General features: G+C 69.3%; 44 protein-coding genes (1 of these 44 cut by a window edge). 25 read left to right on the top strand and 19 right to left on the bottom strand.

Features of this window, described 5'->3' with window-relative positions; translation table 11 throughout:
- Nucleotides 1-4974, top strand: the 3' portion of a protein-coding gene (locus tag PQI07_RS26605) for a putative Ig domain-containing protein (protein WP_274928041.1). Its footprint begins 2820 nt before the window's first position; 4974 of the gene's 7794 nt are visible here — the last part of the coding sequence; its start codon lies off the left edge, out of view; the stop codon is at nt 4972-4974.
- Here the strand turns inward: PQI07_RS26605 and PQI07_RS26600 are convergent.
- Nucleotides 4958-5209 carry a hypothetical protein gene (locus PQI07_RS26600; protein ID WP_053609012.1) on the bottom strand — a complete coding sequence of 84 codons (252 nt, stop codon included), beginning with the start codon at nt 5207-5209 and terminating at the stop codon, nt 4958-4960. The genes PQI07_RS26605 and PQI07_RS26600 overlap by 17 nt on opposite strands.
- 207 nt (nt 5210-5416) lie before the next feature.
- Here PQI07_RS26600 and PQI07_RS26595 point away from each other — a divergent pair, with 207 nt between their 5' ends.
- The 5 genes from PQI07_RS26595 (at nt 5417) to PQI07_RS26575 (ending at nt 15548) form a co-directional block, all read left to right on the top strand.
- Entirely contained in the window at nt 5417-6094 is a 678-nt protein-coding gene (locus PQI07_RS26595) for a recombinase family protein (protein WP_053609013.1), read from the top strand.
- Nucleotides 6095-6111: 17 nt separating this feature from the next.
- Nucleotides 6112-7758 carry a DDE-type integrase/transposase/recombinase gene (locus tag PQI07_RS26590; protein WP_164891434.1) on the top strand — a complete coding sequence of 549 codons (1647 nt, stop codon included), beginning with the start codon at nt 6112-6114 and terminating at the stop codon, nt 7756-7758.
- Complete coding sequence (locus tag PQI07_RS26585) at nt 7758-8729, top strand: ExeA family protein (RefSeq protein WP_127993251.1); 972 nt, start codon at nt 7758-7760, stop codon at nt 8727-8729. Before PQI07_RS26590 ends, PQI07_RS26585 begins: the two co-directional genes overlap by 1 nt.
- Before the next feature lie 244 nt (nt 8730-8973).
- Nucleotides 8974-14388 (top strand): hypothetical protein, encoded by a 5415-nt coding sequence (locus PQI07_RS26580; RefSeq protein ID WP_274928040.1) that lies wholly within the window; start codon nt 8974-8976, stop codon nt 14386-14388.
- A 131-nt stretch (nt 14389-14519) separates the two neighbouring features.
- Nucleotides 14520-15548 (top strand): hypothetical protein, encoded by a 1029-nt coding sequence (locus PQI07_RS26575; RefSeq protein WP_274928039.1) that lies wholly within the window; start codon nt 14520-14522, stop codon nt 15546-15548.
- A gap of 18 nt (nt 15549-15566) precedes the next feature.
- On the opposite strand, the gene PQI07_RS26570 is transcribed toward PQI07_RS26575, so the two are convergent.
- The gene (locus PQI07_RS26570) at nt 15567-16103 is read right to left on the bottom strand and encodes a hypothetical protein (protein WP_274928038.1); all 537 of its coding nucleotides are present in this window, start codon (nt 16101-16103) and stop codon (nt 15567-15569) included.
- A 154-nt stretch (nt 16104-16257) separates the two neighbouring features.
- Between PQI07_RS26570 and PQI07_RS26565 the strand changes: the two genes are divergently transcribed.
- Nucleotides 16258-17163 (top strand): hypothetical protein, encoded by a 906-nt coding sequence (locus PQI07_RS26565; RefSeq protein ID WP_274928037.1) that lies wholly within the window; start codon nt 16258-16260, stop codon nt 17161-17163.
- On the opposite strand, the gene PQI07_RS26560 is transcribed toward PQI07_RS26565, so the two are convergent.
- The gene (locus PQI07_RS26560; protein ID WP_274928036.1) at nt 17160-17915 is read right to left on the bottom strand and encodes a metallophosphoesterase family protein; all 756 of its coding nucleotides are present in this window, start codon (nt 17913-17915) and stop codon (nt 17160-17162) included. The genes PQI07_RS26565 and PQI07_RS26560 overlap by 4 nt on opposite strands.
- A gap of 12 nt (nt 17916-17927) precedes the next feature.
- Nucleotides 17928-18422, bottom strand: coding sequence for a DUF7674 family protein (locus PQI07_RS26555; RefSeq protein ID WP_274928035.1), 495 nt, complete (start codon nt 18420-18422; stop codon nt 17928-17930).
- A 228-nt stretch (nt 18423-18650) separates the two neighbouring features.
- On the opposite strand from PQI07_RS26555, the gene PQI07_RS26550 reads away from it, so the two are divergent.
- The gene (locus tag PQI07_RS26550) at nt 18651-19238 is read left to right on the top strand and encodes a hypothetical protein (RefSeq protein ID WP_274928034.1); all 588 of its coding nucleotides are present in this window, start codon (nt 18651-18653) and stop codon (nt 19236-19238) included.
- A gap of 27 nt (nt 19239-19265) precedes the next feature.
- On the opposite strand, the gene PQI07_RS26545 is transcribed toward PQI07_RS26550, so the two are convergent.
- A complete protein-coding gene (locus tag PQI07_RS26545) occupies nt 19266-19640 on the bottom strand; it encodes a hypothetical protein (protein ID WP_274928033.1) in 375 nt (124 codons plus the stop codon).
- A 154-nt stretch (nt 19641-19794) separates the two neighbouring features.
- On the opposite strand from PQI07_RS26545, the gene PQI07_RS26540 reads away from it, so the two are divergent.
- The 5 genes from PQI07_RS26540 (at nt 19795) to PQI07_RS26520 (ending at nt 23729) form a co-directional block, all read left to right on the top strand.
- Complete coding sequence (locus tag PQI07_RS26540; RefSeq protein ID WP_274928032.1) at nt 19795-20169, top strand: GNAT family N-acetyltransferase; 375 nt, start codon at nt 19795-19797, stop codon at nt 20167-20169.
- A 108-nt stretch (nt 20170-20277) separates the two neighbouring features.
- Nucleotides 20278-20823: a DUF262 domain-containing protein gene (locus PQI07_RS26535; RefSeq protein WP_274928031.1), complete on the top strand. Its 546-nt coding sequence runs from the start codon at nt 20278-20280 to the stop codon at nt 20821-20823.
- Nucleotides 20824-20831: 8 nt separating this feature from the next.
- The gene (locus PQI07_RS26530; protein ID WP_274928030.1) at nt 20832-21803 is read left to right on the top strand and encodes a hypothetical protein; all 972 of its coding nucleotides are present in this window, start codon (nt 20832-20834) and stop codon (nt 21801-21803) included.
- A 136-nt stretch (nt 21804-21939) separates the two neighbouring features.
- Entirely contained in the window at nt 21940-23076 is a 1137-nt protein-coding gene (gene dinB, locus PQI07_RS26525) for a DNA polymerase IV (protein ID WP_446720986.1), read from the top strand.
- A complete protein-coding gene (locus PQI07_RS26520; protein WP_274928029.1) occupies nt 23073-23729 on the top strand; it encodes a hypothetical protein in 657 nt (218 codons plus the stop codon). The genes dinB and PQI07_RS26520 overlap by 4 nt, the downstream gene beginning before the upstream one ends.
- Here the strand turns inward: PQI07_RS26520 and PQI07_RS26515 are convergent.
- Together PQI07_RS26515 and PQI07_RS26510 are read right to left on the bottom strand one after the other, a co-directional pair.
- A complete protein-coding gene (locus tag PQI07_RS26515) occupies nt 23696-24232 on the bottom strand; it encodes a hypothetical protein (RefSeq protein ID WP_274928028.1) in 537 nt (178 codons plus the stop codon). The genes PQI07_RS26520 and PQI07_RS26515 overlap by 34 nt on opposite strands.
- 127 nt (nt 24233-24359) lie before the next feature.
- Complete coding sequence (locus PQI07_RS26510; RefSeq protein ID WP_274928027.1) at nt 24360-25733, bottom strand: Eco57I restriction-modification methylase domain-containing protein; 1374 nt, start codon at nt 25731-25733, stop codon at nt 24360-24362.
- 206 nt (nt 25734-25939) lie between these two features.
- On the opposite strand from PQI07_RS26510, the gene PQI07_RS26505 reads away from it, so the two are divergent.
- Nucleotides 25940-26503, top strand: a complete 564-nt coding sequence (locus PQI07_RS26505; protein WP_274928026.1) for a GNAT family N-acetyltransferase — start codon at nt 25940-25942, stop codon at nt 26501-26503.
- Between the two features lie 8 nt (nt 26504-26511).
- Here PQI07_RS26505 and PQI07_RS26500 read toward each other — a convergent pair whose 3' ends face one another.
- The 6 genes from PQI07_RS26500 to PQI07_RS26475 all read right to left on the bottom strand — a co-directional run bounded on the left by PQI07_RS26500 (nt 26512) and on the right by PQI07_RS26475 (nt 31480).
- Nucleotides 26512-26889: a hypothetical protein gene (locus PQI07_RS26500; protein ID WP_274928025.1), complete on the bottom strand. Its 378-nt coding sequence runs from the start codon at nt 26887-26889 to the stop codon at nt 26512-26514.
- 34 nt (nt 26890-26923) lie between these two features.
- Entirely contained in the window at nt 26924-27883 is a 960-nt protein-coding gene (locus PQI07_RS26495; protein WP_274928024.1) for a hypothetical protein, read from the bottom strand.
- Nucleotides 27884-27955: 72 nt separating this feature from the next.
- A complete protein-coding gene (locus PQI07_RS26490) occupies nt 27956-28393 on the bottom strand; it encodes a hypothetical protein (RefSeq protein WP_274928023.1) in 438 nt (145 codons plus the stop codon).
- A gap of 13 nt (nt 28394-28406) precedes the next feature.
- Nucleotides 28407-29453: a hypothetical protein gene (locus tag PQI07_RS26485; protein ID WP_274928022.1), complete on the bottom strand. Its 1047-nt coding sequence runs from the start codon at nt 29451-29453 to the stop codon at nt 28407-28409.
- Between the two features lie 26 nt (nt 29454-29479).
- Nucleotides 29480-30226, bottom strand: coding sequence for a hypothetical protein (locus tag PQI07_RS26480; RefSeq protein ID WP_274928021.1), 747 nt, complete (start codon nt 30224-30226; stop codon nt 29480-29482).
- Nucleotides 30227-30295: 69 nt separating this feature from the next.
- Nucleotides 30296-31480, bottom strand: a complete 1185-nt coding sequence (locus PQI07_RS26475; RefSeq protein WP_274928020.1) for a hypothetical protein — start codon at nt 31478-31480, stop codon at nt 30296-30298.
- 81 nt (nt 31481-31561) lie between these two features.
- Between PQI07_RS26475 and PQI07_RS26470 the strand changes: the two genes are divergently transcribed.
- The 3 genes from PQI07_RS26470 to PQI07_RS26460 all read left to right on the top strand — a co-directional run bounded on the left by PQI07_RS26470 (nt 31562) and on the right by PQI07_RS26460 (nt 35529).
- Nucleotides 31562-32101 carry a hypothetical protein gene (locus tag PQI07_RS26470; RefSeq protein WP_274928019.1) on the top strand — a complete coding sequence of 180 codons (540 nt, stop codon included), beginning with the start codon at nt 31562-31564 and terminating at the stop codon, nt 32099-32101.
- 223 nt (nt 32102-32324) lie between these two features.
- A complete protein-coding gene (locus tag PQI07_RS26465) occupies nt 32325-34370 on the top strand; it encodes an RNB domain-containing ribonuclease (RefSeq protein WP_342462673.1) in 2046 nt (681 codons plus the stop codon).
- Between the two features lie 265 nt (nt 34371-34635).
- Entirely contained in the window at nt 34636-35529 is an 894-nt protein-coding gene (locus tag PQI07_RS26460; RefSeq protein ID WP_274928018.1) for an autoinducer binding domain-containing protein, read from the top strand.
- Between the two features lie 10 nt (nt 35530-35539).
- Here the strand turns inward: PQI07_RS26460 and PQI07_RS26455 are convergent, their stop codons facing one another.
- Entirely contained in the window at nt 35540-36799 is a 1260-nt protein-coding gene (locus PQI07_RS26455) for a hypothetical protein (protein WP_274928017.1), read from the bottom strand.
- A gap of 189 nt (nt 36800-36988) precedes the next feature.
- Here PQI07_RS26455 and PQI07_RS26450 point away from each other — a divergent pair, with 189 nt between their 5' ends.
- The 7 genes from PQI07_RS26450 (at nt 36989) to PQI07_RS26420 (ending at nt 52564) form a co-directional block, all read left to right on the top strand.
- Complete coding sequence (locus PQI07_RS26450) at nt 36989-39187, top strand: 5'-3' exonuclease H3TH domain-containing protein (protein WP_274928016.1); 2199 nt, start codon at nt 36989-36991, stop codon at nt 39185-39187.
- A 231-nt stretch (nt 39188-39418) separates the two neighbouring features.
- Nucleotides 39419-39877, top strand: a complete 459-nt coding sequence (locus PQI07_RS26445; RefSeq protein ID WP_274928015.1) for a hypothetical protein — start codon at nt 39419-39421, stop codon at nt 39875-39877.
- Complete coding sequence (locus tag PQI07_RS26440; protein ID WP_274928014.1) at nt 39874-40362, top strand: hypothetical protein; 489 nt, start codon at nt 39874-39876, stop codon at nt 40360-40362. Before PQI07_RS26445 ends, PQI07_RS26440 begins: the two co-directional genes overlap by 4 nt.
- Before the next feature lie 256 nt (nt 40363-40618).
- Entirely contained in the window at nt 40619-41836 is a 1218-nt protein-coding gene (locus PQI07_RS26435; protein WP_274928013.1) for a DNA cytosine methyltransferase, read from the top strand.
- A 10-nt stretch (nt 41837-41846) separates the two neighbouring features.
- Nucleotides 41847-44390 (top strand): hypothetical protein, encoded by a 2544-nt coding sequence (locus PQI07_RS26430; protein WP_274928012.1) that lies wholly within the window; start codon nt 41847-41849, stop codon nt 44388-44390.
- A complete protein-coding gene (locus tag PQI07_RS26425) occupies nt 44387-46597 on the top strand; it encodes a coiled-coil domain-containing protein (RefSeq protein WP_274928011.1) in 2211 nt (736 codons plus the stop codon). Before PQI07_RS26430 ends, PQI07_RS26425 begins: the two co-directional genes overlap by 4 nt.
- Nucleotides 46598-46609: 12 nt before the next feature.
- The gene (locus PQI07_RS26420) at nt 46610-52564 is read left to right on the top strand and encodes a DEAD/DEAH box helicase (RefSeq protein WP_274928010.1); all 5955 of its coding nucleotides are present in this window, start codon (nt 46610-46612) and stop codon (nt 52562-52564) included.
- An 18-nt stretch (nt 52565-52582) separates the two neighbouring features.
- On the opposite strand, the gene PQI07_RS26415 is transcribed toward PQI07_RS26420, so the two are convergent.
- The 4 genes from PQI07_RS26415 to PQI07_RS26400 all read right to left on the bottom strand — a co-directional run bounded on the left by PQI07_RS26415 (nt 52583) and on the right by PQI07_RS26400 (nt 56474).
- A complete protein-coding gene (locus PQI07_RS26415; protein ID WP_274928009.1) occupies nt 52583-53596 on the bottom strand; it encodes a hypothetical protein in 1014 nt (337 codons plus the stop codon).
- 144 nt (nt 53597-53740) lie between these two features.
- The gene (gene dnaG / locus PQI07_RS26410; RefSeq protein ID WP_274928008.1) at nt 53741-55369 is read right to left on the bottom strand and encodes a DNA primase; all 1629 of its coding nucleotides are present in this window, start codon (nt 55367-55369) and stop codon (nt 53741-53743) included.
- A 151-nt stretch (nt 55370-55520) separates the two neighbouring features.
- Nucleotides 55521-55817: a hypothetical protein gene (locus tag PQI07_RS26405; RefSeq protein ID WP_274928007.1), complete on the bottom strand. Its 297-nt coding sequence runs from the start codon at nt 55815-55817 to the stop codon at nt 55521-55523.
- A gap of 108 nt (nt 55818-55925) precedes the next feature.
- The gene (locus PQI07_RS26400) at nt 55926-56474 is read right to left on the bottom strand and encodes a GNAT family N-acetyltransferase (protein ID WP_274928006.1); all 549 of its coding nucleotides are present in this window, start codon (nt 56472-56474) and stop codon (nt 55926-55928) included.
- An 81-nt stretch (nt 56475-56555) separates the two neighbouring features.
- Between PQI07_RS26400 and PQI07_RS26395 the strand changes: the two genes are divergently transcribed.
- Nucleotides 56556-56873: a hypothetical protein gene (locus PQI07_RS26395; protein WP_274928005.1), complete on the top strand. Its 318-nt coding sequence runs from the start codon at nt 56556-56558 to the stop codon at nt 56871-56873.
- A gap of 7 nt (nt 56874-56880) precedes the next feature.
- On the opposite strand, the gene PQI07_RS26390 is transcribed toward PQI07_RS26395, so the two are convergent.
- Entirely contained in the window at nt 56881-57663 is a 783-nt protein-coding gene (locus PQI07_RS26390) for a nuclease-related domain-containing protein (RefSeq protein ID WP_274928004.1), read from the bottom strand.
- Nucleotides 57664-57671: the final 8 nt, after the last annotated feature.

Below are 57671 nucleotides of genomic sequence, written 5' to 3'. Positions count from 1 at the left end.
ACGGCGGCCGGTCCGTACGTGGCCGACGACAGTCGTCTGAACGGGCGGCCGAACCTCACGCTGCCGATCCAAGCCCAGGTCAACAACACGCTCGCCGATCCCACGCCGATCCTGACCGTGCAGGGCAGCCTGCCGGACGCCTTCACGTTCTCGGCCAATACGATCACCGCGCCGCGCGGCTCCAACTTCGCCGCCGGCCGCCAGACCGTGGTCCTGCGCGCCTCGGATTCGACCGGCTTCTACGCGGACCGTTCGTTCGTCTTCAATCCGTCGTCCACCCCCGCGCAGCCGATCAAGCCCGACGTCCGGGATCCGGCAGGCAACGACGTCTTCGGCGTGCTCGCCGACGGGCGGGCGGAGTCCGGCGTCGCCCTGACGGACGGGCAGTCGGTCGTCCTCGCCTACGGCAGCGACTACGTGAATGCATCGCGCCCGGCCGTCGTGACCGCCACCGGCGGAACGGTCGTCGTCGAGGCGGAGACCGCGAGCGGCTGGGTTCCGGCCGCCGACGTCGACTGGATCGCCCGGCGCTTCCGCGTGCGCTCCATCGGCGCGACCTTCCTCTCCGAGGCCCGTCTGGACGGTCTCCCGGCCCAGTACGGTCCCTACTGGAACAACCGGTTCCCGGATGGACCGGTCACCATTGCCGATCCGGGCACGATCGCGCTCTCGGCAACTCCGCAGTCGACCTTCTCCGACCGTTCCACCATCGTCTATTCGGCTCCGAGCCAGCTTCCGAAGGGCTTCTCCCTGTCCGGCAGCACGCTCTCGATTCCCACCGGCGAAAGCCTGCCCGCCGGCTACACGCCGATAACCGTCCGCGCGACCGACAACGTCGGCATCTACAGCGACATGGTCGTGCCGCTGCAGCCTGCCGCGCCCCGGGCTTTCGGCGTCCGCTCGTCCATCGTCGATCCGACCGGCAAGGACGTCTACACGATCATGACCGACGGTGCGGTCGGCGCGACCGCCCCGGGCGTCCAGCTGGCCGTCGGCGACTCGGTCGTTCTGGACTACGGCCAATACGTCTATCTGTACGCTCCCAGCGTCATCGACGCGTCCGCCACGGTGGCCGTCGAAGCGGAGACGGCGGACGGCTGGGTCGCCTCGTCCACCGTAAACAACCGCGCCAAGCGGTTCCGCATCCGCGCCACCTCCGCAGGCCTGCTGCGCGAGGCGCGCCTCGACGGCCTCGAGGTACAGGCTCCGCCGGCCTGGACCACCGCGGGCGATCTGCGCACGATCGATCAATCCGGCCTCAAGCTGGTCCTCTCGACCACTCTGCGCTCGCGCTTCGGCGCGCCGATCACCTACGCTCCGACCACGACTCTTCCGACCGGCTTCTCGATCACGTCGGCCGGCACCCTCGGTGCGCCTCCCGGCGAGAGCTTCCCCACCGGCTTCGTCTCCTTCGTGGTCCGCGCGTCCGACGCGGTCGGGTTCACCGCCGACCAGACCTTCTCGTTCGCACCGGCCGCGGTCCGCTCCAACACGCTGCCCCCAACCTCCATCACGGACCCGAGCGGCGCGAGCGTCATCCAGGTCCTGAACGACGACGTTAAGGGGACCTCGGCCCCCGGCGTCGCGCTGACCGCAGGCCAGTCCGTGGTCTGGACCTTCCCCCGCTACGTGAAGATCGTTCCGTCGGCCTCCATCGTCGACGCGACGAACGCGGCCGCGCTGGTGCTGGAGACCGACGGCGGGTCCGCCGGCTGGGTCGCTTCGACCTCGCTCGACACCGGCAAGCGGTTCCGGATCCGCGCGACTGCGGCGACCACCGTGCGCGAGTACCGCCTGGACGGCGTCGGCGCCTTCGTGCTGCCGACCTACGTGACCGCGCCCGGGTCGTACGAGACGAGTTCCACCGCCGTGTCCGGCCAGACCGGCCTCGCGCTGCAAGTCGTAGCCACCAACAACTCGCCGTACGCCGGCGCGATGACCTACGCGCTCTTGCCCGGTTCGAGCATTCCCTCGGGCTTCTCGCTGACCGCGGACGGCACCGTCACGGTGCCCTCGGCCGACGCGTTCCCGGCCGGCAAGGTATCGGTGCCGGTCCGGGCCACGGATCCGGTCGGCAACGCCGTCGACCGCACCTTCCTATTCCATACGCTGGGCGTCTCCGCCGCGACGGTGGCCCCGAAGACGATCGTCGACGGTTCCGGCAAGGACGTCCGGGTCGCGATGCTCGACGGCCGCACCGACGCGTCGGATGCCTCCACCGTCCTCGCAGCCGGCCAGAGCCTCGTCTACGATTACGGCACGCAGTGGGTCCGCGTGGCCGCAGCCTCGACCTTCGATGTCGTGCCGACGGGCGCGGTTCTCGAGACGGTCGCCGCCGACGGCTCCTGGGTGCAGATGACAGCCACTCCGGCCTCGGCCTTCCCCGCTGCCGTGCAGGACCAGGGCGGCCGCCGCTTCCGCGTCCGCCAGATCAGCGGCACCTCGACCCTGCGCGAGGCCCGCCTTGGCGGTCTCCCTCAGCTCGGGCCGATCTGGTCGACCGCCGCGACCGCGCGCACCGTCTCGCAGACCACGATCCAAGGCCTGACGCCCGACAGCCTTACGCTGCCGCTCGCCAGTTCGAAAAGCGCCGTCACCGTCTCGCCGGTCTCGTACGCGTGGGTGCAGACCTTCACGCCGCCGGACGGCTTCGCGCTGACCGCGGGCGGCGCCCTAACGGCTCCGCAGGGTGAAAGCTTCCCCTACGGCCGGATCGAGGCCGCCGTGCGCGCCACGACAGACGACTACACGGCCGACCGGACCTTCGTGCTGAACCCCGCCTCCGTCCGCCTGGGCACGGTCGCCCCCACCTCCGTCCTAGACAAGAGCGGCAACTCGGTCGTCGTGCCGCTCTACGACGGCGCCACCGGAACGTCGGCCACGGGCGTCACGCTCGCCGCCGGCGACACCATCGTCTGGACCTACCCGCGCTACGTGCAGAACGTCGCCGCAGCGGTCACTGACGGCGTCAATCTCGGCAACGTCGTCCTGGAGGTCGAGCGGACCTCCGGCGAATGGGTCGTGCCCTCGACCATGGATTCGATCGGCCGCCGTTGGCGTCTGCGGGCGACCGGTGCCGCCACCCTGCGCGAGTACCGCCTCGACGGTGCCGGCACCTTCCTCTCCCCGGTCTGGGTTTCGGCGGGCGGCACGCGCGTGGTGACCCAGACCGGCATCGCCGGCACCACGCCGGCGGCCCTCTCGATGCAGCTGCAGGCGACGAACCGCTCGCTGCGTCCGAGCGATCCCCTCGCCTACGCTCTGGCCCCGACGTCGGCGCCGCTGCCGGCCGGGTTCTCCCTGACCTCGACGGGCGTGCTGACCGCGCCCGCGGCGACCGATTTCACCGCCGGCACCATCAACTTCACCCTCCGCGTCACCGACACGCTCGGCTTCTTCACGGATCAGGCCTTCAACTTCACGCCCGAAGTCGTGGCGATGACGGCCCAGCTGCCGTCCTCGGTCACCGCCCCCAACGGCAGCGACGTGTTCGTGGCGCTCTACTCCGGACTCAACGACCAGACCGTGCCGGTCGCGACGGGCCAGTCCATCACCTACACCTTCCCGCGCTACGTCAGCCCGACCGGAGCGTCGGTGTTCGTGGGCCTGTCGACCAACCCGGCCGTCGTCCTCGAAACTCCGGCGCAGGACGGATCCTGGGCCACGGTGTTCGCCGCCAACCTTGGCACGACCGCTCCCGCGGGCCAGACGGCCGCCACCGCCTACGGCAAGGTCTACCGCCTCCGCAACACCGTCGCGACCACCCAGAACCTCACCACGGCCCGCCTCGGCGGCGTGCCGGCGCTGGCGCCGGTCTGGAACACTCCGATCCAGAACCAGCAGTACTACACGGTCAACCAGACAACGATCACCTACACCCTGAACTCGACGAAAGTCGGCGCCGGCCTCCAGATGCCTCTTTCGGCCACGATGCAGGCCTCCGGCGGCACCGGCCTGTCCTACGCGCCGACCCCCGGCACCACCCTGCCGACGGGCTTCTCGGTGTCGTCTGACGGCACGCTCACCGTCCCGGCCGGCGAGAGCTTCCCGGGTGCGTTCCCGCAGATCGCGATCCGCGTCACGGACACCAAGGGCTTCTACAACGACCGCGTCTTCCCGTTCTATCCGGCCTACACGCAGGCCGCCCTCACGCTGCCGACCGTGGTGACCGCGCCCGACGGATCCGACGCCTTCACGATCCTCTACGATGGCAACCTCGACCGCACGGTCTCGATCGCACCGGGCCAGTCCGCGGCCTGGACATTCCCCAACTACGTCTCCGTGAGCAACGCGTCCTTCGCAGTGTCGAACACCGTAGGCTCGGCGTCGCTGGTCCTTGAGAACCTCAAGGCTGACGGGACCTGGGGATCGATCGAGACCTGGAATGTCTCGGGATCCACGATCCAGCGCGTGAGTGCCGGAACGTTCCCCGCCTACATCGGCCGCCAATGGAGGCTGCGCAACTCCGGCGCGACCGGCACCGCGGTCCTGGCCGAGTTCCGCATCGACGGAGCCGCTCAACAGACTCCGTCGATCACGACCGCCTCGGGCCCGTGGGAGGTGACCCAGTCTCAGATCACCGGCGCGACCCCGGCCGCGCTGTCCCTCCAGCTTGCTGCGACCAAGACCTATTCGGGTGCGACCAGCGCGTTCACGTGGTCGCTGTCGCCGAACTCCATGGCGTTGCCCGCAAACTTCGGCCTTTCGTCATCGGGGCTGGTCGTGGTTCCGCAGGGCGAGCAGTTCGGGTTCGGCTCCATACATGTAGCGGCGCGCAATCGAACTGTGGCGGAGGCGCAATCGAGGGCGTTTTCCGGCGCACGATCGGTGAGACTGGAGACGGTCTCCGACGCACATTCCGTGAGACTGGGCGCACGATCGGTGAGACCGACGCGAGATCATCCGAGCCGACGCACGCTGCGTGAGACGGATCAGGTCGGCAGGCAAGATGAGCCTGTTATCCGACGCGTGTAGGTCCCTTCCTGTTGCCTGACTTGGCCGTGCTGCCGGCAGCCGCCAGGGCGGCGATCAACGCCTCACGTGGGACCGTGACGGTCACGAAGCGGTTCTTCTCGGGATCGCGATCCTCGGTTGCGGTCATCGTGATCTGGATCGTGGTCGCGCTCATGGCGACATCGAGCAGGACGGGATCGTCTTCGAAGTCCACCTCATACCGCCGGCCGCCGGCTTGTCGGAGAATGGCGAACATGGGCGATCTCTTTTCCGGACCAGGCGCCGTTCATCCGGCCCCTGGCCGTAGCGCCTCACGCACCACGACGACAAGGAAAACGGCCGGTTTTCTTGTGAGGCTCGGGTGCCGCTGAACAAAGCTCGGGGAGCGTCAGAAAACTCGTTGCGGAAATGAGCGCGAGATTGCAGGATGGACAGTATCTTTCCTGGCGGCCTCGGGGAGCTCATGCTGATCGGCTACGTCCGGGTCTCGAAGAGCGACGGCAGCCAGACGCTCGCTCCGCAACGCGACGCGCTTCTCGCCGCCGGCGTCGCCGATGAACGCATCTACCAGGATCTCGCCTCCGGCCGGCATGATGCCCGCCCCGGCTTGCTGGCCTGCCTGAAAGCCCTTCAGCCGGGTAACACCCTGGTGTTGTGGAAGCTCGATCGTCTTGGCCGCGACCTTCGGCATCTCGTCACCACGGCCGAGGACCTCCGCCTTCGTGGCGTCGGCCTCAAGGTTCTGGCCGGGGCCGGAGCGCAGATCGACACCACCACCGCCAACGGCCGTCTCGCCTTCGGCATCTTCGCGGCCTTCGCCGAGTTCGAGCGGGCGCTCATCACCGAGCGCACGACGGCGGGGCTCGCCGCGGCCCGGGCCCGTGGGCGCATGGGCGGGCGGCCACGCAAGATGGACCATGCAACGCTGACCATGGCCATGGCCGCCATGGCCGACCCGAAGGCTGTCGCGGCGGACGTCGCCAAACGCCTCGGCGTCACCACCACGACACTCTACGCCTATGTGAACGGCGACGGCACACCCAAGGCGGCCGGGCAGGTGCTGCTGGACGGCGCGGCCACGATCCGCAAGGGTGCGAAGCCGAGCGCACCTTCACCATCCAGCCAGACCGGTCTGGCGTGATGCCGGCCGGGGGCGCCGTGCCGACCGAGGCCCTGGTGACCCTCCGGCAGCGGCTTGCCGCACTCCCCGCCCGTCATCCGGAACGGACCACCCTGATCCGGTCGACCGCCGCGCTTTATGCCGTCAGCCGGGCGACCTTGTACCGCCTGCTGCGTGGCGGACGTCGCCCCCATGCCGCTCACCGCGCCGACCAGGGGCGGCCGAGGTCGATGTCGGCCTCCGAGATCGAACGCTGGTGCGAGATCGTCGCGGCCATGAAGGTCCGCACCACGAACCGCAAGGGCCGCCACCTGTCGACGGTGCGTATCCTCGGCCTGCTTGTCGAGCACGGGGTCGACACGCCCGATGGCTTCATGAAGCTGGCACCAGGCCGCCTGACCGCATCCACCCTCAACCGACACCTGCGGCGTCTCGGCTACGATCATGCCCGCATGGTCCGCGAGCCGCCCGCCGTCCGCTTCCAGGCCGCGCAAGCCAACGCGCTCTGGCACTTCGACATGAGCCCCTCGGATCTCAAGCAGATCGAAGTTCCGCCCTGGCTCGATCATGACCGCTCGGGCGCGCCCATGCTGATGCTGTTCAGCGTCGTCGACGACCGCTCCGGCGTCGCCTACCAGGAATATCGGTGCGTCTACGGCGAGGACGTCGAGAGCGCGCTGCGCTTCCTGTTCAACGCCATGGCCCGCAAGGAGACCGACGAGAACGGGAGCCCGTTCGGCGGCATTCCGGCGGCTCTCTACCTCGACAACGGCCCGGTCGCGAAGTCGGCTGTGTTCGGACGCGTGATGGAGAGCTTGGGTGTCGCGGTGACGACGCACAGGCCGGCCGGGTCGGATGGTCGGCGCACCACGGCACGCTCCAAGGGCAAGGTCGAGCGGCCCTTCCGCACCGTGAAGGAGGCCCACGAGACCCTGTACCACTTCCACCGGCCCGAGACGGAGGCGGAGGCCAATCGGTGGCTGGCGCGCTTCATCGACAGCTACAACCGTGGCGATCATCGCATCGAACCGCACAGCCGTATCGAGGACTGGCTGGCGCACCTGCCCGACGACGGTCTGCGGGAGATGTGCGGCTGGGATCGGTTCTGCGCCTTTGCCCGGGAACCGGAACGACGGGTCGTGGCGCTCGACTGCCGGATGACGATCGCCGGCGTGACCTACGAGATCGATCCCGAGTTCGCCGGCGAGACGGTCGTGGTGTGGTGGGGCCTCTTCGACCAGGAACTCTGGGTGGAATGCGAGGATCGGCGGTCCGGCCCCTTTCTTCCGGTCGGAGGCCCGATCCCGCTGCATCGCTATCGCAAGCACCGCAAATCCAGGCGTGAGGTCAAGGCCGAGCGGGTCGAGGACCTGGCGCGCCGGCTCGCGCTGCCGCGTGCGGCGCTGTCGGGCGAGGCCGACGTCGTCATGGCCGAGGCGCGACCGCCTCTGTCCGTCCCGGTGCGTCCCTTCCGCGATCCCGACCCATTCGGACAGCTGAGCTTCGCCAATCTGCTCGTCGCCCGGCGCGCCATCGCCGAGGCCATCAGGCTGCCCCTCGCCACCCTCCCGGCTGAGGATCGCGCCTTCATCGACGCCTTGCTGGCGCGGACCTTGGCCCGTCCCGAGGTCCTGGCCGCCGTCCGAGAGCGCTTCCCGCCCGGGCAGAGGGGAGGCGTCGGCTGATGCTCACCGAAGTGATGCGCTTCTACGACCTGTTGCGACCGCCGACCGACGTCGGCTTCTTCGAGACAGAGCACCATACCCAGGTCGCCCGCGATATCCGCGCCGCCATCGCGGGTGGTCGCCTGATCGCTGTCACGGCCGTCATCGGCTCGGGCAAGACACTGCTGTCGCGCCGCCTGCGTGCCGACCTCGAGCGAGAAGGCCGGGTGATCGTGTCGCGCTCGCTGTCGGTCGACAAGGCCAAGATCACCGTGCCGCTCCTGCTGGCTGCCTTGTTCTATGACCTGTCGCCGGAAAAGACGGTGACGATCTCCAGCCAGTCGGAACGCCGCGAGCGAGACCTGCAGGAGCTGTTCCGGCGCGCCAGGAAGCCCGTGGCGCTCTTCATCGACGACGCGCACGACCTCCACCCCAAGACGCTGACGGCGCTCAAGCGCCTCATCGAGCTGGTGGCGGAGGGCGGAGGGCAGCTCTCGATCGTGCTGATCGGCCATCCCAAGCTGAAGAACGACCTGCGGCGTCCCAAGATGGAGGAAATCGGCGACCGCACGACGGTGTTCGAGTTCGGAGGGCTGCGTGATCGGCAACGCGACTATATCGACTGGGTGATGAAGGCCTCGCTCCAGGATGGCATCGCGCAGGCCGACGTACTGACCGACGGCGCCGCCACCTTGCTCGCCGCCAAGCTGAAGACGCCGCTCCAGATCGGGCAGCATCTCGTGCGCGCCTTCGAAGCCGCCTTCGAGATCGGGGCCAAGCCGGTCGATGCCGACATGATCGATGCTGTGCTATCGCGCCAGCTCGACGAGTTGGAGCCCCGGCTGACGCGGAACGGCTACGACCTTCGCAGTCTGGCCGAGCAGTTCGACGCCAAGCCCGGCGAGGTCCGACGGCTCCTCCGCGGCGAACTCGAAGCGGCCCGGGCCGCCGAACTCCTGGACGAGATGCGGGCCGCCGGCCTGCCGACCTGATCCGTCTCACGCAGCGTGCGTCGGCTCGGATGATCTCGCGTCGGTCTCACCGATCGTGCGCCCAGTCTCACGGAATGTGCGTCGGAGACCGTCTCCAGTCTCACCGATCGTGCGCCGGAAAACGCCCTCGATTGCGCCTCCGCCACAGTTCGATTGCGCGCCGCTACACATACAGTTGTTGGCGCGCGCAACGGATTCGCGCGGCTTCTACACGGACAAACTCATCCAATTCTTCCCGACGTCGGTGCGGGCCTCCACGGTCGCCCCGGCCACGGTTGTCGATCCAGCTGGCAACGACGTCTATTCGATACTCTACGACGGGCTGACCGATCGGAGCGTCTCCCTGGCCTCCGGCGCGTCGGTCACCTTCACCTTCCCGCAATACGTCAACCTCCAGACCGTCAGCGCGAATTCGTTGGGCGTGAACTCGACCGCGACCGTCGTGCTCGAGAGGCAGCTCCAGGACGGTTCGTGGAACTCGGTCGAACTGAAGAACAACGGCGCGGCCCTCTACCTGCTGTCTCCCGTTCCGGCGAACGACGTCTCGAAGGTCTACCGTCTGCGGAACACCGGCGCCACCGCGCTGGCGGTGTCCGAGTTCCGGCTGGATGCCTCGGCTGTCCGCACACCCTCATGGTCGACCTCCAGCGCGCCGTACTTCGTGTCGGAAGCCGTCATCTCGACGACCTCAGGCGGATCGGCCGCCGCGGGATCGAGCGGTCTCACCCTGCAGGTTTCGGCAGCGAGCCAGTCCTCCGCGGCCGGTCTCGTCTACTCGCAGGTGCCCGGCACGACGCTGCCGAGCGGTTACGCCATCTCGTCGACCGGCCTGGTCACCGTCGGCCCGGCCAGTCTGATGCAGTCGGGACATGTCGACGTGGCCGTTCGCGCCACTGACAGTCACGGCCTGTACTCCGACCGCGTCTTCCAGTTCGTTCCCACCGGGGCGTCCCGCGCGAACACGATACCGCCGGTCTCCGTCACGGGACCGGGAGGCGAGAACCTGCTGCCCGTCGTGTACGACGGACGGAACGATACCTCGTTCCCGCTGGCCGTCGGGCAGTCTGTCGTCTTCCTGTGGGACCGCATCGTCCAGATCTCGGCCGATCCGTTCTACAACCTTGGTACCGTCCCGCTGGGCACCGTCTACACGATGGAAGGCCTGCAGCAGGACGGAACCTGGAAGCAGATCGGCTCGCTCAGCCTCGCCAACAACGGCTACGGGTCGCAGATCCCGGCCGGTGCCGACCAGTTCGTCACGGCGGTCCGGATCCGCAACAGCGGCAGCGCCGTGCTCCCGATCAACGAACTCCGCATGGACGGTGCGCCGTCCTACGGCATGACCATCGCCACCTCGACGTCCACCCGCGTCGTCGACACCGCGATCGCCGGAACGAACCCGGCATCGCTCTCGATGATGCTGTCCGCCTCCGGCGCGCATCCCCGCACGTCCGCTCCGACCTGGAGTCTGACCTCGGCCATGCCGATCGGCTTCACCATCGGGACCGACGGAACGGTGACGGTCCCGGCCGGCACGGACTTCCCGTTCGGCTTCGTCCAGATGCCGGTCCAAGCTCAGGACAACCTCGGGTTCGCGGCGATCGCCACCTACGGGTTCAAGCCCGCCGGCGTCGCAGCCAGGAGCGTGACGCCGCTCTCGGTCCGCGGTCCTTCGAACGAAGACCTCTTCCGGCCGATGTACGACGGCATGACCACGACCAGCGTCGCGCTCTCCCCCGGTCAGTCGATCACCTACACGTTCGATCGGTTCGTCACCGTCTCGACCATCGCCAACCAGTCCATCAACGGTTCGGCCTACGATCTCTGGATCGAGACCCCGGCCCAGAATGGCAGCTGGTCTCTCGTGACGCGGATCACCAACGGATCGGTGTCAGGCCTGAACACCGACGTGGCGACGTCGAAGATCTTCCGTGTGCGGAACAACAGCTCGGCTGCGGTCACGATCTACGAATTCCCGCTCGACGGGGCGGCCTATCTCGGCCCGACGATAACAACCTCCCTGCTCAACCGGACGGTCGACGCATCGACGATCGTCGGCGCATCGCCGGCGGGGCTGACCCTGCAGATGACGGCGACCGACAACTATACCGGTGCCGGCACCCTGATCTGGTCGCTGCAGGGCTCGGTGCCCCAGGGCTTCTCCATCACGAGCGACGGCGTGCTCACCGTGCCCGCCGGTCCGGATTTCGCCTACGGATACATGACACCCGTGGTGCGCGTGACCGACCAGGGTGGGTTCTACAAGGACGCCACCGTGCCGTTCCTTCCCCAGTCGGTCGCGGCGAAGACGCTGCCGCCCGTGTCCGTGCTCGGCCCGGACGGATCCGACCTGTTCCCGACCCTCTACGACGGCCAGAGCAACAACATCGCCTTGGCCAACAACGCGTCGATCACCTACACATACGACCGGTACGTCAGTGTCTCCGACCTGCTCGTGACCCTGAACGGCTACGTCGTGGCCGACGGAAACTACAGCCTTACCCTGGAAGTCCCCACCCAGAACGGTGGTTGGACGTCGGGAGGCTTCATCAGCCGATACAACAACGGAGCGAATTGGTCGGGCGGGATCACAGCATCCAACCTCGCCGTGTCCAAGACCTTCCGATTCCGGAACGTGCAGGGGGCTACGACCAACCTCTCGGAGCTGCGCCTGGACAATCCTGCCAACTACGGTCTGACGCTGACCCAGGGCACCGGCACGCGGACCGTCGATCAGAACGGCATCTCCGGCGTCTCGCCCGCGGGCTTCACCCTGCAGCTCGGCGCCAATTCGGGATACCCCGGGTCCACGGTCCGCAACTGGACCCTGACCGGCACCGTGCCGTCGGCCTTCACGCTCACTCCGGACGGCCTGATCACCGTCCCGGCCGGCGCCGACTTCCCGTTCGGCTACGTGTCCCTCCCGATCAAGGTCACGGACGCCCGGAACTTCGCCGTCGCCGGCAGCTATCCGTTCGTCCCCGCCTCGGTCCGCGCTCAGACGGTCATGCCGGTCTCGGTCGTTGGCCCGAACGGAGAGGACCTGCGCAGCACGCTGTACGACGGCAATCCGGCGACCACCTACGCGCTCCCGAGCGGTGCGGTGGTCACCTACACCTACGACCGCTTCGTCAGCATCGCCGACGTGGCGAACGCCTCGACCGGCTATTCGGCCGCAATGGGGGCCAATAGCGTCCTCTACATCGAGGTACCGAACGCCTCCGGCACGTGGACCAACACCCATGTTTTCTCATCAGCCAATGGGTCGACTTGGAGCAACAACTACATCAACAACGCTACATACAATCAGTCGAAGATCTTCCGGGTTCGGAACGGTAGCGCCGGGACGGCGACCCTCGCCGAATTCCGCCTCGACAACCCGACCGCCTACGGCCTGACCTGGGCACAGTCGACGGGAATTTTCTACGTCTCCGATACGTCGATCTCGGCGACCAACGGTGGCGCTGCCACGTCCGACACGTCCGGCCTGTCGATCCCGCTCACGGCGACCTCGGGATACCCCGGCGGAGCCACGGTCGCCTACTCCTTCGCGCCGGGCTTCGTCCCGCCGGACGGCTTCGTGATCACTGGTTCGATTCTGACGGTGCCCGCGGGCACGTCGTTCCCGGCCGGGACCGTCACCCTGCCGATCCGGGCGACCGACAGCGTCAGCTTCGCCTATCTGGACCGCACATTCACGCTGGTTCCGACGAGCGTGCGGGCGAACACCCTGACGCCGTCTTCCGTCGTCGATGCCTCCGGCAACAGCGTGCTGATCGGCCTGTACGACGACGATGCGTCGACCGCGAGCACGATCGTCGCGACCCTGGCCGCCGGCCAGTCCGTGACCTGGACCTACCCGCAGTGGGTCAACATCGTCGCCAACCCGGCGGTGTCCGCGACCGCCGTCTCCACCACGCTGTACCTCGAGCGGCAACTCCAGGACGGCTCGTGGCAGATCGTGGACAGCCGGGTAATGTCGAACGGTGTGGTCGGCTCCAACGCCCGCGGCGATCAGTACCCCTCCAAGGTCTGGCGCCTCCGCAATGGCGGCAGCACGGCGGCTCCTCTCGCCGAATGGCGCTTGGACGGCGTGGCCTCCTACGCTCCGGCGATCACGACCTCGGTCGCCACCCGGTACGTGACGCCGACCGCCATGGTGACCTCCAACGGCGGCTCGACGGCAGCCCCGGACACCTCGGGCCTGACGCTGCAGTTCGCCGGCACGGTCGCTTCCCCCGGCGGCGGCGTCCTGTCCTATGCCTGGACGTCCGGGTTCACCCCGCCGGACGGCTACTCGCTGACCTCGACGGGCGCTCTCACCGTTCCGGCGCGCGACAGCATGCCGACCGGTCAGCCGCTGCTGTCCGTCACCGCCTCGGATCCGCGTGGGTACGCAGTCACCCGTGTCGTCCCCCTGGTTGCGGACAGCGTCAGAGCCAGCACGCGGCTGATGCCCGCCACCGCAAAGGTTGTCGGACCCGACGGCAGCGACCTGTTCAACGGAATGGTGGACGGCGCGACGACGGCGGTGGCGACGCTTCAGCCGAACGATGCGATCACCTGGACCTTCGATCGCTACGTCGGTCTCAGTTCGGCGACCGTGGCCAAGAGCCTTTCGGGCACGACCTGGCAGCTGGAGATGCCTGCCCAGGCGGGCGGATGGACCGCGGTCGAGAATCCGACGGGTCTCGTGGCAGGCTCGAATGCCTCGATGACCTACCGCCTCCGCAACACCGGCACGGCGGCCATCACGGTCGGCGAGTATCCGATCGACAATGCGGCCCAGGGCGGCGCGCCGTCGATAGCATACTCTGCCTGGGGCGACGGTCGGTATGCTCTGAACCCGCCCTACTCGGGCACGGCCTACTCGCTTCAGATCGCGTCGGCCCAGAACGATCCCTACCACCCGTCGAGCCTCGCGTTCGCGGCATCCGGGTCGCTTCCGGACGGCGTCGCGGTGTCCACGACGGGTCTCCTCACGGTCCGGGAGAACCTCACCGCTGGCTCGAACGGCATCTCGATCCCGCTCGTCCTGTCGAACGGTCTCGGCCGCTCGACCAGCGTGACCTACGTGCTGTTCGACCAGAGTACCCTGGTCGGCATCAAATCCTTCGGAACCACGCGCTACTACATCGACGGCACCTACGCGGTGAGCTGCGCCGCCTACACCCAGGGCGTCGGCACGCACGCGTACGTCGGCGCGACCGGAGACGGGACCTACCGGATCGATCCGGACGGAGCCGGACCGGTGCCGCCGACGGACGTCGCCTGCAGCGGCATGGGTAGCTCGACTCCTGTCACGACCATTCCTGCGCTCCAGACGGGATCGCATGGCTATCCAGGAAACGGCGGCAGCACGAACCGGATCTGGATCGATCCGAGCTGGCAGAGCTTCTATCTGGCTTTGGCGAACGTCAGCAATGGCCAGTCCTTCGCGTTTTCGACGCAGACGGAATCCTGCTACGACTACACGACTATGTACTCCTACGGCGGTGCTGCTCTTGCAACGTACTGCGGATACGCCGGCGGCAACTTCACTCAGACACTAAGTCAGAAATCGGCCAATGCGTTCTGGTACGACAACTACCGGGCGGACCCCTCCATCAATGGCGGCCAGGGGCTGTCCATCTCAAGCCCGAGCGTAAACTTCTACTGAGCGACAGGAACCCCGGCTCCGGATCCGAGTCGGGACCGATCAGGATGGCGGGGGTCGGAGCGCAAGCCCGGCCCCCGAGCCATTTTCGACATCCGATGTCACGATGATCCTGCAAGAACGGGAGCGCACCCATGGGTTTGACCAGTCCGACGGACGCCTTGACGGGGCTCGCCCTGCGCTCGAACGAGCCCGTGGTGGCGCTCGTGCTCGACCGGCGGAAAGGCGGCTACCCGGACGCGGAAAAGGCAGCGGCGCACGCGCCGATCGACGTGACCCACATCTTCGAGGCTGCCTCGCTCCCGATCCGCGGTGTCGCGGGAGACTACAACGACATCGAGCCCACGCCCGGGCAGGCGGCCGTCCGCTTCGCCCTCGAGATGACGGGTTGCACGAGCTGGCGGGAATTCGGGGAGAGCGCGCTCGACTTCAGGAAGGGCGCCCCGGTCATGACCCATCGTCCCGCCGTGTTCGGCGGGGACGATCCAGAGCCGAGGGTCCTGGGGCTGGCGGTCTTCTCGTCATCCTCATGGCAGCACCTGATCGATCAAGCGGCCTTCGCTGGCAGCCCGGACGACGACGTGGCGGCCATGATCGGGATCCTGCGGGATGCCCGCGAAGGCATGGCATCGGACAGGGAGTTCGATCCCCGGTGGATGAATCTCTTCGATCTGCGCACGAGTTCCGCCTACAGGTTCGGCGACGGACGCGTCGTCGAGGTTCCGAAGCTCGCTCGGTGCCTGGACAGTTCGGGAACCTTCACCTTCGCCCCGGACTTCGCCGCCTTCCTGACCGGCCCCAAGGGTGCCATGCGGATGCCGGGACGTTCGGAGGCGGCCGAGCCCGCCGGGCTTGAGGAGACGCTCAGAGGTCTGGCCGAGACCCAGGCTGTCGGAATGTCGCTACGCTACCTGAAGCGGCAGCTGCTGCCTTCGGCGGCCGGAGGCCAGTACCGCAACCACCGCGAGATCTTCGAGACATCCCTCCTGGGCGTCGAGCAGGCCTCCGCGTCGATGCTGGACAAGGTCGCCGACTACGCCGACGACAAGGCGGGCGACCAGCTTCAGGCGCTGCTGGAGCGGATGGATGCCATGAGGTCCGACATCTCGGCCAAGCTTGCCGAGCTCAGGCACGATCCGGAGGCTGGCCCCCGCTTCGCCTGAGACAGTCCGGCCGGCCGCTCAGGCTCTCGGCGCGGCCGGCGTGGCGCTTCCGGACGCGTGGGCGGCGACTGCTTTGGCCAATTCGGGCGTCCGCCTGATCACCTCGTCGGCATCGGCGATGTCGGACGAGTCGTAGGGGACGAGATTTCCGGTCTCCTCGACGAGCTGCATCAGGCGTTCGTCGGTGAGCGGGCCGTATGGGCACGCCTCCCAATCGGGACCGGCCTCGGAGATGCGCATTGCCTCAAGGCTGCGTTCGCCGAGGATGTCGATCACGCTACCGTCGGGCGTGACCACGTAGACGTGCACGATCTCGGGAACGCCGCCCTCGCCGTTCTCGTCGGGCTCGACATGCCATTCGAACGGATTCCACAGCGCCCCTAAGGGCAGCCCGGTGGCGCGGCGGATCGCGACCGCGAGATAGTGGCACTGCCCCTGGCGGTAGTAGCTCTCGATCTCGTTACGGCTCCAGGTCCAGACGGGCCCGTCCTCCGTAGAGGAGGCTTCGGCGTCGTTGCCTTCGGATTCAGGGGTGGTTCGAAGGAACGAAGACATGCGGAAGACCCCGGATCGACGTCCGAGGTTAGGCTGCGGCCTCGAAAATCGCGAAGGACTGGAGCCGTCCGGTGCGGGCTCGCCCGAACGCCGGCGCATTGGCTCTTTCAACGCCGAACGTCACCATCGGACGTGAAGGAACGACGAGGGCGCGATGGTGGCGACGAGGCTGCAGCTGATCTTCCGCGAAGGCGTAGGCGACCGGCGATCGAGTTCGGAACCGCGCTGGTCGTCGAGAAGCGTCGAGGACAGCGATCCCTTCCAGGTGATGGTCGCCCTTGGACATCTCGAAGCCGCGCCCGGTCTGGTGCAGCCGGAGAAGGTGGTCGACGTTCTGCTCGCGGCGGGTTCGCGCGGCCTGACCGTCTCGACGCACGGCGCTCCCTACGATCGGGAGCTGGAATGGGCTCACGAGAGCAGCCTGCCGGAGATCGTCCGTGGGATGATCACGAGCAAGCCTGCCGTCGCCGGCGGCCGCTACGCCTTCGGATCGCTCTACGTCCGCGAGACCCGCTTCCCGACGACGCCCGACCGCACGTCGTACGCGCTCGTCGGCATCGCGGTCGTGCGTCGCGGCAGCCTACCGGAGCGGACGATGTTCGAGCTCGAGGGATCTGGTCTGGACCTCGTCGAAACCGATCGACGGCCCGTTTCGGAGGCCTTCGAGCTCGGCTCGTCCCTCTGGCAGACCTACGGCCTTCCGATCTGGGGTTGGGGGATCCCGGCGCGGGCGATCGGCAACACCCTGCCCCTACCGGTCATCGACGCGATGCGCCGCATGCGGGATCTCGAGGCGCTGCCGGAGCCGACCGCCGAGCAGAAGAGGGAACTCGTCGCTCTGGGGAAGGGACCGGCCGGCAGCGTGCTCGCGGTCGGCCGCACCGATCCGGAATATCAGCGCTTCCGGGAGCTGCTCCGGGAGCAGGGACGCGAGGACATCCTGTCTCCGCGGGACGACTACCCGGACGCGACGGCGCTTGCCGATCGGGCTGCGGCGGTAGACCTCGCCATCCGTGAGATGCTGGAATCCGAGGACCACGCGTCCCCGCGGATGCGCTAGGGCCGCGCGCCTCCGGCGTCCGGGGTCGGCCTCGGCCTCGGCGACACCTCCACCACCATACGCTCGGCGAAGAGACGGGACGGGACCGCATTGACGATCACGTCGACCCCCTCGGTCGTCCGACGCGAGAACGTGTGGTTGTGGCCGTGGATCCAGATGCCCGCGCCGCCGGCGTAGGCCATGTCGCCGTCGGTCGGAGGGTAGTGTGTCACCACCACGTCCGGTCGCGAGGCGTCGATCGCGGCGAGCGTGTGCATCCGCCGCGCGGCGATGTCGGCGAACGTCGCCGGCCTGATGCCGCGCTGGTCCTCGACCTGGACGGGCTCCCCGTAGGGTGCCGTCGGCGCCGGCGAGAACAGGGCCGGCACGGCCCCCGACAGGATCTTCGATAGATCCGCCCTGCCCTCGTTCGGGGGCGCCAAGTTCTCCCAGAGCGTGCCCCCGGCGAAGCGCAGTCCGCCGACCTCGACGGCCGAACGCTCGACCACATGGACGCCCAGCGGCTCGCCGATGCGTCTCGCAACCAGCGCCGCCCGATCGACGGGCAGGCCGTACAGGTCGTGGTTTCCCAGGACCATCACCGCCGGCCGGCCGTCGGCGACCCGGGCGACGCCGTCGATGCAACCCCTGACGTCGCCCTCGCTGACGTCCCCGGCGCAGACGAGGATGTCGAACTCCGGCGGCTCGAAGCGGCGCACGACGTCGGGCGAGATCTCCTCGTGCAGGTCGGAGAGGATCCAAAGCAGCGGCATCTCAAATCCCTGTCATCGGCGGTTCTTGGAGGGACCCGGCGTGTCGGTAGAGCTCCGTCCGACCGGTCGAAGATCGCGGTCGTAGAGGCCCTGGATGGTATAGGCGGAGCCGATGTCCGCGGTCATGACCTCTAGGACGCGGGCGGTCCGTTCATCGAGGAGTTTGGCGACGAGCCGGCGATCAACGGGATGGAACTGGTGGAAGCTCTCGAAGAACGAGACGTGCACGAGATTGTCCACACGTTCGTCTCCGCTCCCGGCAAGCTGCATTCCGAAGGATGCGGCACGCCCGGCGTAGCTCTTGTCGCCGTCGTACATCGCACGTCCGATCCGGCCCGCCAGGATCCCGCACAGAGGATGAGGCGTGTCTGCAGCCCACGCGAGTACCTCCTCCCACCATCCCGGAAACCCGAGGCGGACCAGATCGGCGATCTCCTCGTAGCGCGGGCCGCCGTCATGGGGGGCGAAGGCCACGACATCGGGCTTGCTTTCACCTCGAGGTGCCATCGGTCATCGCTCTCTCGATGCGTTCATCGGACTCCAAACTAGAATCCTGGGGGTTGCCTGGTCGTCCGGTGCCGCAGTGGGCGAGAACCCTGAAGCCTCGACAGCTAAGGTTCATTCCTTTGGTTCCGTAAGATGCGGCGCATCCGCGACATGTCCGCCCCGGCACCAGACGCGTTGCGATTCTCCTTCCCCACGCACATGATGCGGAGATTCGATGGAGCGGTTGCCGTGTATGTGATCCAGGGTCGACGGAAGGATGGCGGCGTCGCCTACGTGGGCAGCGATCCCGAAGGTCACCGCTTCGCGGACGAGCCGATGGAGGCGTCCTTCATCGGTTCGGCGAGAAGCGCGAAGGCTATGCTCGCATCCGTTCCCCGCATGTCGACCTACTACCGCGGCGATCGCATGGAGATGGGTTCGTTCGCCCTGCATCGGGCCGAGCTCGAAACGAAGCCCGTCGCGATCTCCGACGATGTTCGCACCAAGCTCGCCAGCGGCCGATCCGCCGCACCGCAGGGCTGGCGCTTTCTGATCGTCGACGAAGCCGGCGGGCGCTTCGCGACGCCGCCCCGGCACTGGTCGAAGTCGACCGCCTCGCTGGACGAGGCCGTAGCGCTTCACGACCTCGGCAGCGCCGTCGAGATCATGGACGACCTGGGCGAAGGCTGGGGGATCGTCGTGGGACACCTCGTCGTCCAGCCGGAGCCGGTCTCCGCGCAGGAATTGGAGACCGCCCTGGCCGGCGAGATCGAGGCCGCGGCGCCGAAGCCCGACGAGGATCTGTCAGGCGAGGCCGTGTACACGCCACGGTTCTGACGGAGCTCGGCTGCGTTTCGGCGACATTCAGGTGGCCGAACCCGCCGCGAGCCGGCCGGCATGCTCGTCGCAGCGGACGGTCACCCAGGCGCCTTCGCGGACGCGGCCGGGGCTGCCGCACACGTCGCAGATGGTCTCGGACCTGTCCTCGGCCGCGAGGCAGATCCGGTCCACCTCGTCGACGTCCGGCATGATGCTGATGCGCATCGAGCCGTATTTCTCCCTGACCTCGTCGCAGACGAAGGCGAGCGCGGGATCGTCCACTGGGATCTTCGCGATCGCTGCGTCCAGCTGAGCGAACGTCTCCGCCAGCAGCGTCTTCCAGCCGTCCCCGACCTGGAACGACGTGCGTCGCGCCCAGGCGTAGCGCGCCCGCAGTTCGTCCTGCCAATCCGCAGCCATGGCGCTTCCTCCCGGGCTCGATGCCTACCAGGAGAAGGCGTCTCCGACGTTAACGGCATAGATCGAAACGAGTGGCCTTGCTCCTTTCGTCCATGGTCGATCATTTGCCTACGCGGCCGGTACCAGCCGCGTAGGCGAACATCCAGGTGCCGCGATGAATCCGGACCATCCCTTCCGTGTTGCGGCCAGAGCTTTGCTCGCGGAGTGGCCGGGGACGAGGGTCTCGCTCACGCGGCCTCCCTTCGGCAGCGATCCCGACGCCTTCACGCTCATGAGCTTCGAGGTCGCTCCGGACCGCCGAGGCAAAGGAATAGGCACCTGCCTGCTGGCCCGGATCGTCGAGGAGGCGGACCGGCACGGCGTCAGCCTGCACGTCGAGCCTGCGCTCACCCGGGACGGCGTCCTCGATCTGGGCGTGGCCGAATGGTATGCCCGCGCCGGGTTCGTCTGGAACGATCCCGCAGACCCGCTCGGCGACGGCCAGATGCATCGCCATCCGATGCCTTCGACCGCTCCGGCCCCGCGCTGAAGACGATCCACGGCGGCGGCCGCGGGCAGATCGTTCGGGACCGTCCGAAGTCCGCGCTTGCCCTTTGCGGGGCCGCCCTGCAGGTTCGTGTAAAGGAACCATGGCACCATGACCGACCAGACCGCCGGATCCGATCTCCGGGCCAGCTCCTTCATCCGCGGGCAGACCTGCGAGTTCACGATTGAGATCGGCTTCATGCCGCCGCGACGTGCGGCCGACGAGGCGGCCGGCGAGCGCGCCCTGGGCCATTTCATCCTCCCGCCGTTCCAGCGGGATCCGGCCTGGGAACAAGCGCAGCAGATCCGCTTCATCGAGTCGATCTGGATGCGGCTGCCGATCCCGGCCTACGTCTACAATCTCACGCAGTCCTCGGCGTCCGAGCAGCCGGTCGACTACTGGCTCATCGACGGCCAGCAACGCTGGACGGCCGTCCTCGACTACATGGCGGACCGCTTCCCCGTCGGCGGATATCTCTGGAGCGAGCTCTCGCAGCGCGACCAGCGATTCTTCGAGAGCCGGCCGTGGACCTGTCTACGCACTGAGATCGAGGACGTCGACGTCCTGAAGGACCTCTACGACCGCCTCGCCTACGGCGGGACGCCGCACGATCCCGCCGAACGGGCGGTGGTTTCTTCCACTCCTTCGATGCGCTGAGGTCGACCATGCGTCATCCCCTTATCAGAGACGTTCTGGCAACCCCGATCGTCCAGGAAGTCCTCGTCCCCAAGCTCGTTGCGGCCTGCTTCGCGGATATCCTCCTCCGCCGCCATGCGGCCGCTGTCGAGTTGCGGCGGGCCTTCGCCGACGAGGTCGCGGCCTGCGTGCGGGAGTGCGACGAACCGATGGGAGCATTCATTCGGATGCGGCGGACCAACCCGACGGCGGACGGTGCCGTCTACGACGCCCTCGTCGCCTACTACTCCTGGTTCGACCGACACGTGCAGGCACTGCTGACCTGTCGCCCGGTCGCGGATCGGTTGAAGGGATACGTGACCGCGCCCTGCATCGTCTCCGTGAGCTTCGGCGAGGGCACTTCCGTGCCCTACCTTGCGGTGCCGACCGTAGGCCTCGAACCCTTCGCGCTCTCCGTGGTCGCGCCCATTCAGAACGGTCTCCCGAGGCGTGCGGCCAGCGGAGCCGTCGATTGGTCCACGCTGCCTTGGCACCGCATCCGCGCCGGCGCCGACGCTGGACTGGATTTCGATCCCGAAGTGTCCGCAGGGCAGGCCTACGCGGCAGGCCTCCTCGCGAACCCGCCGGCACAGTTGCCGAACATCGCCAGGCTGCGGGCGGCCTCGCCACCCATCGATCTCGAGAAGATCGATTCCATGAGCCAGTTCTTCGACGCCCTCCTCGGCGACGACGAGGGGGAGGTGGTCGATCCTTCCGATCCGTTGGGTACGATGTCGCCGTCCGGCCCCGACGATCCGGGGGCAGCATCGCATTTCTTCGGAATGGCATCGCACGTCGATTCGGACGCCTCCCTCAAGAAGGATGGCATCATGAAGCGCTTCATGGACGCCATGGATCGACCCCAGTCCGCACAGCCGGATGCGACGCCTACGGTCGCCGCCCGGGCAGTCGTCAGATCGACCCCGAAGACCCGACGCGGTGCCCGGCGCCAGCGCCAGTAGCGTTTACGCCTCCCGCCCGGGACGATGCCTGCCACAGTGCGATCAGCGGTGGATGGCGTGCATCCCGAGAGGCGATCGCCGATCGGTTGGGCCCCGTCCAGGCGACAGGCGGCGAAACCCGGGCTAGGATGCCCCCATGCTCGACACCGGCCTCGAACCGGAGGTCGCCGATGCCGGACGCGAGGTGCCAGCCCCCTCCCCGGCGGAGCGCCCGGTCCGCAAGATCATCCACGTGGACATGGACGCGTTCTACGCCTCCGTGGAGCAGCGCGACGATCCCTCGCTGCGCGGGCGGCCTATCGCCGTCGGCGGTTCGCGCGAACGCGGCGTGGTCGCGGCCGCCAGCTACGAGGCGCGAAGGTACGGAGTCCGCTCGGCCATGCCGTCCGTCACGGCCTGGCGGAAGTGCCCGGACCTCGTCTTCGTCAAGCCACGGTTCGACGTCTACCGCGAGGTCTCGGCCGCGATCCGGGCGATCTTCGCCGACTACACGCCGCTGATCGAGCCCCTGTCGCTCGACGAGGCCTATCTCGACGTGACCGAGAACTTGCGCGGCATCCCGACGGCCACGGAGATCGCCCGGGAGATCAAGGCCCGCATCCGGAACGAACTCGATCTCACGGCATCCGCCGGTGTTGCCCCAACCAAATTCCTTGCGAAGCTTGCCTCCGACTATAGGAAGCCGGACGGGCTGTTCGTCATCACGCCGCGCATGGGGCCGGATTTCGTCCTCGATCTGCCGGTCGGCCGGTTCCACGGCGTCGGCCCGGCGACCGAGGCCCGAATGAAGGCGCTCGGCATCCACAACGGTGCCGATCTTAGGTCGAAGCCGATCGAGTTCCTGCAGCAGCACTTCGGGAAGAGCGGGGGCTACTTCTGGGGCATCAGCCGGGGCATCGACGACCGTCCCGTCAGGCCCGACCGGATCCGCAAGTCGATCGGCGCCGAGGCGACGTTCGAGACCGACCTGCGGGAATTCGACGACCTGCGGGAGCGCCTGCAGCCGATCCTCGACAAGGTCTGGTCGCGGATGGAGGCGAACGGAGCCAAGGGACGCACCGTGACGCTCAAGCTCAAGTTCTCCGACTTCAGCCAGATCACCCGGGCGAGATCGCTCCAGGTCCCGGTCGCCGGTCGGGAGGCTTGCGAGGCGATCGTGCTCGATCTGCTCAGGGAGGCCTACCCCCTCAAGCTCAGCGTCCGCCTGATCGGCTTCACGATGTCGGGCCTCGGGGACGAGGCCGACGACGGTCAATTCAGGATGGACCTTTGAGCGCGTCCAGCGTCGATCTGATCGTCCGCCGCAACATCGATACCTTTCTGGCCGGGGTCCGGGGCAAGGGCTGGAATCCGCTACACGAGATCGCGACCGGTCCCGGCGGCCGAGAGCCTTGGGCGAGGGCGCGCGCCGGGCAGGCGAACCTGTCCTTCCTGGCTTTGTGCATCGCCGCCGGCACGGGCGCCCTTTCGATCCTGTGCGCGTTCCTCGTTCCGCACGCATGGCCGGCGATCGCGGCGGTCTGGTGCGGTTGCGTCGCCGTCATGGCGGCGGCGCTCCACCTCAGGGCTCCGGGCTCAGGCTGGCATCGGATGCTCGGCACGGGCTTCGCACGGCTGGCGATGGAGGCGGGATCCACGACCCTGTTCGTGTGCGAGGAGGCCCTGGTCGCCGCGGTCGTCCGTTCCGAGGGCCCGATGCTGACCGTCGTCGGGTACGACGAGGTCGAAGCGGTGGATGCCGAAGGCGGACGGGTGGCCGTCAGGTTCGGTAGCGGCTGCGTGTTCGAGATCAGGGATCCCCGGGCCCGGCCCGTCGATGCGGTGCCGGACGGGATCCATACCGAGCTGGCCGAGGCCGTTACGGCGATCCGGGTCCGTGCCGCGAAAGCCGATCAGGATGCCGGCGTGGGATCGCGCAGGATGTAGGATCCCTGATCGAACTCCAGATGCCCGGCGCCCATGAGCTGCCTGACGTCTCGCCGCTCGTAGGCATCGAGGCAGACGGGTGGAATGATGCCGATCTCTGGCCAGCGCCCGAACTGATTCAGGAGACGGTCCCGCAGTTCCAATGCCGAAGGCGTCAGCACGATCCCGGGATCGATGCGCCTCGGCGGCTTCAGCGCGAATAGGGGGTTCGGGATCGGATCCGGGTTCGCTGGGGCGGGCGGCGGCAGCATGGCCACGAGCTGTTGTGGCTCACGTCCCGGGGCTGCCAGCTGGCAGGGGGTATCGTCGATCACCTCGACGGTAGGTGCGATGCGAGGCAGGTGGCCTGCCACGACCAGGTACAGACGACCTTTGACGTCCTCCCGCAGAAGGATTTCCATCGCGGAGGAGGTGAGGTGTCCTTCGCCGGCGACGTAGTTCTTGCCCTCGATCGCGTCGTGATCTTCGGGACTCAACCGCACGGCCGCGTCGCCTGCGGCCATGCGGGCGAACTTCTCGATGGCCTCGACCTCGGCCCGTGTCACGCGGATCCTTCGCATCGGAGGATCGGAGCCGCATCGGCCGAAAAGCGCAACCTGGACCAGGCCATGGTCAGACCGCCTGGACGGGTCAGATCACCGGAATGCGGCGGATCAGCCCGGCACGGATGTCGAGGTAGCCGTCCTCGAGGCGGGGCGCATTGCGGGCGACCCAGGCCTGGGTCGCCTCCGACAGGAGAATGCCTTCGATCTCGTCGAGGGAGCGGCCGTCCTGGCCGGCGACGACGTACAGGTTGTGGTTCACGGGGAGCACGCCCGCCGGCAGGCGCACCGCGCGAATACGTCTGCCGATCCGCGGCACCAGGATGGCCGGACGGTCGAGCGGCAGGGTGATGGCTTCCGGCGGCATCCACCAGCGGCCGAGACGTCCCCGCTTGGGCATGCGCCCGCGGGAGGAGAGCAGGTGCTCGCGGACCGCGCCCGCCGGCTCGGCATGCCGGGTCGTCCGGATCGCGAAGCGGGTGGGCTGCCCCAGGACGTCGGTCTCGGGATCGATGTCGTCGCTGTCGACCGCCGGCAGAAGGTCGGCATCCGGCAGCGCGCGGGCCTGCTCGGATCCGAGCAGGAAGATCCCCTTGGGCCCGAGCCAGGGCGCCAGCTTCACCGTCGCGACGTCGGCCAGGACCGGCCCGTCGTGAGCCTCGTCGAAGGCCCCGTCCGGGGAGATCGGGCGACCGCAGAGTTCCAGCATGTCTTCGCCCAGCGGGCGCAGCACGACCTCCACGGGATGGACGCGCGGCGCGCTGTTCTTCCGGCGCGTCTTCGGCCGATAGAACGAGGTGGCGGCGTCGAGGCGCGCCAGATGGCTGATGCCTGCCTTCCGACCGATCGTGCGTCGCAGCCCCGTCGTCGTGGCGTTGAAGAGCCACCGGTCGGAGGTGACCAGCCCGACCACGCCGTCCTCGGGCATGATGGAGACCGAGCGGTCGAGGAAGGCGTGGAGCAGATCTCCGCGGGCGAAGTCCGGCAGGACCGGCGACCAGGTCTCCTTGAGCAGCTGCGGCAGGTGCCCCCAGCGTAGGTAGGGCGGGTTGCCGGCGACGAACCGGAACGTGCCCCGCGGATCGGCCGTCAGGAAGTCGCCCTCGTGCGCGACCAGCTCGGCCCCTCGCGCGGCGTCGCCCTCGGTCCAGCCGCGGCTGGCCAGAAGATCGGCGATGCGCTCCCGCGCATGCTCGACGGCCTGCGGATGCATCTCCCAACCCTGGACCCGCCCGAGGGCTCCGAAGTCGCCGGCCGGCGTCGGGATGCGGGCCAGGGCGCACACCAGGAACGAGCCGTCGCCCGAACTCGGATCGAGGAGCCGCCCATCCGCATCCGGCCAGCCCATCCGATCGAGAAGGGCCTCGACCACCGGTGTCGAGGTGTATAGGGCGGTCGCCGCATGGAGGGCGTCGATGGCGGAGGACCGCTCCGCACACGTCGTTCCGGTATCGATGGCCATCGTCTCTTCTGTGCCTTGGATCGGCCTCCACCCTTCAGCACCGGCGGATGCGTAGCAACTTGTTCCTTCCGCAAAGCTGAAATCCAGCCTACCTGAAAGGATGCAATTGTCCCCTTCCCTTGCGATCCGTGCCTGCCTGCCCGCGGGGCCGATGCTTTTGCGGGCACCTGCCCTAAGCTCGCCCTGAAGGAACGGATCGGTTCGAGATGTCCAGCAGGTCACACCCGTTTTCGGATCCGCTCCGGACCGACAACCTCGTCCTGAGCCTGCCCGTGCTTGAGGACGAGGCCGACATCGTGGGGCTGTGGAACGACCCCTCCTTCAACTGGCTGTTCCCGCAACGCTACGACGGGAATGCCCCGGATATCGAGGACGTGGCCGGGCTCGCGCGTTCGGTCATCCGCTACGGCAGCGCGCTGCTGATCCGCGATCTCGAAGGGGTGGCGCTCGGGACGATCCATCTCAGCGGTCTGTGGCGCGATACGGCGGAGGTCGGCTGGTACGTCGCTCCCGAGCACCGCAGACGGGGCATCGCACGCGAAGCCGCCCGAGCCGTCGTCCTGCACCTGCTGGAGAACCACAATCTTGCAGTCCAGGCCCGCATGGACGCCGCCAATGCAGCCTCGCGCGGGCTCGCGGGAAGTCTGGGCTTCGCACCGGTGCCTGACCGCGCCAAGGGAAGCGTCGGCTTCGCCACCACCCTTCAGGATCAACGCGACATCCTCGACCGCGAAGCCGCCGAGACGACGGCACTGCGGCCGGCGGCCTGAGCCGGCGCCTAGTTCGCCCGCCGGTAGGGCCGGCCCATCACCCGGACGAACCAGTCGGATGCGGAGAAGTCGCCGCCCTCGCCGGCACCGATCAGCACGACGGAGCACCGGTCCATCACGGCATCGACCTCCGGCTTCCGTTCCGGCGTGTTGTAGAAGCGGCACCCGTCACACGTCGGGTCCTCGCCCGCCATCTCCATGCGACACGGCGCATGCGCGAAGGTCAGCGCGCAGGCATTCCCCGACGGACCGCCCATAAGCAGGCCGTGGCGATTGCCGACGAGACCGAGGAAAGGGCAACTCCCGTGCTTGGGCTCCGGAGCTGCCTCTTCGGTCTCCCGTACGACGATCTCCCCGTCGACGATCTCCGGCCTGACGACCTTCATGCGCGCGCTCCGCGGATCTGCGTGGACAGGTGGCTCAGGGGGCGAAGACCGGGACCACGGTCCGAGCCTTCAACCAGTCGCGATCGACACTCTCGTATCGGGCCGCCACGAGGTTGCAGACCTCCACGGCCGCTTCGTGGCGCATGTCGCCCTTCAGGTCGAGCGCCCGATCGAGCTCCTCACGGACCTGACCGAGCAAGGCGTATGCCTCCTCGGCCGCTGCGGGATCCAGGAGATCCTTCGGCAGAGTGGCGATCCGTTCGCCCAGCCCCGATCGATCCGGAAGCCCGAGCCCCTGGAAGCGCCTGAAGGCCTCGCCGAAGGCTCCCCCGACGTCGTCCGCCCTCAGGATCTGGCTGTAGACCACCCGCAACCAGCCGGACGGCTCGGCGAGCGGCAGACTCAGCGATGCCGCCAACTCGACCGCGAATGCCTCGGCATCCTGGCCGCGGTCGGCCCTGAAGACGTTCCAGACGATGCGCGGCGCGCCCGGGGCATCGTCGTCGAATCTCGTGTCCACCCGGACGGACCCGCGGCCCACGCTCACGACGTGCACGGGTTCCTGAACGGCACGGTGAACCGCCCCCTCGATGACGGCCAAGCCTCGCGCGGCGGCCTTCACCTCGGCCATCCGAGCCTCCAGGACGGCTGTTCGGCACGCATTCGAGGGGGCGGCGAGAGGTTGGAAGAAACGGTCGGGGTTGAAGGGATTGCGGATCGTCCCTGGGCCGAAAGGATTGCCGTCGACGACCTCGTTCACCTGCTGCGCGAGGCTTTCCGGCGAGAGCGGTCTGCGAACGCCGGATTCGTCCGCGACGGGTTCGTGCATCGCGATCCACAACCTGCCGCCCCATCCCAGAAACGGGGTCTCGCGCCCGTCCGCGCCCTCGTGGGCGACGGCGGTCTCGGGCACGAAGGTCAGCTCCGGAAGCGTGACGTCGGTCTCGCCGAGAAGCCGGCCCGCCTCGCGGACCATGAGGGTGAATGTCGGCATGTGGTCACCGTCGTCGGTCTGAACTGCAGGGTGCGGACGGCGTCGGCGAAGCGCAAGCCGTTGATCGACGCTTCACGGCGAAGGCAGGATCGTGGACGGTGGATCGAACTCGGGCTCGAGCAAACCTGGATTCGCCGCGATCCAGCGCTCGACGACATGCTCCGCCCGCCCGATGTCCAGGGGGCGCTCCGGATCGATCGTCAGGATCTTCGCGAGGACGACGACGTGTCCGGGCGGCGAAAGATCCTGGTGGGGCGACGAGATGACGGCTTCGGTCGGCTCCATGACCTTGACGAGGTAGAGCGTCGACGGGAGGTCCCCGACGTTCTCGAAGGCCATCTGTCGGTCCCAGTGGGCCGGATGGTGGGTCGTATAGATCCCCTCCCCGCCGGCTTCGCCCCTGGCGCCGGCCGAACTCGTCGTGCGTTGCTGCCGCGCGAACGACAGTCCGGGCACGAGGTCCGGCTCGACGGATAGGTGATACTGAAGGGCGGGGTCGCGGCGGGACACGGTGCGGGCTCCGTCAGGCGGCCCGCGACGACGGGGCGTCCCCGATCGCGGACGGGAGAGGCGACCAGATCCGGGCCTCCTCGAGCGAAGCTTTGGCACGTTCGACGTGGCGTGCGCACCACCGGGCGATGGCGGCCGCATCGACGTCGGTCGACGTACCCGTGTAGCGGGCCTCGTCGAGCATGTAGCTGACGAGTGTCTGGCGCCCGTTCCAGGTCGCGATCGCCGGCTCCAGGGCGAGGTCCTCGGCCGTGCCCTTTCCCGCGTGGGGAAGCCACGCCGCGACCAGATCGAACAGACCGTCCTCGTCAACCAGCTGTTCGAAGGCGTCCTCGTGATGATCCTCGCAGGCCGATGCCAGGAGCGTCGGAAGGTCGACCGCGCCGTCGTCCTCGAAGGCGTCGCGCAGGGCCGCGGCGTCCAGTCCGGCGAAGTGGACGGGGGTCGTGAGGAACACCAGCGGCGGCCTCTCCTCCCCCGCCCAGGCGTCGTAGCCGGCGTTCCAGGCCAATCTTTCGGGCGCATCGAAGTCGACGTCCGGACGCGGATGCCGCCTGACGTAGTCGTCGTACCGCCAAGCCGGATAGGCGTCGCCGGCTGCTGGGACATACTCGGCCTCGCCATGGGCGAGGTGGCAATAGAACATCGCCCCCTGCCCCGCTTCAGCAAGCGGTACGAAGGACGCTTGCGCGACGAGGTCGCGGAACTCCTCCGCGCGCTGCACGGCCCTTGTTGCGGTACCGATGTCGGTCAGATGGCGCCGAAAGCGTCGAATGCCCTCAATCCCTCCGATGCCCGAGACGAAGGCGTCGATCGAGGCGGCGAGATTCGGGATGGCGAGGCGCCCTTCCCACGCGATGGTCGACACGTTCCTGTCGAGCGCCGAGGCGAACAGCCCGACGGATATGATCTGGGGCGGCGGCGACGAGATCCGCCGGAACAGCAGCGCGTCCGAGATCGGATCGGACAGGTCCAGGACGCCGATCCGCCTGCGCGACGGCGGGGCTTGGTCGGGCAGGCATTCGAATGCCTCGACGAGGATGCGGGGAGCGGCGGCCATGGCGGGTTCTCGCGGATCCGGGCTGATCAGGGGCGGGGCAATTGCGGCGCGTCTGGTGCCGGCACGCGGGTCCAGGCCGCGAATTCCAGCGGGGTCGGACGGGAGGGCCACGCATCGAAGAGCACGAGGATCGGCTCCGCGCCGGCGGGCATGCGATCTATGTCGTCGTCGCGTACCGGATAATCCTCGCCGACGGTGACGGCCGCCAGCGCGACCCCATGCGGGATGCGGTCCCCGGCCTTCATGAGCAGCATGCCCGGCACGGCGTCGAAGTCGGTGCCCGCCGGAAGGCCGAAGACCGCCATCTCGACGCCGTGGGTGTCTTCGGGCGGCAGCACGCCGAAGTAGCGCCTCGTGAGCACGCCGACGCCCTTCCGGCTCTGCGAGACCTTGGGAAGAACGGCCGCGGGTGGCAGCGGTGTGGGAATCGTGGATCGCCGCGTCTCGACGGCGTCGGGATAGCCGTGCTCGAAGACGGCGACCGCGTCGAATCGCACCGGAAGCAGGACCTCGGGCGCCTCGAAGTCACCCCATGACGGGCTGTCCTCGGTCGAGTTGTACCACTGCTGGTCGGCATGGAGGATGATCGCCGCCTGCAGCGGATCTGCGACCTCGAACACCGGTCCGTGCGGGTCGCGACTGAGCGCGTAGCTCTTGTCGCCGCAAGCGTAGGTGTTGGGGCCGTTCTCGCTGATGCGGACGCGCACCAGGGCGCCGGTCGCCGCGTCGCGGAAGCCGTAGGTGGTGCGGGTCTCGGTGCGCAGTTCCTGCATCGTCGTTCCTTCGTCCGAACGGTTCTCCGACGGCCGCCCCGTCATTGCAACAGGACCGCGCCCCCAGGGTTAAGGAACGGGTGCGTTCTGGAGCGCCTTCCGACGTTCCGATACCTTGGCCCGCGTGGCGAGGTCCTCGCTCCAGCACTCGCGGAACGCCACCGCCGCAGGCTCCTCGCCGAATACGACGACGAAGTGCCAGCCGATCGAGGTCTCGCGCGCGAGCTTCCGCGCCACCGCGGCCCCGGCATGCTCCTCGAGCCAGTCGAAGACCGGCCGGGGATCGTCGACGAGCAGGTCGACACGGTATGCCGGACGTCCCTTCTCCGAGAACTGCGGCATGAGCGTCCCGTAGACCAGGATGTTCCTGAACTCCTCGAACCGATCGCTCTGCTGGCTGCGGAAGCGCCTCCGGTCGTCCGTCTTCGTTCCGTTGCCGTCCCAGAGGTAGTTCCAGACCATGGTGCCCGACGGCTCGCGCCGTCCGGTGACGCTGTAGCGCCCCTTCTCGCGACCCTCCGGAAAGTCGACGAGAAGGTCGGCCGACTCCCAGGTCACATCGCCCATGACCGAGGCGCGTGCGTTGTAGCCCAGGGCCCGGAACGTGCGCATCATGTTCCAGGTGGACAGAGGGTCGTTGGCGACGTAATCGGGAACCTGCACGCGGGCTCGTCGTATCTTCGGGTCGGGATCGAAGTCCTGCGGTCGCGGGCGCTGGTATTTCATGGCAGTCGTCATGCAACCGCCGGACAGATCTATCTTGGTAGGCTCCTCATTCGAGTATCTATACCAGCGCGCACAGTCTAAAAGCCACTTCCTTTTTGTCTGGGCGAGAAGGATTTCGTCGGCGACATCGTCGAACTGGTGCTCGATCTGTCTCCGTCGCGTACTGGTCTCCATCGCGGCTGCCCGGGCGAGCCGATCCAGCCGCGCCTCGTAGCCGTCCCGCGTCCGGACGAAGTACCCGGGCACCGGTTCGCCCCGGGAACGCTCGAACCGCTCGGCCGCCACCTCCTCGCGGGTGCGGAGGACCGAATAGCCCGCGACGTCCTCGGGCGAGATCGGACCTTCGACGTTCGGCTGCAGGCTGGCAACCGGATTCCTGACCTGCAGGAAGGCCATGCCGCCCATGCGCATCAGCGATCCTTCGAGGTGCCGGCCGTCGGTCATGCGGACGGAGAGGACCTCCTGGTCCACGCGGCCCGGGAACGGGTCCGCTGGACGGATGTCGTCGAAGGCGTCGGACAGCTCCAAGGGGCGCTCCGTTTCGTTCTTTCGGCCTCAGCCGCTACCGTAGCATCGAAGGAATGCCCGAAAATCGAAAGCGGCGACGACATGAGCACATTCATCGGCATCCTCTCGGGCCGGCACGATCTCGAAACCGTGGTCGACACGCTGAAGGCCATGGGACATCGGGCGGCCGCGCTCCCGTCCAAGGGACCCGACTGGGGCGTGATCGGCCGCTCCAGCCACGCATCCCACCCGTTCCACGTCTACACGGACGAGCGCCACTTCACGTTCAAGGATCGGCTCCAGCACCCGCACACGCTCGTCGAGATCGAGCATAGCCCCGAGACCGAGCAGGTCATGCGTGCCCTGGCGGCCCGCTTCGGAGGCTGGGTCCGCGAGACGGGCCAGTACGATCCCGAGTCGGTGCGGGCGGATCCGGACGTATCGAACCCCGCCTACGATCTGCGCGTCGACCTCCAGGAGTGCCTGCCTGAGACGGAATATCAGCTGGTGCGCGCCCTTGCCCGTTTGGGCAGGGAGGATCCGGAGGCGCTGTCGAACGTGCGGAGCGTGATCGACGCCTACCTTCAGCGGATCCCGGCTCCTCAGGTCGACGCCGAGCAGGCGGCGTTCGCCCCGCGCTGAAGGAACCGTCGACAACATACCGGCCCGGGCGCGTGGACAAGTCCGCCGCCCGCCGCCAGGATATGCCCAGCGCATCCGAGCCGCCGACCGTTCCGTCGAGAACGGTCGGCGGCTCGGGGACGTCTCGGATCGCGCGTCGGGAGGCCGTCCGGCCTCCGTGCGATCCCCGAAAGGGTGCCGGTGACATGGCCAGAAGCTTCAAGGGCGTCACGATCGATCCGGTCTGGCAGCGGACCTCGACGACGCGATCTGGGTCGACCGCGACGGCACGGGATGGACGGCCGAGATCGCGTTCCCGAAACTGACGGAATACGTCCCGATCGGCGGGCGTGCCGACGCCGCGGCCCGGCAGCGCCTGTTCACGAACTACCTCGCCGACGGCGCGAGGCACATGCTGCCGATGGGCGTGGTCGAGGCGGCGAGCCTGACGGCCGAGAAGGGCAAGCCGGTGTTCCTGACGAGGATCGTCCTCGATAGATCCCTCAAGCCGACGAGCCTCGACTGCGGCAAGGCTATCTTCCGCAGCCGCCAGCGTCTCACCTACGACGAGGCGAGCGCGCTTGTCCGCGACGGGGAGGGACGGATCGCCGAGATGCTCGGCCAGGCGCGCGATCTGGCCCACGGCCTGTTCGAGGCCCGGCGCGCGTCCGGAGCCATCGCCTATTACGACCTCGAGAAGGGCATCGCCTTCGACGAGGAGGGCGCGGTCATACTCATGTCCGGCCAAGGGCATGTGGCCGAAATGATCGTCCGGGAGTTCATGGTGCTCGCCAACGCGACCCTGGCGGCGTTCGCGGCCCGGGAAGGCATCCCGCTGCTCTACCGGAACCATCGGGCCCTGGACGACCGGACCCGCGAGCAGATCCTGGCGGAACTCGAGGGCGCGGTGGACGTGGCCGGTGCGGACGTCGCCTTCGCGGGCCGGCCGCGGCTGATGGCGCGGGCGCGACTCGGCGTCGAGCCGCAGGGCCATTACGGCCTGAATCTGCCGGCCTACGCATGGTTCACCTCGCCGCTCCGGCGGTTCGCGGATCTCGTGAACCAGCGGATGCTGGATGCCCATCTCGAAGGTCGGCCGGCTCCCTACGACGAGACCGCGCTCCACGAGATCGCCGAGGCGATCAACGCCCGGCAGGACGAGCTGCTCGACAGGCGTGCCGCCGGATACCGGTCCCGCATCGAGCGCGCGACCGGGCGACTGATCGCCGGCGGCGGAGTGGCCGACGCCAGTCCGCTCGATTTCAGGCGCGTCGTCCGTGCGGTGGCGGCCGACCCGTCCAATCTGAACGAGGCCGTCGTCGAGGAGGGCGTGCGCCGCATCGAGGCCGGCGTGCCGACGGCCAAGGAGATGGCGCGCCTGCTCGTGCTCGGCGGCCAGACCGGCGAAGCCGTCGTCGCGCGGCTCAGGGCGAACCCCCACGACGCACCGAACGTGCTGAACTACGGCGTCATGGCGATGGGCTGGTCGCAGCCCTCCTTCACCGAGACGAGGGGTGGCTCCGCGCATGCCGGGGTCTTCGCCTGCACCGGCAGGATCGAGCTCGACGGGGTCGAACACGTCACGCCGGCGGTCGTCCGGCCGACGCGGAAGGCCGCGCAGCATTCCGCGTCGGTGCATCTGCTCGCGTCCATCGCCGGCCTGGAGGTTCCGCCGGAGCCTGCGCCGTCCGAAGGCATGCAGTCCGCGAACCCGGAGGCTCCTGCCGCTTCGGCTCCGGGGCAGAACCCGCGCAATCGTCTGCAGGAGTACTGCGCCAAGCGGCATCTGCCGTTGCCGAGGTACGGGGTCACCGAGCACGGCCCTCCGCACGATCGCGTATTCGAGGGCGTGGCCACCGTCCATGTCGGCGGCAAGGTCCTGGTGTCGCCGCCCGCGGCGGCCCGGTCCCGCAAGGAGGCCGAGAAGGCGGCCGCCGCCGCGATGCTCGTCCTTATGGGTGTCGACGGAGGGCCAGGGCAGCCACCGCCTCCGACCGAAGTGCCTTACTCGGAGCCCGCGATCGCGCCGCCTCCCGCGACCGCCGTCGATCCGGCCGTGCGGACGCATCTGGAGACGTTCTGCAGCCGTCGCGGGTGGGGGAAGCCGCATTTCGAGGTCCGCGCCGGCGGGCCTCCGCACAAGCCGGCGTTCGATGCCGTGGCAACGGTGCAGGTAGGCGGCCGGCAGTTGCGGTCGGCCTCGTGCCGGGCGGGATCGAAGAAGGAGGCCGAGCGCGCCGCGGCCGCCGCCATGCTCGCCGAGCTCCAGTCGGTTCCGCAGCGGGCCTGATGGGTTCGATGGATCGGAACGGGCGACCGGAAAGTCCGAAGCGTGCGCCGCCGGCTACAACTGATATATATCAGGTTCACCGGCGACGACTTTCCGAAGTCTTCGCCGCATGAACGAATCGTACACCGTGATCTGCCGATCGAAGCTTGCAGAGCGGAAGACATCGGGGACGCATGGGTGTGCGGGGTTGCCGTGGGTTGTCCCGGCGTTACCCGATCTGTAAGGAGCCGATCCGAGCTTGGGCACGCTTCTTCGGGCGGATGTTTTGGATCGTACCCTTCAGGGACTTGGCGGCATCGTGAAGCCCGTCGACATCGTCGGCCGGGCTCGGTCCGAGACGCGCCGGACGTTTCGGCCCAGGGCATCCGTCTCGACCGATACGCAAGCCGACTTCCTGGACGCCTTGACCGTCATCGAATCCGTCGACCGCTCCGAGGACATGCCGATCGCCTTCCAGTCGATCGTCCGCGCACTCGGCTTCGACTCCTATGCCTATCTCGACGGCACGACCGCCGCGGTCGACGGAGGGCGCGTGATATCGACGGTCTCGCGTGATTGGCATGAGACCTACCTCTCGGAAGGCTTCGCGCAGCACGATCCGTGCACCGCGAGGGTGCGCGTCTCCAACGCCCCCTTCATGTGGCACGAGGTCCCGATCGGCGAGATCGGAGGGCGGCCGACCCTTGCGCAGAAGACGATGCTGGCGGCTCGGGAATTCGGCTACGTCGACGGCGTGGTGATGCCGCTCCACACGATGGACGGCGGCGGAAAGCCCGTCGTGAACGCCTGCAGCCTCTTCTGGACCGGGACGCAGGCCGACTTCCGATCGCAGGCCGAGCCGCGCCTTCGCCATCTCCACCTGATAGCCCGCAGCTGGGCCGAGAGGTTCGCGACGTTCGACGGACGCCCGCATCGTTTCCCGGCCGGCGTCCGGATCGTGGACGGGCTCTACGAACGGGGGCCGAAGCTTCGAGGTCGCGAGATCGACGTCCTGAGCTGGGCGGCGAGGGGGAAGACCGCGGCCGAGACCGCCGTCATCCTCGGGATCGGCACCGAGACGGTGACGACCCATCTGGCGAACGCATCCAGACGCCTGGGTGCCGCGAACAAGACCCACGCCGTAGCCATCGCGGTGCACAGGCGTCTCGTCAGGCCCTGATCGCTTCCGTCTACGCCGGCGAAGGGCCGGATGCGCCCGGGGCGACGGGAGCGGGCTCGTCCGTCCGGTCGACGACGGCATAGTCGCCGTCGAAGAAGAGGCGCACCGTGTCCGGATCGCCGATCTCGATGCAGGCGAGGGCATCCTCCAGGGTCCGGAAGGACAGGCCGATTCCGGCGGCGGCGGCCTCCTCGATGGTCGGCAGATCGACCCGATGGGCGGCCAGAGGGACGATGCGGACCGCGTCCGGATATCTCGGCGACAGACGGGCGGAGTGGTCGTCGAGGATCGCGATCCCGGTCCTGCCGTCGTCGAACCGCCCGGATACGCCGCCCGCCTCCCGGCGGAGCGTCAGGACCGGGACCGGCTTCGCCTCGGTGCGGAGGGCGTCCCGGATCCGCTGATTGAGATTGGCCAGCGGCGAGCCCTTGAACACGGTGGTGCCGCTCGCGGCGGCCTCGCGGTGCCGCTCGACCATCGCGACCTGGCGCAGCAGGCCCAGGAATCCGGGCTCGTCGCGCAGATGCGCGAAGGCCGCTGCGGCGGCCGCGGCCGCCCTGCGTAGGTTCAGGGCGTCCCGGGCCGCGAGCGGCGGAACGAGACCGCCGCTCGCCTTCCTGCTGCCCGTTCTCGGCGTCGAGGCGTTCAGGAGGTACCAGTTGCCGGCGAGGCGCTCGATGCGCCGGATCTCGCTCGGCGCGATCGCGTCGAGATCGCGCGTGGCCTGCCGCGCGAGCCTGATGCGCGCGGCATCGTCGATCCGGTCGCCCGGCATCTCGGTGCTCACCCCCAGGGCTACGAGGCGCTCCCGGATCCGGACCAGATTGTGGGCAGCCGCATCGGCGCAGGAGACCGCCACGGTATCGGAATGGAAGGCTTCGGCGAGGATCGCTGTCGCAACCTTCGCCTCGGCGGCCACCTCGGCCACGCCTGTCAGGAGTTCCGCAAGGTCGTGCGCCCGTGCGTCGCCCGCGCCGTACCGATACAGCCCGACGAGATGCTCGAAGTCCGTCCTCACGAGATCGACCGCCTGCCGGACGGCGATGAACGGATCGCGGGACGCCTCGGCACGGATGCCCTCGACCTGGTTGGTCAGGCGCGATGCGATCTCGCGGCAGACGTGGAGGATCAGAAGGCGGCCGGCCTCGATGTCGGCCAGATCGGCGTTCGCGATGGCCCGCGAGATGCGCCGCGAAGTGGATGGGACGTCGATCTCGACGTGAGCTTGGACGAGGCGTCTCAGTTCGTCGTCGCGGAGATCGGCGTGCACCGGCGGCGGTGCGTCCGCGGCCGATACTGCATTCCTTCGGAAGGTGGGCGGGCAGTAGACGGCCACGGCATGGTTCCTTCGATACGTCAAGCGTGGACCACGCGCACGAAAGGAACAAGGCCGCTGTTGCGTTTGTCGGGCGTCCACGGAAGGAATAGCGCCGTTGTCCACCTGGATCGGGACGATTCGATGGAACGGAATGACGCGCCGGTCGGGCCGGGAGACGTCGTCGCACTTGTCGACGGCTCCTTCTTCATGCACCGCGCCTACCACCTCGCCGCCGGGGGCGATCCGGCGAAGAACCTGCGTCCGTCGGACGGTCTCCCGAACGGGGGCGTCCGGAAGTTCTGCGAGCGCCTGCTCTCGTTCCTGGAGGCCGGCTTCGGCGAGCACAGGGCCTCGCACCTCGCGATCGTGTTCGACCACTCGCGCCGATCGCACCGGCACGACCTCTATCCCGCCTACAAGGCCAACCGGGCGGAGACACCCGCCGATCTCGAACGGACGAAGCCGTTGTTCAGGGACGCCGTCCGGGCGTTCGGCTTCGCCTGCATCGAGGTGGAGAACTACGAGGCGGACGACCTGATCGCGACGTACGCGACCGCCGCGGCCGCCCGCGGGGCGCACGTGCTGATGGTCGCCTCGGACAAGGATCTCATGCAGCTGGTGGGCGGTACCGTCTACGCCTTCGACTTCGAATACGGCGTTCCCGGGCGGACCGGGCATCGTCCGGCGCGGCTGTTCGATCCGGCGGCCGTCGCCGCGGCCTGGGAGGGCACGCCGCCCGAACGCCTGGGAGACGTCCTCGCGCTGATGGGCGATGCGACCGACAACGTTCCGGGCGTGCCCGGGATCGGGATGAAGACGGCGGCGAAGCTGATAGCCGAGTACGGCGATCTGGAGACCCTTCTCGCCCGGGCGGGGGAGATCAAGCAGCCGGGCCGACGTGCGTCCCTGCTTGAGAACGCCGAGACGGCACGCCTGTCGCGGCGGCTCGTGGAACTCGACACCGGGGCGCCGATGCCCGTTCCGCTCGACGCCCTGCTGCTCGGCTGGCCGGACCCCGGCACGCTGATCCCGTTCGTCAACGCGATGGAGTTCGGCTGGTTGTCGCGGCGGCTCGGCCAGCTCTACGAGACCGATCCCGCCGCCTACCCGCCGGATCCGGCCTTCGCCGCGGAGCGCCCGGCACCGGCTTCGGGCATCGCGGCCCTGCGCTACGGAGCGGTCGTTCCGGCCGACGGCGGACAGCCGTTCTCCCTCGACACGCCGCACTGCGCGGTGACGGCGATGCCCCGATCCATGGCACACGTCGACGCCTGGGTCCGCTACGACTTCCGTCCGCCCGACGCGAGGGGGGCGGCGGCCGAGGGACACGAGGGCTGGAAGGTCCACGTCTCCGTGGACGTCGCCCGGCTCGCCGACGCATGGGACGCGATCCTGCCGATCGTCGCCGAGGCGCGCATCCATGCGAAGGTGGCCGGACCGTCGATCTCCGCGAAGCTCGGAGACGCGTCGCGCCGGCAGGCCGGCAAGTCGATCGTGCTGTACGCGGAGACGGCGCCGGATCCGGAACGGTGGGGTCGCATCCTCGTCGCCGTGGAGGAGGCGTTGGCCTGTGCCGGCATCCCGTCCGGCCCCCGGGTCGAGGGCGACCGCCCCCTTTCCGGATCGGCCTACATGCAGGTCCGCGCCGATCGCGACCGGGACGGCCGCTACCTGACAGGACCTGCGGCCTACAATCCGCTCGGCTGGCCGGATCCCTTCGAGCGCATCTCCGTGCGGGGCGCGCCGCGGCGCGAGGCTCGGGAGGATGCGCTGCGGTGCATGAACTTCGTGGTGCCCGGCTGGAAGCTCGAGGAGATCGGCATGTCCTGCGCCTTCCCGGCGGAGGAGGAGGCGATCCTCACGGCGCGGGCCATGTCCGTCTCCAAGCTGGACGTCCTTCACGAGGCGACCGTACTCTGGTTCGAGGAACTCGACGTCGAGGCGGTGGCCGACCGGTGGCACGACGTCATGGAGATCCGTCGGGCCGCCGAGATCGGGGCGCTCGTGCGCACCTCGCTTCCGGAGGGGGCCGTCGCGTTCTCGGTGCGACCCCGGACGTCGGGCGACCGCCCTCCGGAGATACGCCTCAGGTTCGCCGAGCCGGAGACTCTGGCCTGGGCCGCGGCCGCGCTACCCGACCTGCTCTGCGCCCCGGGCGGTCCGGAAGCCGGGATATCCAACGACGTTCTCTCGGTCCCGTACGCGGGCTGGCTCCACCGCGGCCCGACCCTCGACGACGCGCAATCGGCGCGCATACGCCAGCTGATCGCACCGGAAGGAACGACACCCGTCGTTCAAAACTCCTCGATGCGATCCGGACCGGTGCCGGGAATGGCGTGACAAAGCCTTCCGGGCGGTTGTGCGGCTCCGGTTTTGCAGCCATCTTCGAAGGAACGAGACTCCCTCCGGTTCGACCGTTCCTTCCGGCCTCCATGAGTCCGGGCTGGCGGGCCGGGTGATGGAGACCCGAGCCGGCCGCTCCGTCCCCGACGGCCGGCCGTCCGAAGCATAGGCAGAAGTCGGCGTTCGGATCGGCGATCCCGTCGGTTCGAAGCCGCAGGCGCGAGCGGCATGATCAGCGTATCTCCCAACTCGGACTACATCGACCGTCGCCTCGCGGCCGACTTCCCCGACGAGTACGGCATCGTGCGGGCAAGGCTCGATCCCGTTCTGGCGGGCCTCGCCCACGACCTGTTCCCCAGCCGGGACGCGAACGCTCCGCTGGCCGTCAGCGCGCTGGTCCTGAGCCGGTGCAGGCGCAACCTGATGCAGACGTATTGGGGCAGCTCGGTCGAGACCGCCGCGGGTGCCGTCTTCCTGGACGTCCTGAATTCCTCCGGCGGAAGCGAGGCGCCGACCGACGGCCCGGCAGCCCCCGGCGCGCGGCGAACACGGGAGGACGCCTGGGTCGGCGTCATGGCACGGCACACCCGCGAAACCTACAATTCCGGCTTCACCCGCGGATGCGCGTTCGGCCTCGGATTCTCGGCGATCGTCGCCGGCGCGCTGCGGTTGTCCGGTCTCCTGTGACGGGCCCGTTCCATCCGCTGCTGGACGGGCACGCGGCGATAGCTTGGGATCTCGACGGAACGCTCGTCGACGGCCCCAGGCAGGTCTTCCTCGGAGCCTACCTCCGGGGCAGGCGGGACAAGCGGCATCACCTCGCGACCTTCCGCCGGGCGTCCAGGCTCGAAGACGTCGCCGCCGCTCTTGCCGGGGTCGGCCTCGGCATGGATCTCTTCACGGGCGTGCACTTCTGCCCCGATCGGCTGCGCGATGCGTTCGACGACGGCGGCGACCCGGCGCTCGTACGCGAATTCCGGCGATGGAAGGGACGGGTGGCCGCGGAGCACGGATGCACCGTCCTGGTCGACGACGATGCGGATCTCGTCGGCGACGGCTGCCGGCTTCACGCCGTTCTCCACGTCGACAGCTGGTCGTCCAGGTTCCCGATGCTCCGGCCGGACCGGCCGCCGTGCCCGCCCTCCCCCGCCGGGACCGAACCCGAGGCGTAGGCGTCGCGCCGCGAGGCCGAAGGCGCAGATCCCATCGGCGTGGGTCTACCTGTGCTTGCGTGCCGGCCTGTTCCTTCGTACTCCCGTCCGTCAACGATCCGTCAACCATCCCGGAAGCACCGTCCGTTAACCCCTGCAACATGTAGTTGAGGCGCAGGGACGGGCGGAGCTGTAGAGGGAGGGATGCCCGGAGATCGGAGAACTCCGACTTCGAAGCGCCCTCCTCGGGTCGCTCGGAAGGGGCGGCGGGGACTGGATGACGGGGCGTACCTTCTACGAGTTCTTCGCAGGCGGCGGAATGGCCCGGGCGGGTCTCGGCTCCGGATGGCGCTGTCTGTTCGCGAACGACATCGATCCCGTGAAGGCGGCCGCCTACGAGACGAACTGGGGCGCCTCCGATCTGCGCCGCGGCGACATCGGCGACGTCCGCGCCGCGCATCTGCCTGGGCTCGCCGATCTCGCCTGGGCTTCCTTTCCCTGCCAGGACCTCTCGCTGGCCGGCAACGGCCTCGGTCTCGGTACCGACACCAACGGGAGCCGGACGCGCTCCGGCAGCTTCTGGGCCTTCACGCGCATCGTGCGCGAACTCGCGGACGACCAGCGCGCGCCCGGCACGATCGTGCTCGAGAACGTCGTCGGAATGCTCACCGGAAACGAGGGCCGGGATTTCGCGACCGTGGGCCGCGCGCTGGCCGATCTCGGCTACCGTTTCGGCGCCATCGTGCTGGACGCGAACCACTTCGTGCCGCAGTCCCGCCCGCGCGTCTTCGTCATCGCCGTCCGGCGGTTCGGCCGCGTGCCGCCCGAGCTGCGCGTGGATGCCCCCGTGCGGCCTTGGCATCCCGACGTCCTGGTGCGGGCGGTGCAGGGTCTCGACCGACGTACGGCCGACCGCTGGATCTGGTGGAATCCGGGCGCGGCTCCGACGCGGACCTCCGCGCTCTCGGACCTGATCTCGGACCGTCCGACCGGCGTCGTCTGGAACCTCGCCGACGAGACCGCCAAGCTCGTCGCGATGATGTCGGATCTGAACCTCAAGCGGCTGCAGGAGGCCAAGCGTGCCGGCCGCAGGATGGTGGGAAGCCTCCACCTCCGGACCCGCGCGACGCCGCACGGCCGCAAGCTCCGCGCGGAGATCAACTTCGCGCCGACCGCCGGCTGCCTTCGGACGCCGAAGGGCGGCTGCTCCCGCGCCCGGGTGATCGTGGTCGAGGGACGTCGCGTCCGGACGCGCCTGCTATCCCCCGAGGAGGGCGGGCGGCTGATGGGCCTGCCCGAGGACTACCGCCTGCCCGGGCACTACGAGCTCGCCTTCCAGGTGCTCGGGGACGGTCTGGCCGTCCCGGCGGTCGCGTTCCTCCGGGAAAGGATCCTCGACCGCATCGATCTGCCCGCGCGATGGCGGCGCGACGCCGCCTGGACCCGCTACCGGGCGGTCGAACCCTTCGGCCAGCCGATGCCGGAAATGGCCTGAGGCGCCGGGCATGGCTCAATCGATCCCGGCCAACCTCATCGAATGGGAGCGCGTCCTCTGCGCACGCTTCCTTCGCGTGCGGCCGGGCGGAGACGCCTCCCCGATCCTTTCCCTCGAGATCACGGCCTCCACCCTGGCCGAAGCCTGCGGTCTCGGGCTGGACCAGGGCCCCCAGGTCGAGGAGGCCTTCCGCAATTCGTTCCGGGAGAACGCGCTGCTCGCGGCGCTGACCCATGCCGACCACCCCCGGCTGGAGCGGTCGCAGGGCGTGCCCGGATGGTTCGTCTACCTCGCCATGACGCTGTTCGTGGACAGTCTCGTGGAGGAGACCGGCGAAGGCGCCTACCGCGCGAAGCTTAAATGGTGGCTCCCGTCCGACCGCTCGTTCTCGAAGCTCGAGGGCGTCGCGATCATGTGGCGGCGTCTGCGGGACTGGCTGGAGGTCCGCGCCGCCCGCGGCGAGGATTGGCGGCGCCTCGTGCTCCCGCCGGACAACGGCTGGACCCACATCGGCTACACCCGGAACATCAGTTTCCCGGCCAAGCGCGACGTGGCGCTGGTCGGCCGCTTCGTGGCCGGGCATCCGGAAGCCCTGGAGCAGCCGCTCGCCCTCCTGCGCACCTTCTCGACGGTGGCGCTGGGCGCGCGGGCCTCGCACGGGCTGCGCGGAGCCTTCGAGGATTTCCGTCGGGCCTACATGGGTAGTGCCCGTGCCCTGGCCGATCACCGCTTCTGGCGCTTCGTGCTCGCGCAGGCCGCGGCGTCCGGCCGGGCCCGGGCCGGCTCCGTGGCGGTCTGCGAGATCCGCTACGGCGAGGACGGCGAGCGGGTCTACCTGGTGGAGGGCGCGGACGGGTCCCGCATCACCGCACCGGATCTCGCAGCCGCCGCCAAGGCGCTGGACCCGCATCCGTCCGTCAAGGCGGGGTACGTTCCGTTCCTGCAGATGGGGAACGCGAGATGGCGTTCGGCGACGGAACTCGCCGAATGCCGCGGCTACGTGCGCCTGGGCATGTCGGACCGGCTCCGCGGCCTCGTCGGGGACCGGCTGGGCAAGGTCGAGCCGACGGGAACGTGGTGGATCGCGTCGAGGAGCATGCCTCTCGCCGTGGTGGTGGCCGTGCTCGCCGACGCGGGGGTCGTCGCGCGGCCGTCCGGCCGGGTGCTTCCGGTCTCGATCTTCGACGGCGTCCAGACCAATGACATCTGGCTCGGGCGGCCCGCCTTCCTGCCGCGCATCTCGGCGGACGCGCTGGATCCGGTGATCGACGCCGAGCCCGGCGCCCGCGGCGACGTCGAGGCCGTCCAGGACGAGGATGCGCCCGGCATCCACCTTCTGCGTTCGGAGGCCCCCGTCGGCGGGACCTTCCTAATCTCGTCGCCGGTGGCGGGCTGGTCGAGGCGCGTGACGTTCGCGCCCGAGGCGGTACCGCACCAGGATCTGTCCGGCGCGAACGCGGATTTGCCAGCCCTCGACGACTGGAGCGCCGTCGAGGCGGCCGCCGGGCCCGCGACCCGACCGACCCCGTCGGGGTGGGCCGAAACCGACCCCGATCTGTGCGATCTTCTCGAGGCGGTCTACGCGGGCGGACGCGCGGGCTGGGAGGAGTTCGACCTCGTCGAGCTGATCCGACGCGGCATGGGGGGACGCGTCGGGCCCTGGACCATGCTGCGGTGCCTGCAGGATGCCGGGATCGTCCGGCCGCGGCTCAGGCGGCAGTGGCGGGGCCGCGTCTGGACGCTCGAACCCGTGGGCCTGCACGACGCCGGCGGCGGTACGGTGATCCTCTCCGGCGCCCTGTGCGAGCGGATGCAGGAGGAGTTCCGGCTGGCCTCCGCGGCCCTCGGCGGCGCGCCGTTCCGCAACACCGGCCTGTCGCCGGCATCCCCGCCGGTCGTCGGCTGCGTCGGCGTCCCGCCGTACGTGCTGTCCGAACGCCTCGGCTGGCCCGTGCACCCGGCGGCCGCCGTACCGGCCGCGGTTCCCCTCGCCCTGTCGACGACCCTTCGTCGCACGGACGGATATCGCGTCGGCTCGCATTGGGACTGGGATGCCGGCCGCTTCGTGTTCGGGCCTTCGCAGGCCGATCCCGCCGCGGCCGTCGCGATCGAACGCTACGTGCACGCCGGCGCCCGCGACCACGACGTCTTCGTCGCGCGTTCGCACGACAGGGCCAGCTACCATCTCTCGCGTTCGGCGGCCGTGCTCGCCGGCCACGCGATGGCCGGCCGACCGCTGTTCGAGCCGCGTGAAGGCGTGCTGGCGGTCCACGGACACGACGGGCTCCTGCCCGACGCCCTGTCCCGCGAACTTCGTTTCCGCCACCTGACGAACCCCGGCCCGGTGGGCGGATACTACGTCTACCCCCTCGGCGCTGGCGACCTCGTCCGCCTCCGGCTGCTGCTGCCGGGATTGACGCTCGGCGACGCGATCTCCGATGGTCCGTCGCCGGCCGCCGTCGCGAACACCGTCCGGCGCTCGGGCGGACGGGATCGCTTCCTTTGGTCAGAAGGGCGGCTCTCGTCCGTCCGCAACCGCCAGGCCTACCGATGACGGGTGGAACTGCACCGGCCGCGTCCCCGGAGCGCTGGTTCATCGGAACCAGCACGCGCTCGCGCGACGCCACGGCCATGATCGCCATCAAGGGCGAACGCGGTGCCGACGGTTCGGCCGCGGCGATCGACGACCCGCAGAAGCTCTTTCCGAACAACGGGGAGGTCGAGCTGCGCGGACACGCGGCCCTCGCCCTGAAGACCGGCGACTGGCTGCTCGTGCGCACGGCCCGGAACGACCGGCACCGGTCGCAGGCCTCCTTCAAGGCCGTCGGGCACCGTCGCCTCGCGGCCTTCGCGGACCTGTCGCGGCTCGGCTCGGCGGAGGCCGCCCGCCGTCTCCTCGTCGAGGACGGCTGGGGCGACGGGTCCGCGGGCGAGTGGGCCTTCAGGGTGGACGCCGAGCACGTCGTGCGTTTGTCGCTGGCATCGAACGGACAGGGCCTGTTCAAGGCCGCCGGCCCCGGCATCGAGGCGCTGGCCGCCTGTCGCTTCGATCCCGCGCGGGTGGTGGACTTCGCCGCCGCCGACGACGTGGCGCGATACTACGACGTGACGGAGCAGGAGCAGATCTCGACCTACGACTGGTCGGACGACGCCACGTACATCGACCGCATCGTCCGGGCGCTGGCGGACGGCGACGCCTCCGACAACACGCCACTGCGGATCGCGCGCTGGCTGCGGGACCACGCCGACGCCCTGGCCGACATCTCGGATTCCGGGGTGGCGCAGGAGATCCTTCGGTCCCGGGCGCTGGCGAACCGCCTGTCCGCGCGCCGGGATCTTCTCGACAAGTACTTCTCGGCCGTGCGGTCCGATCCGGAGATCTACGCCCTCGTCGCGCGTGCGGCGGAGGAGGCGGCCGCCGCCGAAGTGCCGGAGATCCGGGCCCGGCTCGAAGCCGACCTCGCGGAGGAGGTCAGGGCCGGTCGCGACGAGAAGGAGGCGGAGGTCCGCCGGTCGCTTGCCCAGCTCGAGCGGGATCTCCTGGAGGACCTGGACCGGACGATCGAGGCGAAATCGGCCCAGGCCGACGCCGAAATCGCCGAGCGCAAGCGTACGGCCGACGCGGCCGTGGACGCCGGGCTCTCGGAACGCCGCGTGGCTCTCGAGCAGGCCGTCGCGCGGCTGGACGGCAGGCTCGCCGCCGGCGAACGGGATCTCGCGGCGGCGACGGCGGATCTCGAACGCCGGCGGAGCGACATCGAGGCTCTCGGGACGGTCGAGGCCGAGGCCCGCGACCGCGCCGAGCGGTCGCTCGCGGCCGCCGAGGCGGCGGCGCGGGAAGCGGCCGCCCGCGAGGAGACCGCCCGGGAGCAGGCCGCGCACGCGGCGGCGGCCGGCGGCCGTTCCGATGCCGCAACCGTTCAACGGGCGGTCGCGGCCTTGCCGACCCGTTTCGCGGCGGGCGGGGAGCTTCTCTCGGGAAAGGCGTTCACGGAGGCGGTCCGCGGTTCGGGGCTGCTTTCCGAAAAGGGGCGCACGGCGCTGCTCCAGGCGGTGGTTCTGATGCTCGCCGGCGAGGTCCCGATCATCCACGGCGACGAGGCGGCGGATCTCGTCGAGGTCGCGGAGAGCCTGCTGTCGGGAGGTCGGACGGCTCGGCTCCAGGCGGACCCCACCGTGATCTCGATTGAGGATCTCTGGACCCGGCCCGGGGCTTCGGTACCGACGCCGCTCCGCGAGGCCGTGGCCTACAGCTCCTCCGACGACGGCGGCACCGTCCTCGGCGTGATCGCGGACGCCGACCGGTCCGCTCTGCGGTTCTGGCATCCGGCCGTCGCGGCCGCAGCGAGACGTGGCGACCTGCCGCGCCGTCTGCTGCTGTGCTGCACGGTGGCGAAGGTCGATGCGGAGGAGGTCGAGGCGCTCGGACGCGACGCCTGCCTCGTGGATGCGGAAGGCTCCATCGCGCCGGGCGCCTCGGCCGCGGCCGCGCTGCTTCTCGGTCCCGCGTCGCCCAAGCTGTCGGCTCTCGATCCGACCGATCCGCCCGCCGACATGAAGGCGACCGTGTCGAGCGTCTCCAAGGTCGGCTTCCCGACCCGGATCGCCCACGCCCGACGCCTCGCGCGCATCTGCGCGGAGGCGATCGCGCTCGAAATGGACGCGGGTGAAGTCGAGTCCCTGCTGTCCCGTCTCCGCGCCGCCTGGGAGGGGCGCCCGGAGGCGGCCCCGACCATCAAGCTCGTCACCTCGAACAACTGAAGCGACCAGAGCATGCTCGATCCCGTCGGCGGCTGGAGCCGCATCAAGGACTTCTTCACCACCTACCTCGAGACCGCGTTCCGGATCGCCGACGTCGGCACCGCGGCGGCCCGACGGGAGCTGCTCGCGCGCCGCGACGTGCTCGCGACGGACCCGTTCGTGGAGCCGGTCCTCCGCTACGTGGCCTCGGAACGCTACCTCGAACAGCTGATCGACGACGATCCCGAAGGCATCCTGAAGCCGCTGAACCGCGACGAGCGCGTCGCCTTCGTCGAACTCGCCCTGGCCGGGCTGTTCGATTCCGAGCCGGCACCCGCCGGATCCGAGCTCGCGAGGAAGTCGCGCAACCGGCCCTACCTGCACCAAGTCAGGATGCTCCAGCGCGGCCTCCTCGCTGGCCATCCGGGCATCGTCACGTCCGGCACCGGCTCGGGCAAGACGGAGAGCTTCATGCTGCCGACGCTGGCGGCGATCGCGTCCGAGGCCGCGCGCAGCTGGAAGGCTCCCGACGCGGACTACCTGGACGACCGGTGGTTCGACGACGACAAGGCCGACTGGACCGCCCGGCGTACGGGTGAGAACCGGCCGGCGGCCGTGCGCGCGCTCGTGCTGTACCCGATGAACGCCCTCGTCGAGGACCAGATGGTCCGTCTGCGGCGGGCGCTCGACTCCGACGCCGCCCGGGATGCGATGGACAGGCACCTGGGCGGCAACCGTATCTTCTTCGGCAAGTACACCGGCGAGACCAAGGTCACCGGCTACGCCCGGCATCCGCGCCGGAGCGCCGACCCCGAGGAGAAGAAGCGCCGCCGGCGCCGCCTCAAGGAACTCCGCGCCGTGATGCGGCAGTACGACCAGGACCAGAACGCGGCCCGCGCCCACGATGCCGCCGCCCGGGCCCGTGCGGCAGCCGAAGGCAAGGACGCCCCCGACCCGACGCGCTTCATCTTCCCCGCCGTCGACGGCGGGGAGATGCTGTCCCGCTGGGACATGCACGCCACCCCGCCCGACATCCTGGTGACCAACGCCTCGATGCTCGGCGCCATGCTGTCGCGCGAGGTCGAGGACACGATCTTCGACCAGACCCGGGACTGGCTGCTCTCGGACGAGAACGCCTACTTCCATCTGATCTTCGACGAACTCCACCTCATCCGCGGATCCGCCGGCACCGAGGTCTCCTTCCTCGTCCGATCCCTCATCCAGCGCCTCGGGCTGGATCGGCCCGAGCACCGGCACAAGCTCCGCATCCTCGCCTCAAGCGCCTCGCTGCCGATGGACGGCGAGGCCGGCCATCAGAGCCGCCGTTATCTGCGCGACCTGTTCGCACCCTTCGGCACCAGCACCGGCGCGGGCGACGAGGGCAGCAACGATGAGGCCTTCTGGCTCGACTGCATCGTGCCCGGCCGGCCGGTTCTTCCCGATTGGGACGGCGCGAGGCTCGCACCCGAGCCCTTCGTGCGCCTGCTCGAGGCTGCCGGCGGGGCCGGGGCGTTCGTCGCCAAGGTACCGGAGCGAGCCGCAGGGGATCCGGATCCGGTCCTCGACGCCCTGAGGGAGGCGGCACGCGCGATCGGCGTGGCCGACGATCTCCCGAAGATCGACCTCGGCAGGTCCGTCGCCACCAAGGCCGCGGAGATCCTGACCGGCGCATGCCGCGACGGGCAGAACGTCCGGGCCACCTCGGTCCGCGTTCTGTCGGAGAGGATCTTCGGCACCGACGGCGACGACGATCGTGCCCTGCGCGGGCTGATGCTGGCCCGTGCGCTGCCCGAGAGCGGCAACTTCAGGACCAGGGTGCCGGACGGAACGCCCTCCTTCCGGGTCCACACCTTCATCCGGAACGTCGAGGGTCTCTTCGGGGCGCCGGCGACGCAGGGCGGCTCCGTGACCTTCTCCGATCTGACGATCGAGCGGGGCCTGACGCACGGTCGCTCCTCGAACGGCGGCCGCGGCCCGCGCCTGTTCGAGATGATCTACTGCGAAGCCTGCGGAGAGGTCCTCGTAGGCGGGCAGCGGGGAGTGCCGTCCGGTTCGCACACCGAGGTCGAGCTGCTGCCGTCGTCGGCCGACCTCGAAGGCCTCCCTGAGAAGGGGGGCACCGAGTACTACGACCGCATGACCTTCGAGCAGTTCGCGGTCTTCTGGCCTCGGACCGACGCGCCGGAGACGTCCGAACGCGGATACGACCAGTGGGACCGGGCCGTCCTCGATCCCGGCACCGGCGTGGTCGTGGTGGGCGGGCAGCCCAATCCGGGGCAGATCGACGGGCACCTCTACTACCAGCGGGACGCCGCCTTCCACGATGCGAAGGGCAACGTCATCGGCCGCAGGATGGCCCAGCCGTACTGCTGCCCGAAATGCGGGACGGACTATTCCAACCGGCCCAGGAGCAACCGGTCGCGCTCGCCGATCCGCGCGTTCAGGACCGGCGTGTCGAAGGCTTCGCAGCTCGTGGCCACCGAGCTGTTCGAGCTCCTCCACGCCGTCGGCGCCGAGGCCAAGAGCATCGTCTTCTCGGACAGCCGGCAGGACGCGGCCACGCAGGCCCTGGAGATCGAGAGGCTGCATCTCCGAGACCTGCGCCGCGAGGTGCTGGTGGCGGTGTCCCGCAGCTACATCGACCACGAGGCGGCCGGATACGTTCCGCCGGCCGATCGTCAGGCGCGCATCGTCGACCTGTCGATGCGGGTCGCGTCCGGCGACATGTCGGCCGTCGACGAACTGACGGCCTTCTCGGCCCTGACGAGGCGCTGGGACAGCGACGAAGATCTGGACATCCCGAACAGGAAGGTCCGCCTGGACCGCCTCTTCCAGGTCGGCGGAAACGCCGGCGGAGCGGTCTCGAACCTCGTGGCCGAATACGTCCGGCTGGGGATCCATCCCTTCGACGAGGTCGGCCGGAAGAGGTTCATGGACCGGCCCTGGTTCGACGCGTTCGAGAAGCACGGCGACGAGATCCGCTTCGCCCGCTGGCTCAGCCAGCAGGACGTGGGCCAGCTCCAGAACCTCATCCACCGGCAGCAGGACGAGCTCTCGGACGACGTGGTGTTCGCCAACACCTTCTTCGCCCTTGAGGAGACCGGCCTCGCCTACCCGTCGCTCCAAAGGGGCGTCGGGCCCGACGTCGACGCCCTGGACGCGTGGCTGCGCGTCTTCGCGGGGGCCGGCCGGGTCTGGGAGAACAAGTGGTTCGACCGGCAGGGATTCACCCAGTGGACCAAGGGCGGCAACCAGATCCGGGAGACGAACAAGGTCGCGCGCTTCGGTAGGGCCCTGTACGGGACCGGCTGGCGCACGCGGGTCGACGACGTCCTCGAGGAGTTTTCCGACCTCGGTCACCAGCTCGGCGTCGTCAGGGTCGGGCACGTCTTCCTGAAGGTGACCCGCGAGGGCGACAGCTTCTGGCGGTGCGGGAACTGCGAGCGCGTCCATCTCCACCGCGGTCTCGGGCGGTGCACCCGCTGCTACGATCCCCTCGCCCAGGCGCCGACGGGCCAGGTCGAGGAGCTGTGGAACGCGAACTTCCTGGGCCGGCGGATCGTGCGCGGGCACGACGAGAACGTCCCGCGCTTCCGCCTCAGCTGCGAAGAGCTCACCGGGCAGACCGACGACTTCGCCGACCGCCTGCGCAAGTTCAAGGCGATCTTCGTCGGTCAGGTTGGCGAGGTCGCCAAGCTCGCCTCCGAGATCGACATGCTCTCTGTGACGACCACGATGGAGGTCGGCATCGACATCGGTTCGCTGCAGAGCGTCTATCAGGCGAACATGCCGCCCCAGCGCTTCAACTACCAGCAGCGCGTCGGGCGGGCCGGACGACGCAATCAGGCGTTCTCCTTCGTGGCCACCTTCTGCCGCGGCCGGTCGCACGACGCGTACTACTTCGCCCATCCGGAGGCGATCACGGGCGACGCTCCGCCGCCGCCCTTCCTGGCCGTCGACCACGATCCGATCCCCCGGCGTCTGCTCCGCAAGGTCTGGCTGCGGGAGGCGTTCCGGATCCTGCGCGCGGAGCGCCACGCGGCCGGTCTGGTCTACCCGGGCGACACGCTCGTGCCGCCCGACGTCCACGGCGAGTACGTGAAGCTCTCCGACTACTACGACGACGCGGCGACCGACTGGCCGGCGCTCCTGCTCGACGCCCTCGAGCGGACGGTCGCCGTGCGCGACAGCTTCGTCGAGGTGGCGTCGGACGACATCGGACCGCGGGCCGGCCAGCGTGCCCGGCTCGCGGCCTTGACGCCCGCCGCGCTCGTCGCCGAGATCGAGGCCCTGCGTGGAAGCCGACCGCTCGCCGACGGCGGACTGGCGGTGTTCCTGGCCGAGCGCGGTCTCCTGCCGATGTACGGCATGCCCACGCGCGTCCGGAACCTCTACATCGGGCTGGAGAAGACCGAGAACGTCCGGGACGAGTGGTACTGGTCCACCATGGACCGCGATCTCGAACTTGCGGTCTACGAGTACGCACCCGGCGCGATCCTGACCAAGGACAAGCGTCGGCACCGCGTCGTCGGGTTCACTGGTTCGATGCTGGAGCCGCAGGTGCGCGGAGCCGACATCGACCTGATTGCGGATCCGAACTGGTACGGCGACGAGACCCACGTCGCGATCTGCGGCACCTGCGGCTCCGCCCGTCACGAGCAGGGCATGCCTTCCCAGCCGGTGACGTGCCACGATTGCTCGGACACGGTCGATCCGGACCGGTTCAACCGGTACGTGACGCCGAACGGCTTCAGGACCGACTTCAAGGCCGAGGACCGCGACCTCGACGAGATCGGGACGATGACCTTCCGGACCGTCGCGACCGTGCTCCAGCAGGGCACCGCGGTCGATCGGGGCAACCTGAGCGTCCGGCGCGGGGCCGGCATCACGATCATGCACCTGAACGACGGCGTCGAGGACGACCAGGGGCAGCTGTCCTTCTTCGAGACCCAGATGGCCACCGACAGGTCGGTCCCGATCCCGGGCCGGGGGCGCCCCGCGCAGCTGCAGGAGCAGGCGATCTCGACGGACTTCCTGCTCCGTCAGGGATCGCGCTTCTCGGCCCAGGCCGGAACCGTAGAGCGGTTCGGCCTGATGTCGCGCAAGGAGACGGACGCGATCTATCTCGAGCTCACGGACTTCGATCCGCGGCTCTCGCTCGATCTCGTCGCGAGGAAGGGCGACTACTTCCACATCGGCACCCGCGCGGCCGCCATCAGCGCCACGCAGATGCTGGTGCAGAAGGCAGCCCTGCATCTGGACGTCTCGCCGGAGGAGTTCGAGGCGCTCGAACCCCGCCGACGGGACCGGCGCCCGATGCTCCAGATCGCCGACGCCCTGATCAACGGATCGGGTCTCTGCCGCCGGCTGGGACAGGAGCGGGCGTCCGACGGGCAGATCGAGATCGTCCACCTCGCCAGGGAGATCCTCGACGAGCCCGGGAAGTGGCCGCAGAGCGCGTTCATGGCCGTCGACGCGGAAGGCAGCCACCAGGAGCGGTGCCAGACGGCCTGCTACAAGTGCCTGCAGAAGTTCAACAACCGCCGCTATCACTCTCTGCTGGATTGGAGATTGGGTCTGGCCTACCTGCGGGCGATGACCGTCCCCGGCTACGCCTGCGGCCTCAATCCGGGCGAGGAGAGCCTGCCGGAGATCGACGGGTGGCTGGCGAGGGCCCGCGAACTCGCCGCGTCGCTGAAGGGGATGCGGCCGCGGATCTACGACGTCGACGAGGTCGGCCGGACGATGAAGCTCCCGTGCATCCTCGAGCGGAACACCGCGGGACGCGTCGTCATGCGGTTCGTCATCGTCCACCCGCTCTGGCGGACGGACGCCGACCTTCCGATGCGGCTCCTGGGGTCGCTGGGCGGGCCGCCGACCCGCTTCGTCGACACCTTCGACCTGGAGCGGCGTCCGCTGCAGGCCATGGAGAGGGCGGTGGACCGGCCACCGGCACCGTCGATGACGATGCACGGCGCGGCCGCCTGAGACGGTCGGTCCGACCCCTCAGGCCGGGCCCGGCACCCCCGGACGGTTGTCGGGCCCGGTGCGCGGGAGTTCGAGGGCCTGGAGCCGGTACCGGAGGATGTCGTGCCGATCGAGCCAAAGGCTCCGTTCGTCCGACGGCTCGGCCGCCGCGATGCCCTCGGCGAGCCGGACGAACGCCGAGGCCGCCTCCCGCCTGTCCTGCAGGTCTCCGGGAGGCGGCGAGTTGACCAGGGCGTGCCAGACGCCGATCGACGCCGGGTCGAGCGTCGGCAGCACCCGCGCCGCGGCCGCGGCGGCGTCGCGCACGTCCGTCCGGCACAGCACGTCGAGGTCGTCGCGCCCGCCGTCGACGACGTCCGCATCCAGGTGGAGGATCCGCGCCGAGCGCCCGGCGATCGCGGTCTCGGCGCGTCCCGAGGTCGCCCTCAGCTGGGCCTCGACATCCTCCAGCCGGTCGAGCGCGAAGCTCGTCGTCTGGGCCCGTGGTCCGCGAGGAAAGGGATCGAGACCGATCGTCCCCTCGAAGATCCGCCAGACCGGCAGAGGCATCCGCATCCATACGCCCCCGGGGCGGATCACGAAGTTCTCGCGCGCGACCCTCCGGAGGCGGTCGGGGAAGGCTCCGTCGAAGGAGTACCGGGCCCTGAACCTGTCATCCATCGGGACGGGGGTCTGTTTCAGGGGATCGAAGGGGAACGCTTGGCCGGTCGCCGCGTGAGGCTGCCGCCATCCCAGGTCGAAGTTCGGATCGCCTACGAGTTCCGCCCAGTCCGCGAATGCGCGAAGGGATACCAGCGCCAAGCCGGAGGACCGATGGACCACCCCCGGCTGGTTCAGATGGTGGACGCCGAGAATGTGGTCCGGGGCGAGGAAGTCGTCGCCGGAGCGGAGATAGTCGAGTTCTCCGATGCTGTCGTAGCCGTGCCCCCGACCGTAGAAGAGCCGGCTCACCGGCCAGACGTCGCCGAAGCGAGCCCCATAGGGAAGCCTGCGGCCGGAGTCGATCGGTATCTCGACGTCCAGCTCCACCATCAGACGGTCGGCCGCCCCCGTTCGCCGATCGACGACGTCGCAGGGTGCCGGAATCCGGGCTCGGTACAGCGGAAGATCGGACAGGAGCATCTCGCACACCTCGCCCCATGGGTAGGGAGCAGCGGCGCAAGGGGCAAACGGCCCCTATCCCGCGAGCCTCGCATGCCAGCGGCACGGCGGTACGTATGCCTGGACCGGGACCGCACACGGTCGGAAGGCCGCATCCAGCACCTCCTCCGCGCGGGCGACCGAGCGCCGTCCGAGGACCCGTAGCAGTTCGACCATCAGTGCATCCACCAGGACCGGATCGGCACCCATGCCGGAGGCCCACCCGTCCTCCGCCGGAACCGCCGCCGGATCGTACCCGGGCAGCCCACCTTCGGGGGTCAGCAGTCCGACCCGACGGAGCACGTCGCGGTAGGGTGCCCTGAGGTCCGGATGCGCCTCCAGGATGGCGACGACCGAGGCCTCGACGGGATCGGTCCGGATCGCCTCGCCGGTCGCGAACCGCGCGGTCCCGCCGAGCCTGCGTTCGATCTCGACACCGTAGTGGCGGCGGACGACGGGGTGTCGGATGCGTGCGAGCGCCGCCCGCAGCGACGCCTCGACGCCGGCCGCGCGCTCCGGCGTATCGACGGCTCTGCCCGCCGTCTCCCGGCGCCAGAGGGCGTCGACCAGCGGTTCGGCCTCGCGGAGGGCGGCGTCGAACTCGTCGACCCTTCCGGCCTGGACCAGCGCGTCCGGGTCCTGCTGCGCGGGCAGGCGCGCGATGCGGACCGATCGCCCGGGCTCGAGGGCTTCGAGCGCGACGTCGATCGCCCTGTGGGCGGCGCGCAGACCCGCAGCGTCCCCGTCGAAGCAGAGCACGGGCTCGTCGTCGAGACGCCATGCCAGCGCGAGCTGCTCCCGGGTCAGGGCCGTGCCCATGGTGGACACGGTCCTGCGGCGCTCGGCTCCGTCGAGGGCGACCACGTCCAGGTAGCCCTCGACCACGACGAGCCTGCCGGACGTGTCCGGCTGGGACCGCGCGACAGCGAAGTTGTAGAGGACCTGCCCCTTGCGGAAGACGGGCGTGTCGGGGGAATTCAGGTACTTCGCCGCCGGCCGATCGCTCAGGGCCCGGGCGCCGAAGCCGATCGTCCGCCCCATCGCGTCCGTGATCGGCAGGGTGATCCGGTCGCGGAAGCGGTCGAATTCAGAGAGCTCGGTCGTCCCGCTGCCCACCAGTCCCGCGTCGGCGAGCGTTCCGTCGTCGAAGCCGAGCCCGAGAAGATGATCGCGCAAGTCGTTCAGGCCGGCCGGCGCGTAGCCCATGCCGAACCTCTCGCGCGCCGCGTGGTCGATGCCGCGGCGGTCCAGGAACGAGCGCGTGTCGTCCCCCTCCTCGTCGGCGAGACGCGCGCGGAAGAAGGTGCCGGCGGCCTCGAGGGCGTCGAGGAGTTCTCGCCTTCCGCTCCGGCCGACATGGGCCTCGGCCGGTCCCGGAGGCAGATCGATGCCGGCCTCGGCCGCGAGGGCCTCCACGGCCTCGGGGAACGTCAGCCCCTCGGTCTCCATGAGGAAGGTGAAGACGTCTCCGTGGCGCCCCGACGAGAAGCAATGATAGAAGCGCTTCTGATCGTTCACGCAGAACGACGGCGTGCGCTCGTGCTGGAACGGCGACAGTCCCTTCCACTCGCGTCCCGCCCGGACGAGCGAGACGCGGCGGCCGGCCACCCGGGAAACCGGAACCAGGGATCGGATCTCGTCCAGGATCTCCGTGGTGAAGCGCATGCCGTCGGACTTTGGAGGGCGGCTGAAGGTTCGCCGTTCACTATGAGATCAAAACGTGAACAAAACCACTCCGTTCCTTGGCGCGGACTGCGCAGCTGTGCCGCGGCTGCGCGTCCCCTGCACGGGCGTGCGCAGTGGTGGTGCTGGACGGCTATCGCGGCGAGACCCGCGGAGCGAGATCGGCGGCGATCCTGGCCACCTGATCCTCGTAGTCGCGTTCGGCCTCCTCCAGGGTCGGGTGACCGTGGAATTCGCTGGTCCCCCGGCAGTCGTCGTCGGGATTGCAGTCGTAGTGCGTGACCACGGCGTACTGGTCGCCGCCCTGATGGGGGACGACCAGCGCGACCTCGATCGGGATGCCGTTCGCGTCGAACCCGGTCGCACGCAACGTGTTCGGATATCCCATGCGCTCGGCGACGGCACGGTCGAATTCGGCTGCATCGGACATCGCGGGACCCCGGTCGTTCTTCGATCGGGCGAGGATGGCCTGGTCCCGGGAAAGATCAAAGGCGCCCTCCGCCCGCGCATCGCAGACGCGCTGGATGGATTCCGTGCCTCAGGCCGCCAGGAAGGCGTCCGCGACGCTAACCGCCGGCCCGGTCAGGAACTTCGAGCGCAGCTCCTCGTCCACGAAGACGCCGTCCAGCCGCATGGCGCTGGGCTCGATGCCGTACACGGCATAGCCGAGACGCTCGTACAGCCGCCGCGCCGGATCGTTGTGTGTCGCGACCGCCAGGGTGATGCGCGTGGCTCCCAAGGCGCGGGCCGCTGTCTCGGCGCGTGCCACGAGACCGGCCGCGACGCCGGCCTGCCGATGTCCGCGCACCACGAACACGGAGGACAGCTTCGCGATGTGGGCGCATGGCGGGCGCTTGGGCGTCAGCGACGCCATGCCGACGAGATCCCCGCCGAGGAACGCTCCGAAGGTCGCGGTCTCCCCGTCCTGCGCGAGGGCCGCCTCGTGATCCGCGACCGAACGGGCGGCGGCCCGGTCGAGCTCCTCGGCGAACGTCAGGGGGGTGGTCGCGATTGCTTCGAGCCGCAGCCCGCGGTGGGCCCCGGCATCCGAGGGCACGAGGCGCCTGATCGCGTAACGAGCGTCCACTGCCGGTCTCCGTGAAGGAACACCAACGTGGCCGTTTTCGATCGCACCGTCTACCCTCGAAGGAACGGAAGGGATCGGTCGATGCGTGCACGTCTGCAGGGTGGGGAGTTCGTCGTGGAGGTCGACAGGGAAGAGGTCGAGGAGTTCGCCTCGCACTGGCCGTGCTCGAACCTGACGACCACCGCGGCCAAGGAGTTCAGCTTCTCCGCCGGGAACGGCGACCTGATCGATGCGTGCACCGTCAGCGACGGGCAGCGTCTATCGACGCTGGAGGACGACGGGCCGGCTTTGGCGGCGCTGGCCGAGGAGGCGCTGCTGTTCGGCGCCCGGACCCTCGATCTGGGGTCCGTGCTGGAGATCCGCTTCCCGCACGAGACGGCAGCCGCGCCGCGTCCCTGATACGTGGTCAGCTCCGCGCGGCCGGACCCGGGAAGGCGAAGATCTCGCCGCTCCGGCCAACGCCGGCGGATCGGTCCCGGTCGCCCGCGGGCCGGCGCAACGCGACGACCCGCGCCGACGATCCGGGTGCTGCGGGACGGGTCTCCGGCCGGGCGTCCATCTTCAGCAGCTGGGCGCACAGTACGGCCCAGGCGCGGCTGCGCGGCGCGTCCGTCGGCATTCCTGCGGAGAGCTCCGCGAACTTCGCGCCCGCGGCCTTGACCGGAACGACACCCTCGGGAGCCGACCCGTTCTCGAACTTCGCCTCGCCCGTGTAGAGCACCAGACCAGTGACCGGCAGGGCACCGTGAGAGGCCTGACGCACGGCCTGGACCCGCTGCGCGACCTGGATCATCGGGTTCGGGATGGTCCGCGTCGTACGGCCCTGCGTCACGTTCCAGACGGGATCCCGCGCGCCGCCCTCGACGATGCCGTCCAGAGCCACGCTGCCGACCAGCACGGCGCCGCCGCCGGCCTTGACGAGATGGTCCACCGCGAGCGTCTCGATGGGCGTCGGGACCCTGACGTCGTGCAGCGAGGTGGTGGCGACCCGGCCGATCTCGGCCTTGGCCGCCAACCGTGCCGCGAGGCTCTCGCTCGCGATGGCTTCTGGCCTCCGCATGAGGCCGAGCAGTAGGACGAACGACGACGCCAGCAGGCCGCCGGCGACGACGAGCGCCGGGGCGGCCAGGGTTCCGTCGATCGCGGCGAGCGATCCGAAGAGATCCGGGGCGTTCGGTAGCAGGCTCATTGGCTTCT

It is taken from the genome of Methylobacterium sp. 092160098-2, assembly GCF_028920805.1.
Classification (GTDB): Bacteria; Pseudomonadota; Alphaproteobacteria; order Rhizobiales; family Beijerinckiaceae; genus Methylobacterium; species Methylobacterium fujisawaense.
This window is presented reverse-complemented; position numbering and strand designations above follow the sequence as displayed.

What these genes read in the sequence shown, in the direction of transcription:
- PQI07_RS26600 (WP_053609012.1), bottom strand. Translation starts at nt 5,209, where the DNA reads ATGTTCGCCATTCTCCGACAAGCCGGCGGCCGGCGGTATGAGGTGGAC.
- PQI07_RS26595 (WP_053609013.1), top strand. Translation starts at nt 5,417, where the DNA reads ATGCTGATCGGCTACGTCCGGGTCTCGAAGAGCGACGGCAGCCAGACG.
- PQI07_RS26585 (WP_127993251.1), top strand. Translation starts at nt 7,758, where the DNA reads ATGCTCACCGAAGTGATGCGCTTCTACGACCTGTTGCGACCGCCGACC.
- PQI07_RS26575 (WP_274928039.1), top strand. Translation starts at nt 14,520, where the DNA reads ATGGGTTTGACCAGTCCGACGGACGCCTTGACGGGGCTCGCCCTGCGC.
- PQI07_RS26570 (WP_274928038.1), bottom strand. Translation starts at nt 16,103, where the DNA reads ATGTCTTCGTTCCTTCGAACCACCCCTGAATCCGAAGGCAACGACGCC.
- PQI07_RS26565 (WP_274928037.1), top strand. Translation starts at nt 16,258, where the DNA reads ATGGTGGCGACGAGGCTGCAGCTGATCTTCCGCGAAGGCGTAGGCGAC.
- PQI07_RS26560 (WP_274928036.1), bottom strand. Translation starts at nt 17,915, where the DNA reads ATGCCGCTGCTTTGGATCCTCTCCGACCTGCACGAGGAGATCTCGCCC.
- PQI07_RS26555 (WP_274928035.1), bottom strand. Translation starts at nt 18,422, where the DNA reads ATGGCACCTCGAGGTGAAAGCAAGCCCGATGTCGTGGCCTTCGCCCCC.
- PQI07_RS26545 (WP_274928033.1), bottom strand. Translation starts at nt 19,640, where the DNA reads ATGGCTGCGGATTGGCAGGACGAACTGCGGGCGCGCTACGCCTGGGCG.
- PQI07_RS26540 (WP_274928032.1), top strand. Translation starts at nt 19,795, where the DNA reads ATGAATCCGGACCATCCCTTCCGTGTTGCGGCCAGAGCTTTGCTCGCG.
- PQI07_RS26535 (WP_274928031.1), top strand. Translation starts at nt 20,278, where the DNA reads ATGACCGACCAGACCGCCGGATCCGATCTCCGGGCCAGCTCCTTCATC.
- PQI07_RS26530 (WP_274928030.1), top strand. Translation starts at nt 20,832, where the DNA reads ATGCGTCATCCCCTTATCAGAGACGTTCTGGCAACCCCGATCGTCCAG.
- dinB (WP_446720986.1), top strand. Translation starts at nt 21,940, where the DNA reads ATGCTCGACACCGGCCTCGAACCGGAGGTCGCCGATGCCGGACGCGAG.
- PQI07_RS26515 (WP_274928028.1), bottom strand. Translation starts at nt 24,232, where the DNA reads ATGGCCGCAGGCGACGCGGCCGTGCGGTTGAGTCCCGAAGATCACGAC.
- PQI07_RS26510 (WP_274928027.1), bottom strand. Translation starts at nt 25,733, where the DNA reads ATGGCCATCGATACCGGAACGACGTGTGCGGAGCGGTCCTCCGCCATC.
- PQI07_RS26505 (WP_274928026.1), top strand. Translation starts at nt 25,940, where the DNA reads ATGTCCAGCAGGTCACACCCGTTTTCGGATCCGCTCCGGACCGACAAC.
- PQI07_RS26500 (WP_274928025.1), bottom strand. Translation starts at nt 26,889, where the DNA reads ATGAAGGTCGTCAGGCCGGAGATCGTCGACGGGGAGATCGTCGTACGG.
- PQI07_RS26495 (WP_274928024.1), bottom strand. Translation starts at nt 27,883, where the DNA reads ATGCCGACATTCACCCTCATGGTCCGCGAGGCGGGCCGGCTTCTCGGC.
- PQI07_RS26485 (WP_274928022.1), bottom strand. Translation starts at nt 29,453, where the DNA reads ATGGCCGCCGCTCCCCGCATCCTCGTCGAGGCATTCGAATGCCTGCCC.
- PQI07_RS26480 (WP_274928021.1), bottom strand. Translation starts at nt 30,226, where the DNA reads ATGCAGGAACTGCGCACCGAGACCCGCACCACCTACGGCTTCCGCGAC.
- PQI07_RS26470 (WP_274928019.1), top strand. Translation starts at nt 31,562, where the DNA reads ATGAGCACATTCATCGGCATCCTCTCGGGCCGGCACGATCTCGAAACC.
- PQI07_RS26450 (WP_274928016.1), top strand. Translation starts at nt 36,989, where the DNA reads ATGGAACGGAATGACGCGCCGGTCGGGCCGGGAGACGTCGTCGCACTT.
- PQI07_RS26445 (WP_274928015.1), top strand. Translation starts at nt 39,419, where the DNA reads ATGATCAGCGTATCTCCCAACTCGGACTACATCGACCGTCGCCTCGCG.
- PQI07_RS26435 (WP_274928013.1), top strand. Translation starts at nt 40,619, where the DNA reads ATGACGGGGCGTACCTTCTACGAGTTCTTCGCAGGCGGCGGAATGGCC.
- PQI07_RS26430 (WP_274928012.1), top strand. Translation starts at nt 41,847, where the DNA reads ATGGCTCAATCGATCCCGGCCAACCTCATCGAATGGGAGCGCGTCCTC.
- PQI07_RS26425 (WP_274928011.1), top strand. Translation starts at nt 44,387, where the DNA reads ATGACGGGTGGAACTGCACCGGCCGCGTCCCCGGAGCGCTGGTTCATC.
- PQI07_RS26420 (WP_274928010.1), top strand. Translation starts at nt 46,610, where the DNA reads ATGCTCGATCCCGTCGGCGGCTGGAGCCGCATCAAGGACTTCTTCACC.
- PQI07_RS26415 (WP_274928009.1), bottom strand. Translation starts at nt 53,596, where the DNA reads ATGGTGGAGCTGGACGTCGAGATACCGATCGACTCCGGCCGCAGGCTT.
- dnaG (WP_274928008.1), bottom strand. Translation starts at nt 55,369, where the DNA reads ATGCGCTTCACCACGGAGATCCTGGACGAGATCCGATCCCTGGTTCCG.
- PQI07_RS26405 (WP_274928007.1), bottom strand. Translation starts at nt 55,817, where the DNA reads ATGTCCGATGCAGCCGAATTCGACCGTGCCGTCGCCGAGCGCATGGGA.
- PQI07_RS26395 (WP_274928005.1), top strand. Translation starts at nt 56,556, where the DNA reads ATGCGTGCACGTCTGCAGGGTGGGGAGTTCGTCGTGGAGGTCGACAGG.
- PQI07_RS26390 (WP_274928004.1), bottom strand. Translation starts at nt 57,663, where the DNA reads ATGAGCCTGCTACCGAACGCCCCGGATCTCTTCGGATCGCTCGCCGCG.